Origin of the sequence: Aquabacterium sp., assembly GCF_030652515.1 — a bacterium.
Lineage (GTDB): Bacteria > Pseudomonadota > Gammaproteobacteria > Burkholderiales > Burkholderiaceae_C > Aquabacterium.
This window is the reverse complement of sequence record NZ_JAUSAR010000067.1, coordinates 115,344-159,829: the sequence shown is the minus strand read 5'-3', so window position 1 is coordinate 159,829 and position 44,486 is coordinate 115,344. Positions and strand designations below refer to the sequence as shown.

General features: G+C 62.9%; 44 protein-coding genes (1 of these 44 only partly in view). 22 read left to right on the top strand and 22 right to left on the bottom strand.

Annotated features, from left to right (window positions below; all coding sequences use genetic code 11):
- The first annotated feature begins 142 nt into the window (after nucleotides 1–142).
- The 5 genes from rpsU to Q7V20_RS08630 all read left to right on the top strand — a co-directional run bounded on the left by rpsU (nucleotide 143) and on the right by Q7V20_RS08630 (nucleotide 3,387).
- Nucleotides 143–355, top strand: coding sequence for a 30S ribosomal protein S21 (gene rpsU / locus Q7V20_RS08650; RefSeq protein WP_012346814.1), 213 nt, complete (start codon nucleotides 143–145; stop codon nucleotides 353–355).
- 122 nt (nucleotides 356–477) lie between these two features.
- Nucleotides 478–924, top strand: coding sequence for a GatB/YqeY domain-containing protein (locus Q7V20_RS08645; RefSeq protein ID WP_304789228.1), 447 nt, complete (start codon nucleotides 478–480; stop codon nucleotides 922–924).
- 23 nt (nucleotides 925–947) lie between these two features.
- On the top strand, nucleotides 948–1,298 hold the full coding sequence (locus Q7V20_RS08640; RefSeq protein ID WP_304789225.1) for a TIGR01244 family sulfur transferase: 351 nt from the start codon (nucleotides 948–950) through the stop codon (nucleotides 1,296–1,298).
- A gap of 14 nt (nucleotides 1,299–1,312) precedes the next feature.
- Nucleotides 1,313–1,855 (top strand): TRAP transporter small permease subunit, encoded by a 543-nt coding sequence (locus tag Q7V20_RS08635; RefSeq protein ID WP_304789222.1) that lies wholly within the window; start codon nucleotides 1,313–1,315, stop codon nucleotides 1,853–1,855.
- The gene (locus tag Q7V20_RS08630) at nucleotides 1,855–3,387 is read left to right on the top strand and encodes a TRAP transporter large permease subunit (RefSeq protein ID WP_304789296.1); all 1,533 of its coding nucleotides are present in this window, start codon (nucleotides 1,855–1,857) and stop codon (nucleotides 3,385–3,387) included. Before Q7V20_RS08635 ends, Q7V20_RS08630 begins: the two co-directional genes overlap by 1 nt.
- Nucleotides 3,388–3,423: 36 nt before the next feature.
- Here the strand turns inward: Q7V20_RS08630 and Q7V20_RS08625 are convergent, their stop codons facing one another.
- Together Q7V20_RS08625 and pmbA are read right to left on the bottom strand one after the other, a co-directional pair.
- Nucleotides 3,424–4,506: a TRAP transporter substrate-binding protein gene (locus tag Q7V20_RS08625; RefSeq protein ID WP_304789220.1), complete on the bottom strand. Its 1,083-nt coding sequence runs from the start codon at nucleotides 4,504–4,506 to the stop codon at nucleotides 3,424–3,426.
- A 134-nt stretch (nucleotides 4,507–4,640) separates the two neighbouring features.
- Entirely contained in the window at nucleotides 4,641–6,047 is a 1,407-nt protein-coding gene (gene pmbA, locus Q7V20_RS08620) for a metalloprotease PmbA (RefSeq protein ID WP_304789218.1), read from the bottom strand.
- Nucleotides 6,048–6,097: 50 nt separating this feature from the next.
- On the opposite strand from pmbA, the gene yjgA reads away from it, so the two are divergent.
- Entirely contained in the window at nucleotides 6,098–6,691 is a 594-nt protein-coding gene (gene yjgA / locus Q7V20_RS08615) for a ribosome biogenesis factor YjgA (RefSeq protein WP_304789215.1), read from the top strand.
- Between the two features lie 12 nt (nucleotides 6,692–6,703).
- Nucleotides 6,704–7,309: a molybdopterin adenylyltransferase gene (gene mog, locus Q7V20_RS08610; RefSeq protein ID WP_370652429.1), complete on the top strand. Its 606-nt coding sequence runs from the start codon at nucleotides 6,704–6,706 to the stop codon at nucleotides 7,307–7,309.
- Nucleotides 7,310–7,324: 15 nt separating this feature from the next.
- On the opposite strand, the gene Q7V20_RS08605 is transcribed toward mog, so the two are convergent.
- The 11 genes from Q7V20_RS08605 to Q7V20_RS08555 form a co-directional block, all read right to left on the bottom strand.
- Entirely contained in the window at nucleotides 7,325–7,876 is a 552-nt protein-coding gene (locus Q7V20_RS08605; RefSeq protein WP_304789210.1) for a DUF805 domain-containing protein, read from the bottom strand.
- 47 nt (nucleotides 7,877–7,923) lie between these two features.
- Nucleotides 7,924–9,282 (bottom strand): DUF58 domain-containing protein, encoded by a 1,359-nt coding sequence (locus tag Q7V20_RS08600; protein ID WP_304789207.1) that lies wholly within the window; start codon nucleotides 9,280–9,282, stop codon nucleotides 7,924–7,926.
- 13 nt (nucleotides 9,283–9,295) lie between these two features.
- Entirely contained in the window at nucleotides 9,296–10,294 is a 999-nt protein-coding gene (locus Q7V20_RS08595) for a MoxR family ATPase (protein ID WP_304789204.1), read from the bottom strand.
- Nucleotides 10,295–10,303: 9 nt separating this feature from the next.
- Nucleotides 10,304–11,539 (bottom strand): DUF4350 domain-containing protein, encoded by a 1,236-nt coding sequence (locus Q7V20_RS08590; protein WP_304789202.1) that lies wholly within the window; start codon nucleotides 11,537–11,539, stop codon nucleotides 10,304–10,306.
- Nucleotides 11,536–12,312, bottom strand: a complete 777-nt coding sequence (locus tag Q7V20_RS08585) for a DUF4129 domain-containing protein (protein ID WP_304789199.1) — start codon at nucleotides 12,310–12,312, stop codon at nucleotides 11,536–11,538. Before Q7V20_RS08585 ends, Q7V20_RS08590 begins: the two co-directional genes overlap by 4 nt.
- Nucleotides 12,296–13,030 carry a hypothetical protein gene (locus Q7V20_RS08580; protein ID WP_304789196.1) on the bottom strand — a complete coding sequence of 245 codons (735 nt, stop codon included), beginning with the start codon at nucleotides 13,028–13,030 and terminating at the stop codon, nucleotides 12,296–12,298. Before Q7V20_RS08580 ends, Q7V20_RS08585 begins: the two co-directional genes overlap by 17 nt.
- Nucleotides 13,020–14,033 (bottom strand): stage II sporulation protein M, encoded by a 1,014-nt coding sequence (locus Q7V20_RS08575; RefSeq protein ID WP_304789193.1) that lies wholly within the window; start codon nucleotides 14,031–14,033, stop codon nucleotides 13,020–13,022. The genes Q7V20_RS08580 and Q7V20_RS08575 overlap by 11 nt, the downstream gene beginning before the upstream one ends.
- Nucleotides 14,030–14,752 carry an RDD family protein gene (locus Q7V20_RS08570; RefSeq protein WP_304789189.1) on the bottom strand — a complete coding sequence of 241 codons (723 nt, stop codon included), beginning with the start codon at nucleotides 14,750–14,752 and terminating at the stop codon, nucleotides 14,030–14,032. Before Q7V20_RS08570 ends, Q7V20_RS08575 begins: the two co-directional genes overlap by 4 nt.
- 55 nt (nucleotides 14,753–14,807) lie before the next feature.
- Nucleotides 14,808–17,132, bottom strand: coding sequence for a bifunctional diguanylate cyclase/phosphodiesterase (locus Q7V20_RS08565; protein ID WP_304789186.1), 2,325 nt, complete (start codon nucleotides 17,130–17,132; stop codon nucleotides 14,808–14,810).
- A 145-nt stretch (nucleotides 17,133–17,277) separates the two neighbouring features.
- Nucleotides 17,278–18,078 carry a serine O-acetyltransferase gene (gene cysE, locus Q7V20_RS08560; RefSeq protein ID WP_304789184.1) on the bottom strand — a complete coding sequence of 267 codons (801 nt, stop codon included), beginning with the start codon at nucleotides 18,076–18,078 and terminating at the stop codon, nucleotides 17,278–17,280.
- A gap of 12 nt (nucleotides 18,079–18,090) precedes the next feature.
- Nucleotides 18,091–18,876 (bottom strand): RNA methyltransferase, encoded by a 786-nt coding sequence (locus Q7V20_RS08555; RefSeq protein WP_304789181.1) that lies wholly within the window; start codon nucleotides 18,874–18,876, stop codon nucleotides 18,091–18,093.
- 200 nt (nucleotides 18,877–19,076) lie between these two features.
- On the opposite strand from Q7V20_RS08555, the gene Q7V20_RS08550 reads away from it, so the two are divergent.
- The 9 genes from Q7V20_RS08550 to Q7V20_RS08510 all read left to right on the top strand — a co-directional run bounded on the left by Q7V20_RS08550 (nucleotide 19,077) and on the right by Q7V20_RS08510 (nucleotide 28,858).
- Nucleotides 19,077–20,075, top strand: a complete 999-nt coding sequence (locus Q7V20_RS08550; RefSeq protein WP_304789178.1) for an inositol monophosphatase family protein — start codon at nucleotides 19,077–19,079, stop codon at nucleotides 20,073–20,075.
- Between the two features lie 47 nt (nucleotides 20,076–20,122).
- Nucleotides 20,123–22,825, top strand: a complete 2,703-nt coding sequence (gene mutS, locus Q7V20_RS08545) for a DNA mismatch repair protein MutS (protein WP_304789176.1) — start codon at nucleotides 20,123–20,125, stop codon at nucleotides 22,823–22,825.
- The gene (locus tag Q7V20_RS08540; RefSeq protein WP_304789173.1) at nucleotides 22,822–23,649 is read left to right on the top strand and encodes a proteasome-type protease; all 828 of its coding nucleotides are present in this window, start codon (nucleotides 22,822–22,824) and stop codon (nucleotides 23,647–23,649) included. The genes mutS and Q7V20_RS08540 overlap by 4 nt, the downstream gene beginning before the upstream one ends.
- Nucleotides 23,650–23,856: 207 nt before the next feature.
- The gene (locus tag Q7V20_RS08535) at nucleotides 23,857–24,900 is read left to right on the top strand and encodes a sulfate ABC transporter substrate-binding protein (protein ID WP_304789170.1); all 1,044 of its coding nucleotides are present in this window, start codon (nucleotides 23,857–23,859) and stop codon (nucleotides 24,898–24,900) included.
- Between the two features lie 63 nt (nucleotides 24,901–24,963).
- Complete coding sequence (locus Q7V20_RS08530) at nucleotides 24,964–25,095, top strand: hypothetical protein (protein ID WP_304789167.1); 132 nt, start codon at nucleotides 24,964–24,966, stop codon at nucleotides 25,093–25,095.
- Between the two features lie 26 nt (nucleotides 25,096–25,121).
- The gene (gene cysT / locus Q7V20_RS08525) at nucleotides 25,122–25,964 is read left to right on the top strand and encodes a sulfate ABC transporter permease subunit CysT (protein ID WP_304789164.1); all 843 of its coding nucleotides are present in this window, start codon (nucleotides 25,122–25,124) and stop codon (nucleotides 25,962–25,964) included.
- A gap of 1 nt (nucleotide 25,965) precedes the next feature.
- Nucleotides 25,966–26,838, top strand: coding sequence for a sulfate ABC transporter permease subunit CysW (cysW, locus tag Q7V20_RS08520; protein WP_304789161.1), 873 nt, complete (start codon nucleotides 25,966–25,968; stop codon nucleotides 26,836–26,838).
- Nucleotides 26,835–27,887 (top strand): sulfate/molybdate ABC transporter ATP-binding protein, encoded by a 1,053-nt coding sequence (locus Q7V20_RS08515; RefSeq protein WP_304789159.1) that lies wholly within the window; start codon nucleotides 26,835–26,837, stop codon nucleotides 27,885–27,887. The genes cysW and Q7V20_RS08515 overlap by 4 nt, the downstream gene beginning before the upstream one ends.
- Before the next feature lie 17 nt (nucleotides 27,888–27,904).
- Complete coding sequence (locus tag Q7V20_RS08510) at nucleotides 27,905–28,858, top strand: CysB family HTH-type transcriptional regulator (protein WP_304789156.1); 954 nt, start codon at nucleotides 27,905–27,907, stop codon at nucleotides 28,856–28,858.
- 82 nt (nucleotides 28,859–28,940) lie between these two features.
- On the opposite strand, the gene Q7V20_RS08505 is transcribed toward Q7V20_RS08510, so the two are convergent.
- The 3 genes from Q7V20_RS08505 to Q7V20_RS08495 all read right to left on the bottom strand — a co-directional run bounded on the left by Q7V20_RS08505 (nucleotide 28,941) and on the right by Q7V20_RS08495 (nucleotide 32,499).
- A complete protein-coding gene (locus tag Q7V20_RS08505) occupies nucleotides 28,941–29,984 on the bottom strand; it encodes a putative solute-binding protein (protein WP_304789153.1) in 1,044 nt (347 codons plus the stop codon).
- A 120-nt stretch (nucleotides 29,985–30,104) separates the two neighbouring features.
- Nucleotides 30,105–31,010, bottom strand: coding sequence for a dienelactone hydrolase family protein (locus Q7V20_RS08500; protein ID WP_304789150.1), 906 nt, complete (start codon nucleotides 31,008–31,010; stop codon nucleotides 30,105–30,107).
- A gap of 211 nt (nucleotides 31,011–31,221) precedes the next feature.
- Nucleotides 31,222–32,499, bottom strand: a complete 1,278-nt coding sequence (locus Q7V20_RS08495; protein ID WP_304789148.1) for an HD-GYP domain-containing protein — start codon at nucleotides 32,497–32,499, stop codon at nucleotides 31,222–31,224.
- 150 nt (nucleotides 32,500–32,649) lie between these two features.
- On the opposite strand from Q7V20_RS08495, the gene phaR reads away from it, so the two are divergent.
- Nucleotides 32,650–33,261 carry a polyhydroxyalkanoate synthesis repressor PhaR gene (phaR, locus tag Q7V20_RS08490; protein ID WP_304789146.1) on the top strand — a complete coding sequence of 204 codons (612 nt, stop codon included), beginning with the start codon at nucleotides 32,650–32,652 and terminating at the stop codon, nucleotides 33,259–33,261.
- Here phaR and Q7V20_RS08485 read toward each other — a convergent pair.
- Nucleotides 33,238–33,894 (bottom strand): arylesterase, encoded by a 657-nt coding sequence (locus Q7V20_RS08485; protein ID WP_370652428.1) that lies wholly within the window; start codon nucleotides 33,892–33,894, stop codon nucleotides 33,238–33,240. The genes phaR and Q7V20_RS08485 overlap by 24 nt on opposite strands.
- A 24-nt stretch (nucleotides 33,895–33,918) precedes the next feature.
- Here Q7V20_RS08485 and Q7V20_RS08480 point away from each other — a divergent pair, with 24 nt between their 5' ends.
- Together Q7V20_RS08480 and rlmB are read left to right on the top strand one after the other, a co-directional pair.
- Entirely contained in the window at nucleotides 33,919–34,623 is a 705-nt protein-coding gene (locus Q7V20_RS08480; RefSeq protein ID WP_304789144.1) for an ABC transporter ATP-binding protein, read from the top strand.
- Nucleotides 34,624–34,646: 23 nt separating this feature from the next.
- Complete coding sequence (gene rlmB, locus Q7V20_RS08475; protein WP_370652427.1) at nucleotides 34,647–35,396, top strand: 23S rRNA (guanosine(2251)-2'-O)-methyltransferase RlmB; 750 nt, start codon at nucleotides 34,647–34,649, stop codon at nucleotides 35,394–35,396.
- 15 nt (nucleotides 35,397–35,411) lie between these two features.
- Here rlmB and Q7V20_RS08470 read toward each other — a convergent pair whose 3' ends face one another.
- The 5 genes from Q7V20_RS08470 to bfr all read right to left on the bottom strand — a co-directional run bounded on the left by Q7V20_RS08470 (nucleotide 35,412) and on the right by bfr (nucleotide 39,216).
- Entirely contained in the window at nucleotides 35,412–36,638 is a 1,227-nt protein-coding gene (locus tag Q7V20_RS08470; RefSeq protein WP_304789138.1) for an MFS transporter, read from the bottom strand.
- Nucleotides 36,639–36,651: 13 nt separating this feature from the next.
- Nucleotides 36,652–37,659 (bottom strand): D-2-hydroxyacid dehydrogenase family protein, encoded by a 1,008-nt coding sequence (locus Q7V20_RS08465; RefSeq protein WP_304789135.1) that lies wholly within the window; start codon nucleotides 37,657–37,659, stop codon nucleotides 36,652–36,654.
- A gap of 70 nt (nucleotides 37,660–37,729) precedes the next feature.
- Nucleotides 37,730–38,263, bottom strand: coding sequence for a hypothetical protein (locus Q7V20_RS08460; RefSeq protein ID WP_304789133.1), 534 nt, complete (start codon nucleotides 38,261–38,263; stop codon nucleotides 37,730–37,732).
- Nucleotides 38,264–38,386: 123 nt separating this feature from the next.
- Nucleotides 38,387–38,605: a bacterioferritin-associated ferredoxin gene (locus tag Q7V20_RS08455; RefSeq protein ID WP_304789130.1), complete on the bottom strand. Its 219-nt coding sequence runs from the start codon at nucleotides 38,603–38,605 to the stop codon at nucleotides 38,387–38,389.
- 143 nt (nucleotides 38,606–38,748) lie between these two features.
- The gene (bfr, locus tag Q7V20_RS08450; protein ID WP_304789127.1) at nucleotides 38,749–39,216 is read right to left on the bottom strand and encodes a bacterioferritin; all 468 of its coding nucleotides are present in this window, start codon (nucleotides 39,214–39,216) and stop codon (nucleotides 38,749–38,751) included.
- Between the two features lie 165 nt (nucleotides 39,217–39,381).
- Here bfr and carA point away from each other — a divergent pair, with 165 nt between their 5' ends.
- The 3 genes from carA to greA form a co-directional block, all read left to right on the top strand.
- Nucleotides 39,382–40,533, top strand: a complete 1,152-nt coding sequence (gene carA / locus Q7V20_RS08445; RefSeq protein WP_304789124.1) for a glutamine-hydrolyzing carbamoyl-phosphate synthase small subunit — start codon at nucleotides 39,382–39,384, stop codon at nucleotides 40,531–40,533.
- 87 nt (nucleotides 40,534–40,620) lie between these two features.
- Entirely contained in the window at nucleotides 40,621–43,896 is a 3,276-nt protein-coding gene (gene carB, locus Q7V20_RS08440; protein WP_304789122.1) for a carbamoyl-phosphate synthase large subunit, read from the top strand.
- A 124-nt stretch (nucleotides 43,897–44,020) separates the two neighbouring features.
- Nucleotides 44,021–44,486: the 5' portion of a transcription elongation factor GreA gene (gene greA / locus Q7V20_RS08435; RefSeq protein ID WP_304789119.1), read on the top strand. The gene runs 11 nt beyond the window's last position; 466 of the gene's 477 nt are visible here — the first part of the coding sequence; it begins with the start codon at nucleotides 44,021–44,023; the stop codon falls past the right edge of the window.

Sequence of the window (44,486 nt, the reverse complement as noted above, 5' to 3'; positions counted from 1 at the left end):
CGGCAATGGCAATCCCCGTGGGGCATGCCCGTTTCCTCCGCGGAAACTGGGAACGGGCCCTGGCCCGGGTGGTTTGCCTTTGTGGTCTTTTAAAAGCGCACGTTGGCCCTGTGAATGCATTCATACTGAAAGTGATTGATCAATGACGACCATCCGTGTCAAGGAAAACGAGCCGTTCGACGTGGCTCTGCGCCGCTTCAAGCGCACCATTGAAAAGCTCGGCTTGCTGACCGAACTGCGCGCCCGTGAGTTCTACGAAAAGCCCACCGCTGAACGCAAGCGCAAGAAGGCAGCCGCCGTCAAGCGCCACTACAAGCGCGTGCGCAGCATGCAGCTGCCCAAGAAGCTGTACTAAGCACAGTTTCTCTGTCCGACTGCTTGCGGTGGCTAACGCTTCCCACGGTCGTTGACTGAACAAGCCCGCGCGGGGACGCCCATGCGGGCTTTGTTGTTTCTGAACTAGACGAGGAGCCAGCCATGAGCTTGAAAGACCGGATCACCGAAGACATGAAGAGCGCCATGCGCGCCAAAGAGGCTGAACGCCTGGGCGCCATCCGCATGTTGCTGGCTGCCATGAAGCAAAAGGAAGTCGACGAGCGCATCACGCTGGACGACGCCGCCACGGTCGCCATCGTCGACAAGCTCCTCAAGCAGCGCAAGGATTCTCACCAGCAATTCCAGGCCGCTGGCCGGGTCGACCTGGCCGACAAGGAAGCCTTCGAGATCGGTGTGCTGGAGGCCTACCTGCCCCAGCGCCTGTCTGCCGACGAAGTGACTGCCGAGGTCAAGGCCATCGTCACCGAGCTGGGCGCTTCGGGCCCTGGCGACATGGGTAAAGTCATGGGTGCGGTCAAGCAGCGCCTGGCTGGCAAGGCCGACATGGGCCTGGTGTCCGCCGCCGTCAAAGCCGCGTTGGCCGGCTGAATTTCCAACCAAGGGGAACATTGATGTCTGACAACTTGCCGATCCAGCCCGTGAGCGACGACGTTTGCGTGGCACCTCAGTTGACGCCCGAAGCCATGGCCGCCGTGGCCGCCGCTGGTTTCAAGAGCGTGGTCAACAACCGCCCTGATTTTGAGGGCGGCCCTGACCAGCCCACCACCAGCGCCATCGAAGCCGCCGCCAAGGCCGCTGGCCTGGCTTACGCCTACCTGCCGGTGCAGGGCGGCTACCAGTCGCCCGAAGAAATCGCGCAAGCCGCCCAGCTGCTCAAAACCTTGCCGCGCCCGACCTTGATGTTCTGCCGCAGCGGGGCGCGTTCCTCGCGTTTGTTCAGCCAGGCTGTGGCGCTGGGTTGAGGGCGCACCAGGCCATGGGTCCGGTGAGTCACATCTTTGTTCGCGCGGTGGATGCCTTGTCGGTGCGGCTGGGGCAATTGGCCGCCTGGATGCTGGTGCTGGCCTGCGCCCTCAGCGCGGGCAATGCCTTGATCCGCTACACCTTCAACCTGGGCTCCAATGCCTGGCTGGAGGCCCAGTGGTACCTGTTTGGCGCGGCGGTGTTCCTGGGGGCGCCTGCGCTGCTCAAGCTCAATGAGCACGTGCGGGTCGATGTGATCTACGGGTCTCGCGCGCCACGCACGCGGGCCTGGATTGACCTGCTGGGCCTGCTGCTGGTGCTGTTGCCGGTGTGCGTGATCACTGGCTGGCTCAGCATCCACATGGTCCACGATTCCTACGTGCAGCAAGAGGTTTCACCCAGCGCGGGTGGGCTGTTGCGCTGGCCGATCAAAGCCATGATTCCCTTGGGTTTTGCGCTGCTGGCCCTGCAGGCGGTGTCGGAGATCATCAAGCGCGTGGGCTACTTGCGTGGCACCTACAACATGGACACCCACTACGAAAGACCGTTGCAGTGATCACTCTGGAACACATGGCGCCATTGATGTTTGGCGCGCTGGTGCTGGTCATGCTCTTCGGTTTCCCGGTGGCGTTTTCGCTGGCTGGGTTGGGGTTGGCCTTTGGCTACGGTGCCGTGGCCTTGGGCATTTTGCCCATCGAGTTCATGGGCAACCTGCCGTTGCGGCTGTTTGGCATCGTGTCCAACGAGCTGCTGCTGTCCATCCCGTTTTTCACCTTCATGGGCGCGGTGCTGGAGCGCTGTGGCTTGGCCGAAGATCTGCTGGAGGGCACCGGGCAATTGTTCGGCCGCCGGCCTGGCGGTCTGGGCTTTGCGGTGATCATCGTGGGTGCCATCCTCGGTGCCATCACAGGCACGGTGGCCGCCAGCGTCATCGCCATGGGCGTGATCTCGCTGCCGATCATGGTGCGCTATGGCTACAGCATGCGCTACGCCACCGGCGTGATCGCCGCCTCGGGCACGATCACGCAGTTGATCCCGCCATCCCTGGTGCTGGTGGTGCTGGCCGACCAGTTGGGCCGTTCGGTGGGCGACATGTACAAGGGCGCCATTGGCCCCTCGTTGATGCAGACCGGCATGTTCCTGGCCTACACGGCCCTGATTGCGTTCTTCTATCCAAAGCTGGTGCCACCTTTGCCGGAAGAGGCCCGCCTGCAGCGAGGCTGGGGGCTGTGGAAGAAGGTGCTGTGGGGCATGGTGCCCTCTGTCGTGCTGATCTTCATGGTGCTGGGCACGATCTTCATGGGGCTGGCCACACCGACCGAAGCTGGCGCTCTGGGCGCCCTGGGCGCCATTGTGCTGGCCGCCATCAACAAGCGCCTGACGGTGAGTCTGCTCTGGCAGGCCATGGACAGCACCATGCGCGTCACGGCCATGGTCATCTTCATCCTGGTGGGCTCCAGCGTGTTCTCGCTGGTGTTCCAGGGGCTGGATGGCAACCGCTGGGTCGAGGACATGCTGGCGCACCTGCCGGGTGGTCCGCTGGGCTTCCTGATCGCGGTGAACATTTTCGTGTTCTTCCTGGCCTTCTTCCTCGATTTCTTCGAGATTGCCTTCATCATCATCCCGCTGCTGGCGCCGGTGGCCGAGAAGCTGGGCATCGACCTGGTGTGGTTCGGGGTGCTGCTGTGCGTGAACATGCAAACCAGCTTCATGCACCCGCCGTTCGGCTTTGCGCTGTTCTACCTGCGGGGCATCGCTGATCAGATCTACAAGAGCGGGGCCATCGTCAAACCGATTTTGTCGCGCGACATTTACCTCGGAGCGATCCCCTGGGTGGTGATGCAGCTGATGCTGGTGGCCGTGGTGATTTTCTGGCCGGAGTCCGTCACCTACTGGCTGGACAAGGAAGCGGTGGTCGATGTGGACAACATTCAGATCGACATGCCGCTTGATCTGTCGGCGCCGATGGATGATCTGGCCTCGGCGGTGCCTGAAGAAGGCTTGCCCATGCCCGAGGTGCCGCCTGAAGAAGACCTGAACAAGGCCGTGAACGACGCCTTGCAGAAGTCGGGTGACCAGGCGCCTTGAACAGGACGCCCGGGCTCACCCGGCCCGTCGCTCAAGTCACAGCTTGGCGGCCTGCATGTAGCGGTCGAACGTGGCCTCGGTGAAGCGGAACCACAGGTTCTGGTCGGCGCGGAACTTGGCGTAGTCGGCGTAAACCTTGGCCCAGTTCTTGTTCTTGGCGTTCAACTCGCTGTAGATCTCCATCGAGGCCTTGAAGGCACCGTCCATGACCGACTTGGGCATCTGCACCAGTTGAGCCTTGGCCGCGACCAATTGCTTGAGCGCCAGCGGATTGGCGGCGTCGTACCTGGCTTGCATCTCCACGTGGGCATGCGAGGCGGCCGCTTCGATCATGGCTTTGTACTCGGACGGCAAGGCATTGAAGGCCTTGTTGTTGATGAAGAAGTCCAGTTGTGGGCCACCTTCCCACCAGCCGGGGTAGTGGTAAAAGGGCGCCACCTTCTGGAAGCCCAGCTTCTGGTCATCGTAGGGGCCGACCCACTCGGCGGCGTCGATGGTGCCTTTTTCAAGTGCCTGGTAGATCTCACCGCCCGGCAGGTTTTGGGGGATGGCGCCCATGCGTTCAATGACCTTGCCGGCAAAGCCGCCAATGCGCATCTTCAGGCCCTTCATGTCTTCCAGGGACTTGATCGGCTTGCGGTACCAGCCGCCCATTTGTGCGCCGGTGTTGCCACCGGGGAAGTTGATGATGTTGTACTGAGCGTAGAACTCGCGCATGAGCTTGAGGCCATTGCCTTCGTACATCCAGGCGCTCATCTGGCGCGAGTTCAGTCCGAAGGGGATGGCGCTGCCGATGGCGAAGGTTTCGTCCTTACCGACAAAGTAGTAGGGCGCGGTGTGGGCCATTTCGACCGTGGCGTTCTGCACGCCGTCGACCACGCTGAACGCCGGCATCAGCTCGCCGCCAGCGTGCACCGAGATGACGAACTTGCCGCCCGACATCTCGCTGATCTTTTTGGTGAAGACTTCGGCGGCACCAAAAATGGTGTCCAGCGATTTGGGAAAGCTGGAGGCGAGGCGCCAGCGCACGCTGGGCTCGGCGCGAACGATGGCGGGGGCGGCGCCAGCCGCCAGTACACCGGCCAGGCCAGCGCGGTTGATGAAGGAACGTCTTTGCATGGCGGGTCTCCTGGGAATGGTCCGAAGTTCAAGCGGGGCTTGAATTCGGACATTCTAGGAGTGCTTCACCAGCACGGGGACTGCATGAGGGCAGGGGCTTTCCCGCGTTGCCCACTGGCGTCAATCGACAGGCATCAATGCCCGGCGATTTTCATCTTCTCGATGAGGATGGAGCCCACGGTCTTGCTGCCGTAGGTGTACTCGTCGGCGCCCACGGCCACGATCTGCTTGAACATCTCGCCCAGGTGGCCGGCGATGGTGATCTCTTCGACCGGGTAGGCGATCTTGCCGTTCTCGACCCAGTAGCCGGCCGCGCCGCGCGAGTAGTCGCCTGTCACGTAGTTCACGCCTTGGCCCATCAGCTCGGTCACCAACAAACCGCGGTGCAGCTTCTTGATCATGGCCTTGAGGTTGTCCTTGGGGTCGGTCAGGCGGCTTTGCAGGATCAGATTCTGCGATCCGCCCGCGTGGCCGGTGGTCTTCATGCCCAGCTTGCGCGCCGAGTAGCTCGACAGGAAATAGCTTTGCACCACACCGTTCTTGAGCACGTGGTGCTTGCGGGTCAGCACGCCTTCGTCATCGAAAGGGGCACTGCCTTTGCCCTTGAGGATGTGGGGATCTTCCAGGATGTTGATGTGCTTGGGCAGCACCTGCGTGCCCAGGCTGTCGAGCAAAAAGGTGGACTTGCGGTACAGCGCGCCACCGCTGGTGGCTTGTACGTAGGCGCCCAGCAGGCCGGCGGCCAGGGGCGATTCGAACAGCACTGGCACTTCGCAGGTGGCGATCTTGCGGGATTTGAGTCGGGCCAGGGCGCGTTCGGCGGCATAGCGGCCGATGACTTCGGGGCGCGCCAGGTCACGAGCATCGCGCTCTGATGAGTACCAGAAGTCGCGCTGCATGTCGTTGCCACGGCCAGCGATGGGCGAGACCGACAGCGAGTGGCGTGAGCTGGCGTAACCGCCCCGGAAACCGCGCGTGTTGCCGGCCAGGAAGTGCGATTGCTGGGCCGACACGCCACCGCCTTCGGAGTTGGTGATGCGCGGGTCGACCGTCAAGGCGGCGTCTTCGCAGCGGCGGGCCAGTTCGGCGGCCTGAGCTGCGTCGATGGACCAGGGGTGGAACAGGTCCAGGTCGCGCTTGGCGGCGCGACCGGTGGCCAGGTCTTCGGCATCGGGCAGGCCGGCGGCCGGGTCTTCGGCGGTGAAGCGGGCGATGTCGTAGGCGGCGCGAACGGTTTGCTCAAGCGCGGCGGGTGAGAAGTCAGAGGTGCTGGCGTTGCCCCGGCGTTGGCCCAGGTAGACCGAGATGCCGATGGATTTGTCGCGGTTGCGCTCGACGTTTTCAAGCTTGCCCTTGCGCACCGACACCGACAGGCCCATGCCTTCGGAGACCTCGGCGGCGGCGTCAGAAGCCCCCAGCTTCTGGGCCAGGCTCAAGGCGTCTTCGATCAATTGCTGGAACTGATCGCGCGAATAGGCGAAGCCGGACAGGTCGGGTTGCTTGGCGTTGGAAGAAGACTTGGAGGATTTGTTGGCGGCCATGTATGCGGTTCGCGTCGGTGAGGGGGTTGACCTCGTATCATAGCGACCACATGAATTCAGAACAGTTTCCCCCTTCCGACGACGACGAAGTCGATGAAAACGGCTATCGGCGGCCCAGCAAATCGCAGCTAAAAAGGGACAGCCATGAGCTGCAGACCTTGGGCGAAGCCTTGGTGACGATGCCCAAGGACCGCCTGGCGGACATCGGCCTGCCCGAATTGCTGAGCGACGCGATCGACGATTACAAGCGCACCAAGTCCTTTGAGGGCAAGCGTCGGCAGATGCAATACGTCGGCAAATTGCTGCGTGGCGTCGATGCCGAGCCCATCAAGGAGGCCGTGGCCTCGTTTCAGTTGGGTCACGCACGCAATGCATTGGCGCTGCACGATTCGGAGCGTTGGCGTGCCGAACTGGTGGCCGATGACAACGCGCTGACGCGCTGGGTCGCCGAGTACCCGCAATCCGACGTGCAGAAATTGCGCGCGCTGATCCGCAATGCCCGCAAGGACTTTGCCGCTGCCCCCGAGAACCGCAGTGGGCGGGGCTTCCGCGAGCTGTTCCAGTTCATCAAGCAGGCCCTGGAAGGGCAGACGCGCACCGATGAGGGCGATGAGCTGCTGGACGAGGGCGAAGGCGAGGACTGAAGCGTGAGCGAGCTGACTTCCACCGGCCTGGATGAGGTCCGCATTGGCGTGGTGTCGATCTCCGACCGTGCCAGCACGGGCGTCTACGAGGACAAAGGCTTGCCCGCCTTGCAGGACTGGTTGGGGCGCGCGGTGCGCAACCCGATCACCTGGGTGCCCCGCCTGATCCCCGATGAGCGCCAAGGCATTGCGGCCGCTTTGCGCGAGTTGGTGGATGTGGCGGGTTGCCACCTGGTGTTGACCACGGGCGGCACCGGTCCGGCGCCGCGCGATGTGACGCCCGAAGCCACGCTGGACGTGGCCGACAAGGAAATGCCGGGCTTTGGCGAGCAGATGCGCCAGATCAGCCTGCGTTTTGTGCCGACCGCGATCTTGTCGAGGCAGACGGCGGTGATCCGCCAGCAGGCTTTGATCTTGAATTTGCCAGGGCAGCCCAAGTCAATCGCCGAAACGCTGGAAGGGCTGCGTGATGCCGAGGGCCGCTCGGTGGTCCCCGGCATTTTCGCGGCGGTGCCGTATTGCATTGACCTGATTGGCGGGCCTTACATCGAGACCGACGCCCATGTGTGCGTGGCTTTCAGGCCGAAGTCAGCACAGCGGACTGTGCTGACGACCTGAGCCCTTCAACGCGGGTCAGGGTGCTGGTGGCTGGTAAGAGGGCTGAGCGCCTTTGGATTTCAGCACATAGCCCTGATAAGCCGGCAATGCAATGGCGGCCACGATGCCGATGATGCCAATGATGGGCAGCAGCAGAGCGAGGATCTTGACCTTGGTGGTGTTGGGTGGCGGTGGTGCGCCGAAGCGGTTTTCGCCCGGCGTGCCCGCTTTGAATAGCCATACCAGTGCCACGAATGGAATGAGGGCGAGCAGGCTGGTCCAGCCCGACCAGTCCATGTCGTGCGCACGCTGGATGGCCATCAGGATGGAAAAGACGATGTAGGGGATGGCCGCGATCACGCCCAGCGCGCCCGCGGACTTGTCCATGCCGGCTGCGGCGGCGATGAAGCCCATAAGGGCTGCGCCCAGGATGAGCAGCAGGTAACCGCCCATCAGGTAGCCCAGGTATTGCAGGCGGCTGACGCGTCCTTTGCTGGACCACAGTTTGATCGGCTGATAGCCTGCCGACGAGCTTCGAACATCGGCCACATTGGCGCGGGGTGGTTGGTAGGGATTGGCAACACTCATCATCGTCCTCCTTGGGGTTGAAAAAAATCAGTTCAATGCCTTGGCCATCACAACAGGCCTGAGCGTTTGACCGCGTGGTAACGGTTGACCAGGGCCACGGCCAGTTGGCCCGGCTCCACATCCACGGACAGGGCATCCAGCCCCACGACACGCCGAAACGCATCGCGCCTGGCTTGCTCGAACCAATGGGCGCCCGCCACCTCGATGGCCTGGCCGGGTTTCTCGATGGCTTGTTCGGCCACTTCGCGGAGCACGCGCTCGCGCAGGCTGGCCACCAGCACCAGGTGGCGCGCGCGCAGCAGTTTTAGGGCGGGCTGCAGTTCAGCGGAATCCTCGTCCCGGAAGTTGGTCAACAGCACGACCAGGGCGCGCTTGTGCTGCACGCGCAGCAGGTCTTGCGCAGCCAGCAGGTAGTCGGAATGCGTGGCATCGGGTTCGATGTCGTGCAGGCGGGCCATCAGGGCGTTGAGCGTGGACGAGCCCTTGCGAGGCGCGAAGTGGCGTTGCTGGCCGGGGGCCGTGCCAAAGGTCATGGCCCCGACCTCGTCGCCGTCTTTCAAGGCCACGTAGCTCATCAGCATCAGCGCGTTGAGGGCCTGGTCGAAGTGGCTGCCATCGGTGCTGACGGTGCCTTCATCGGCGCGCATGCGGCGCCCACAGTCCAGCAAGAAGATGACGCACTGGTCGCGCTCGTCCTGGAACTCGCGCACGATGGGGCGGCCATGGCGCATGGTGGCTTTCCAGTCGATGTGGCGGATGGGGTCGCCCACCTTGTAGTCGGTCAGTTGTTTGAAGTCGGTGCCCATGCCGCGTTGGGCGTAGGTCTTGATGCCGATTTGCGCCAGGCGGCGATCACCGGCCAGCCACGCGTAGCCCGCTACTGCGGCGAAGTTGGGGTAGACGTGCAGGCTTTGTGCATGGCCGAGTTGGCGCAGGGTCTCAAAGCTGCCGCCCAGCGTTTGCATGCGCACCTGGGTGGCACCGAAATGCACGATGCCGCGTTGCCGGGGCGTGACGGTGTAATGGATGTCCACCCGGCTGGCGGCAGGCACGCTCACGGATTGCGGCAGGCCTTGAAACTCGAGCTTGGGATCGACTTCGTCGAACACGGCCACTTGCCAGCTTCGGCGGCCTTCGTTGACCAGGGTGAGGCTGAGCACACGGGGAACGCCCAGTGCCAGGGCATGGGGCAGGGTGCGTTCGATGCGCAGGGGCGATTGACGCCAGGCTTGTTCGCTGCGCCACAGGTCCAGGCCTGCCCAGGCTGCGCCCATGGCCAGCAGCACAGCCGAGGCCATCCCTACGGCGGCCAGCGGCAGGCCGGCCACCAATGCGCAGGCACTGGCCACGGCGAACACCGTCAGCGCGACGACCGCGCGGCGACTGGGGATCAAGGTCCGGCGCATCGGCAGGGCCAGGTCAAAGGCGAGGGGCCTCGACGCTGTCGAGCGCATCGCTCAACAACTCGTCCACTTGGCGGCCTTCCAGTTGGGCATCCGGGGCCAGCATGACGCGGTGGCGCAGGGCGGGCAGCACGTGGCCTTTGATGTCGTCGGGCGTGACGAAATCGCGCGCTTGCAGCAAGGCCGAAGCCCGGGCCGCGCGCACCAGGGCAATCGCGCCGCGTGGGCCGGCGCCTGATAAAAGACCTGGCCATTGGCGCGTGGCCCGCATGATGCGCACGGCGTAGTCGGCCACGCGCTCGTCGGTGCGCACCAGGGATGCCATCTCCTGCAAGGTCAGCACCAGGCGTTCGTCCAGGCGAGGCTCGATGCCGTCGAGCGAGAGTTGGTCGCCGATCTGGCGCTCGGTGGCGCGCCGGATGATGGCGGTTTCCTCTTCGTGCGTCGGGTAGCCGATGTCGATCTTGAACAGGAAACGATCGAGCTGGGCCTCGGGCAGGGGGTAAGTGCCTTCGGTGTCAATGGGGTTTTGCGTGGCGAGGACCATGAAGGGGCGTGGCAGCTTGAGCGTCTGGCCTTCCAGCGTGACCTGGTATTCCTGCATGACCTCCAGCAGGGCACTTTGCGTTTTGGCGGGTGCGCGGTTGATCTCATCAGCCAGCAGCAGGTTGGTGAACACGGGGCCGCGGTGAACCCGCAAGGCGCCAATGCCATTGGCGGATTCACCGCGCGCTGCGGCATCGAACACCGAGTGGCCGGTGATGTCGGAGGGCATCAGGTCGGGGGTGAATTGCACCCGCGCGTACTTCAAGGTCATGGCCTTGGCCAGGGTGCGGGCCAGCAGGGTCTTGCCCAGGCCCGGCACGCCTTCGATCAGGACGTGGCCCGAGGCGACCAGGGCCACCAGGGTCTGGTCCACGGCTTCGCGCTGGCCCACCACGGCCTTGGACAATTCGGTGCGCAGGCCATTGAGCAGTTCGGCGGCGCGAGTGAGGTCTTCAGGTTTGATTGGCATGTCGGGTTCTCATCGGCTGGATGGAGGAGGTGGGGGCTTGAGGCGTCGGCGAGCGGTCTCGAGCAATTCGAGCGTGGGCGGCAGTTCGCGGGGAGATCGTTTGAGCTTGCGGTCCAGGGCGCGTGACAGGGCGTCGGCGTCCAGGCCGGTGGCTTTGGCAATGGCTTTGGCGCGTGCGCCGCGCTCCAGCCGGGCGTAGTCGCGAAGGTGGTTTTGCGCGGTCTCGTCCAGGGCGCGGACCTGGGCTGCGTGCAGTGCATCGGCACCGTGGTGCTTGAGGAATTGTGCGGTGCCCTTGATTTGCTCCGCGATGGAGCGGCGGCCGGGCACCGAGCGTGCCGACAGGGGGCCAAAGCGGATGGCGCCGCGCCACAAGGCTGCAGACAGGGCCAACAGGCTCAGCAGCACCGCCACCCAGCCTTGGGTCCACAGCCATGTCAGCAAGGGTGGGCGGGCCTCTTCAGACACGAACCAGACCTCGGTACCCCGGCGCGCCTGCAAGGCGGCCATGGCCAGCAAGGCGTTGTCGCCTTCGAGCACATGGCTGTTGAGGAACAAGCGTTGGCTGGTGATGACGGTGACGCTGCCTTGGCCAAGGGGCATGCGCACCATGTCGTGCCCAAGTGGGCCTTCGATGGCCCATTGAACCTGTGCAGGCGCCTTGATCCTTGGGTAGCCGTGGCCACCGCAGAGTTTGTACCCGCGGCGGTCGCTGTAGGCCGGTTTCACGCCCTCAGGTTCAATGACCTGGTCGCATTCAAGGACCTTGCGCCTTTGAGCCACTGATGGCGTGGAGGCGGGTGCCCTGGCTTGGCTGCCAGTGGCTGGCGGCGTTTCGTCTTCCTGCTCGTCGGCATCTTCATCTTCGTCGTCCACGCGCTGCACGGGCAGCCAGGCTTGAAGGCGATCGTTGTAGAGCATGTCGGCGTGGATGACGAGCTGCCCGCCGCCGTGCACCCAGGCGCGCAGCAAGCGCTCGCGCTCGGGAAACAAATCCCAGTGCCAGGAACTGAGCAGCAGCGTGGCCCCGCGCGGCGGCATGGTGGACAGCTGTTTGGGCTTGACCACCTTGGCGCCCAGCTGGCGCACCAACTGCTGGGTGGCGTACAGCTCGTTGGTCAATGCCTCGCCTTTGGGTGGCGTGGGCACGGCCTCATCGACCCACTCGGTGCGCGTGGCGATCCAGGCACCTGCGGCCAGCAGCAAGGCCACCAGCAGTGCTTTCAGCAAGTGGTCGAACTTCACTTGGCTGCCTCCGGCGTGGGGGGCTTTGCTGATGACCCAAGGTGGGTGTCGAAGTCGGCGCACAGGGCCAGCACGCTGTCGGACTCTGGCATGCGGGCACCATAAACCGTGAGCTGCCAGGCGCTCACCAGTCGTGCAAAGAAGGCGCTGCGATCTTGAGAGAGGCGGCGCGCGGCCAATTGCACGCATTCACCTTCGGTGCTGGCGGCGCGGATCGGCACGGCGTGGTCGTGAACCAACCTGGACAAGGCGCCTCGGTACAACAGCGAAAGCGCCGCATGGTGCTCGCCACGCAGCCAACAGTCGCGGGCGGTGGCGCCAATCTGGTCGGGCAGGCTTTCAGGCCGGATGTCCAACTCGCGAACGTGGCTGGGCAACTTCAAAGTTTTGACGCTGGCCACTTCGGCGCGCACCCGAATCCAGTGGCGCAGCCCGACCAGGAAGAGCGCCACGGCCACCGCGCCCAGCGCCCAGATCACCAAGCGGCCGGCATCCGCGATCCAGCGCGCCATGCCGACTAACCACATGGGCGGCGGCTCGCTCTTCGAAGGCTTGGGCTTCCAGTCGTCCATGTCCTTGAAGCGCAGGGTTTGTGACTGGCGGGTACCGCCCAGGTTGGGATCCTTGCGAACCTGGTCGCGGGCGGATTGCACTTCTTCGCGCGAGGGCGTGGGTGCAGATTGCGCCCAAGCCAAGGCCGGACCGGCGCACAGCGCCAGGACCAGGAAGGTGATGCGGCAGGCCTTTTTCATCACCTCAAGCACTGAACGCACGTCGGAACTCCTGCTCAACGTCCCAGGCTTCCAGTTCGACGCGGCGGTTGAGGTACATGGCGAAACCGGACGCCACGTAGAACGGCTCCAGCGCGAACACCACGGTGGCGTAGGCCAGGGTGCCCAGCAAGGACGTCACCAGGTGGTCGGCGCTGGTCAGCCATTGGAAAAATCCCAGCCCTCCGCCATTGGGGGCCAGCCAGATCACCACGCCGACCAAGCCGATGTTCAGGACCATCTCGATGGTGGCAAAAATGGTGTGCATCAGGCTGGCGTCCCAGCGCTGGCCGGACAGCAACTGCGAGCTTCGTTGGCGCAGGGCCTTGCCGGATTGCCCCTCCAACTGGTAGATGGGCTGGGTGAAGGCCCTCCAGGGCGACAGCCGCCGGAACGTCAGGGTGCGCGGCAACTGCTGCCACCAGACGCTGGAACGCGCACGCCACAAATCGGCGAAGGTGGTGGATTGGCCGAACAAGGCGCGCGACAGCACGAACAGCACACTGCGGTCCAGCCAGGGCTTGAGCCAGAAAATGAGCAGGCCGGGCAGCCAGGGCGCGATCTCGACCGTTGAAAGGGCCAGCAGCATGGTCATGCCAAACACTGGCGCGCAGGTTCGCCACACCGAGCGCGCATGCGTCTGGACCATGAGCACCCCCAGGTCCGAGGCCTCGGACATGCTGCGGGGGCGAAGCTCGACCGTCAGCGCGTCAATCCGCATGCGAGCTCCTGGCGGGGCGGCCTTGCCAGCCCAGGTAGGCGATCACCAGGGCCCAGCACGCGGCACCCACGCCATACTTGACGCCGGGCGCCACCCAGCGGGCAGACGACCAGAAGGCCTCAACGGCAGCGGCGATCAGCAGCATGCCCATCACGCCATAGACCACGGTGATGGCGTCTTTGGCCGCGTGCTTGAGCGATTCAAGGCGCGTGCGGCGCCCGGGCGAGAGCAGGGCATGGCCCAGCCGCAGGCCCGCCGCACCCGACAGCACGATGGCCGTGAGCTCGAACGCCGAGTGGGTGACCACGAAAGAGTAGAAGGTTTCGGTGTAGCCGCGCGCGGTGAGGTAACCGGCCACCGCACCGATGGATTGCCCGTTGAAGACCAGGTAGAACACGCTGCCCAGGCCCCAGAACAGCCCACTGGCAAAGCACTGAAAGCCGATGCCGATGTTGTGCTGGATGTAGTAGCCGAACATCTGCCAGTCGGTGGAGGCGCGCCGCTGTTGGCCGATGGAGCGGTCGCTGTCGCCATACATGCTGTCGAAATTCTGAACCTCGTCGGCGTCCATCAGGTGCAGCACAAAGCCAGGATCGCGGTAGGTGGCCCAGCCAATGGCCAGCATCGGCACCAGGAACAACAAGGTGGCCGCCAACAGATACCAGCGGTGGCCCCGCACGCTTTGCGGAAAGTCGACCAGCACCAGTTGCTTGAGGCGTGCCAAACCGTAGTCATGCTGACGGTAGATGAGGCGATGCCCGCGCTGGGTCAGGGTTTCAAGGCGCTGGGTCAGGTGGATGGGGTAGGCGCGCGCCTGGGCCAAGGCCAGGTGTTCGCAACTGCGCCGGTAAAGCGCGGTCATTCGCGCCCCGTCCACGGGGGGCAAGGCAGGCTCGCCGCGTTTCGGCTTCTTGACTTGCCTGAGGCCGTCCAGGCGGTCCAGCAGGGTTTCCAGTTCGGCCCAGGTGGCTGAGTGGCTCTTTTCAAACTGCAAGGGCGTCATGGCGAGCCGCCTCCCGGGCGGTGGCCCAGCAGCCACTGCGCCACGCCCAGCAGTCGCCGGGTGGCATCGTGCTCACCGCGCGCGTTCACCCCACCGTCTGGCCGGGTCACCGAGGCGGCGATCAGGGCCAGTTCGTTCAGCCGGGCAGGTGTCAGGCGCGCGGAGCGGCCAGCCCACGACACGATGGCGGCCTGCTCTTTGGGCGAGAGTTGTCGGGCGGGCGGCATGGCCGGGGCCGGTGGCGGCACGCCATGCAGTTGCACTGTCTGGTGGTAGGCCACCAAGGTGCCCGCCGCCAGGTCGCCCAGGCGTTTGAAATCGCGCCGGGTGAGCATGGAGAGCATGCCGGCGGCGTAGCCCATGGGCAGGAAATCGGCCGCGCGCAGCAGGTTGCGGGTGATCGATGCGGCCGGAGTGATGGGCAGGCCCGAGTCCATCACCACGTGCAGGCCCATCATGCGTTTGCCGGGCGTGGCCCCCGATCTGGTCAGCTCAAAAACGACCGGGTAGAACCACTCCAGCGCGAAGTACAAGATCATCAGGAAGGCCGAACCCACGCCCCCCATCGGGCGGGCGATCATGGCCGCGATGAAAAAGATCACCAGGCGGATGCCGGCATCGATCAAGTAGGCCAGGGAACGGGACATCACCCCTGCGGGTCGCAAGGACAGGGCGATGCCCTCTGGCGTTTCGGCGGTGTAGAGCGTGTCGAGCGACATCAAGCTTTGTGCACCAACTTGCTCCTCCCGAGCATTGTTTTGTGGCGGGATCTTATCAGGCCGTGAGCGCCAGTTGCCTGACTGAATACCAGCCCTCAAAGTCTTCGGCGGGCATGGGCTTGGCGAAGTGGTAGCCCTGGCCGTAGTCGCAGCCCGCCTCGGTCAGCAGGGCGCGCTGTTCGGCGGTTTCCACGCCTTCGGCCACCACCAGCATGCCCAGCTCGTGCGCCATCACGATGATGGCCTTGCACAGCGCCAGGTTCTTGGAGGCGGGCGCCAGGCCGCGCACGAAGGTCTGGTCGATCTTCAGGAAGTCGATGTCGAATTTTTGCAAGTAAGACAGCGATGAATAGCCCGTGCCAAAGTCATCCAGCGACACGCCGATGCCGGCCTGGCGCAAGTCGTTCAGTTGGCCGCTCACCTCGGCGTTGGCCTCCAGCAGCAGCCCTTCGGTGATCTCCACCACCATGCTCTGGCCCGGCAGGCCCAGTTCGCGCAGGTGTTGCAACCACGCTTGCAAGGTGTTGTCTTCACTGCGGAACTGAACCGGCGATTTGTTGACGCTGATCTGGAAGTCCGGCTGATACTGCCCCCGCCAATGCTTGACTTGCGCGGCGGACTCGCGGAACACCCAGTCGCCGATCTCGTTGATCAGCCCGCTGGATTCGGCAATGGGGATGAAGATGGCCGGGCTGACCAGGCCGCGCGTGGGATGCTGCCAGCGGATCAGGGCTTCGGCCTTGTGGACCCGGCCGGTTTTCAACTCGACGATAGGTTGGTAGAACACCCTGAATTGCTGGTCGGTCAAGGCCTGGCGCAGGTCGTTGGTCAGGCGCACACGCGTTTGCGCGGCTTCCTGCAGAGATGGGGTGAAGTAGCTGAAGCGGCTGCGGCCTGCATCCTTGGCCACGTACATGGCCTGGTCAGCTTGCTTGAACAGGTCTTCGATGTCGGTGGCGTCGTCGGGGTAGAAGGTGATGCCGATGCTGGCCGACACGTAGGCGCGTTCAAGGCCCAGTTGGAAGACTTCGGCCAGGACGGCGATGATGTCCTGCGCGATCTGCTCCACCCGGGGCAGCTTGTCCAGCTCGGGCAGCACGACGGTGAACTCGTCGCCACCCAGCCGTGCCACGGTGTCGGACTCGCGCACGCAATGGCGGATGCGGTGCGCCGCCTCCACCAGGAGCAGGTCCCCATGGTCATGGCCCAGGGTGTCGTTCACCTCTTTGAAGTGGTCCAGATCGATGAACATCACGGCCACGGACTGCCCATCGCGCTTGCACTTCTTGATGTCCTGTTCCAGGCGGTCGCGCAGCATCTCGCGGTTGGGCAGGCCGGTCAGCCCGTCGTAGTTGGCCTGCTGCCAGATCAAGGCCTCCGATTGCTTGCGGCTGGTGATGTCGGTGTGGGTGCCGATCATGCGCAATGGCTTGCCGTGCTCATCCCGGCCGATCACCAGGCCACGGGTCAGGAACCATTTCCAGCTGCCATCCTTGCAGCGAACACGGTGTTCATTGGCGTAGGTGGGGGTGAGGCCTTCCAGGTGCGCCTGCCGGTCTTCCTGCTGGCGTGGCAGGTCTTCGGGGTGAATGTGTTGGTCCAGCGCATCGATGTCTTCCGGCAACTCGTCAGGCTCGTAGCCGCACATCTCCTTGAAGCGCTCCGAGAAGATGATCTTGCGGAGTTTCAGGTCGCAGTCCCACACGCCATCGCCGGTGCTCTCCAGCGCGAGTTTCCAGCGGACATCGCTGGCGCGCAGCGCGGCTTCTGACAATTCGCGCGCGGCGGCGTCTTTCTTCACCCGGTCGAGCGATTTCTCCAGCCCCTGAAGCAGCGTCGCGCAAGAAATGGCGATCAGGGATGAGACGAACATGAAGTTGGCCGTGATGACGGCCCACTTGGTCAAGGATTGACCTTGGAATCCAGGCAACTGGAAATCGGCATTGGCCAGGTGGCCGACGATGAGCAGGGTCAGTCCATCCAGGGCCAAGGCGAACAAGGCGCCGCGCAAACCCAGCAGCAAGGCCGCCATCACCGGGAAGGCCATCAGGTAGATCTGGCTGACCGGCCCGATGGTGACCAGCAACACCAGGCCCACCGCGTAGAGCACCATCAACAGGCTCCAGGCCCGGAAATGGAAGCTCAGCCCTCGCTTGCGCCAAATGAACACGACCCAGGCCAAGGCCAGGAAATCAACCACCGCGATGGCAGTCTGGCCTTCTTTCCAGGCCTGGAAGATGCTGGGCACGGCGGTGAGGGAGCCCATCACGAGCGCCACCATCAAAATGGCCGTCAGCAGCCGATCCCGCCAGTCGTGAATGTCCTGCGGGGCCGTGTCAGCCCCGAGGAATTTCTGGCGGATGGTGCGACATGCGCTCACTGCTGGGCCCCTGACATGTTGGTGATCGGCGGGCGTGCCAGTGCGCGTTGAAGCGAAGCCCATGCCAGCCCATATTTTCAGCAGGGCCGTGCGGTATATCGGCGGGCTGGGCCGGAAATTGAATGAGGCCTGGGTGGCCTGTGGCTCACTTCACCAGGCGATTGAGCTCTTCGGCGTTGAACTGCTCGGTGGTTTGCGCATCGCAGGGCAGGCAGTCGCGGGCGGCGTCGGTCTTGGCCTCAAAGGCCAGTTTTTCAATGGCGCGCCAGATCAGCGTGATCTGGTGCTCGTGCCCGGAGGCATGGTCGATCAGGCCGCGCATGGCCTGGGACAGGGGGTCGTCGCCTTCGGTCACGCCGTAGGCCGAAAAACCCAGACGGGCGGCCAGGGCCTCGCGTTCTGCTTGTTTGGCGTCCAGCACCGCCGCCTTGGCCACGATGATGCGGGCCGGATTGCCCACGGCCGTGGCACCTGGAGGCACCGGTTTGGTCACCACGGCGTTGGAACCCACACGGGCGCCGTCGCCCACGGTGAATCCACCCAGAACCTGGGCGTTGGCGCCGATGATCACGCCTTTGCCCAGCGTGGGGTGGCGTTTGGCACCTTTGCTGAGCGAAGTGCCGCCCAAGGTCACGCCCTGGTAAATGGTGCAGTCATCACCAATCTCGGCGGTTTCGCCCACCACCACGCCCATGCCGTGGTCGATGAACACGCGTCGGCCGATGGTGGCCCCGGGGTGGATCTCAACCCCCGTGAGGAATCGGTTGTAGTTGGACACGAAGCGCCCCAGCCATTTCAGGCCATGCGTCCAGCACCAATGGGCCGAGCGGTGCATGGCCAAGGCGTGCAAACCGGGGTAGCAGGTCAGCACCTCCCACGCCGTGCGAGCGGCGGGATCGCGTTCAAGGATGCAGGCGATGTCTTCTCGCAGGCGGGAAAAGAGCATGGGGTGTGGTTGTTATGACTTATCCGATGAAGCTGGTGAGTTTAGCGAATGCGTGGGCGGTGTGCTGTCCAGCATGGCCTTGGCCACGCCGCGCAGGATGTGGATCTCTTCTTGCCGAACCTGGGCGCGGTTGAACAACTGGTTAAGGCGAGGCATCAGCTTTTTGGGTGCCGCTGGGTCCAGGAAGCCCAGGTGGACGAGGGCTTTTTCCCAATGCGAAAGCAGCCCCTGCACGGCAGCGCCATCGGCCAATTCAGGATCGGGCGTGCGCGCGCTGACGCCAAAACCGCCCAGCGCCTGCCGCCACTCGTAGGACAGCAGTTGCACCGCTTGCGCCAGGTTCAGCGAGCCGTAATGGGGGTTGGTGGGGATGCTCATCACGGCGTGGCATCGGTAGGCGTCTTCGTTGGACAGGCCGTGGCGCTCACTGCCAAAAACCAGGCCAAGTCGGTGGGCTGGCGTGTTGGCGGCCAAAGCTGCAAAGCCCTCACGCGGGGTCAAGGTGGGCGGGCCGAAGTCGCGCGGCGTCATGGCGGTGCCGATGGCAAAGGTGACGCCGTCCAGCGCTTGGGCCAAAGTGTCGACCACCTTGGCCCGTACCAGGATGTCGGCCGCGCCACTGGCCAGAGCCACGGTTTCCTCCTGGATCAGCACATCGGCAAAACGTGGGCGCACCAGCACCAGGTCAGAGAAGCCCATCACCTTCATGGCCCGCGCCGTGGCCCCCACATTGCCGGGGTGGCTGGTGCCGATCAAGATGAATCGGGTGGGATCAGAGCGGTCGGGGATTGAATTCATGGCTTCAAGAACGTGCACCAAGTCCTTCATTCAATGGGGATTTCGCTTGAAGAGGGGGTGCAAAAAGCGGGAGGGATCGTTACAATGGAGGATTGTCCCTCGTTCTTTGATCATCGCTGCGCGTCTCTTGCCGTTGGCCTATCCGGTTTTGCTGGACAGGTGGCGTCCATCTTTTTTTGTACGGTTCCCAAGGTCTGTCCATGTCCCAAGCCCTGCATCCCATGCTCAACATCGCCATCAAAGCTGCCCGTGCAGCCGGGGCGATCATCAACCGGGCATCGCTCGATGTGGAGCGCCTCACGGTCACGTCCAAGTCGCACAACGACTTCGTCACCGAGGTGGACCAGGCCGCAGAGCACGCGATCATCTCCACGCTCCTTGAAGCGTATCCCGGCCACGGCATCTTGGCCGAAGAATCGGGCAGCGAGTTCGGCGCCAAGGACAGCGAGTACGTCTGGATCATCGATCCCCTTGATGGCACCACCAACTTCATCCACGGCCTGCCCATGTACGCCGTGTCGATCGCGCTGAGCTTCCGTGGCCAGATCCAGCAGGCCGTGGTTTATGACCCTAGCCGCAACGACATGTTCTACGCCTCCAAGGGCCGGGGCGCCTTCCTGAATGACCGCCGCCTGCGCGTGTCCAAGCGCACGCGCTTGCTCGACTGCCTGATCGGCACGGGCTTTCCGTTCCGCAAGGGGGACAACTTCCAGCGCTACCTGAAAATGTTCGAAGAGGTGATGGCAGCCTGCGCTGGCGTGCGCCGCCCGGGCGCTGCATCGCTGGATCTTTGCTACGTGGCCGCTGGCTGGTATGACGGCTTCTTTGAAACGGGCTTGAGCCCCTGGGACGCCGCCGCGGGCGCGTTGATCGTCACCGAGGCTGGTGGCCTGATCGGCAACTTCACCGGCGAGTCTGACTTCTTGTACCGCCGCGAAGTGCTGGCCGGCAGCCCGCGCATCTATGGCCAACTGGTCAAGATCCTGTCGCCTTACAGCACGATTCCCGAGCAGTTGGCCAAGGAAGCGGCCGCGCTGGCAGGCGAGGGCGGCGATGAGGCGGGCAGCAATGCCGCGCTTGATGCTTTGAAGCAAGCGGCAACCACGCCCACCGGCGAGGCACCGACCCGCACCCGCATCAAGGCCACTCCCCGCACGTTTGACCGCCTGCGTGAAGAAGGTGGTTCTGGTCGTCGCTGAAAGGCGCCGCCAGCTTGGGGTGGGGCTTGCAGGGTGGGCAACGAGCAATGAGTGAGCACAAGGATTTCAGCGGCCACACGCCGATGATGCAGCAGTACTTCCGCCTCAAAGCGGAGCACCCGGACACGCTGCTGTTCTACCGAATGGGCGATTTCTACGAGCTGTTCTTTGACGATGCTCGCAGGGCCAATCGCTTGATCGACATCACGCTGACCACGCGCGGCCAATCCGGCGGCGAGCCCGTCGTGATGGCGGGTGTGCCAGTCAGTGCGCTCGATACGTATCTGGCCAAGCTGATCAAGCTGGGCGAGTCGGTGGCCATCTGTGAACAGGTGGGCGAGGTCGGTGCCAGCAAGGGCCCGGTCGAGCGCAAGGTGGTGCGCGTGGTCACCCCCGGCACCCTGACCGACACCGAATTGCTGTCAGAACGCGCCGATGCCCTGCTGGTGGCCGTGGTGCTTGAAAAGCGCGGCCGCGCCAACGGCCCGGCCCGTTGTGGCCTGGCCTGGCTGGGCCTGTCCAGCGGCAACCTGGGTTTGAGCGAATGCGCCGAGCGCGAGCTGCCTGGTTGGTTGGCGCGCCTGCAGCCTGCCGAGTTGCTGTATGACCGCGACCGCATTCCCGCTGGCTTGCAAGCGCATCTGAATCAAACCCGCTCGGCCTTGACCTCGCGGCCCACCTGGCAGTTCGACAGTGCCCTGGGCCAGCGCAAGCTCTGCGAGCAATTGCGCGTGGCCAGCCTGCAAGCCTTCAATGCCCAAGATTTGACGCTGGCACACGCGGCCGCCGCCGCTTTGCTCAGCTATGCCGAACACACCCAGGGCAGGGCCTTGGCCCACGTGGCCAGTCTGGACGTGGCCCGAGCCAGCGACCTGCTGGAGTTGCCCCCCGCCACGCTGCGCAACCTGGAGTTGACCCAAACCCTGCGCGGTGAAGACTCGCCCACCTTGCTGTCGCTGCTGGACACCTGCCGCACCGGCATGGGCAGCCGCACCCTGCGCCATTGGCTGACGCACCCGCCGCGCGACCGCGCCATCGCGCGTGAACGCCACGATGCCATGGCCTGCCTGCTGCAGCCCGTGTCGGCGGAGCAAGGTTTCGAGCCCCTGCGCGAATCCCTGCGCAGCCTGAGCGATGTCGAGCGCATCACCGCCCGCGTGGCTTTGCGCCAGGTGCGCCCGCGTGAACTCGCCGGCCTGCGCGACACGCTGCTGGTGCTGCCCGAATTGCGCCTGCGCGTGCCGGGCATTGATCAACAAGGCGAGGGCGCTTGCTCGGCCCTGCTGCAAAAGCTCCATGCGGCCCTGCAGCCTGACCCGGCCATCGCCGCGAACCTGCAACGCACCCTGGCCGAGACCCCTGCCGTGCTGTTGCGCGACGGCGGCGTCATCGCCACCGGCGTCGATCCGGACCTTGACGAGCTTCGCGCCATCTCGCAAAACTGTGACGCCTTCCTGCTCGATCTGGAAGCGCGCGAGCGCACCCGCACCGGCATCGGCAACCTGCGCGTGCAGTACAACAAGGTGCACGGCTTCTACATCGAGGTCACGCAGGGCCAGGTTGACAAAGTGCCGCTGGACTACCAACGCCGCCAGACCTTGAAAAACGCCGAGCGCTTCATCACACCCGAGCTGAAAGCTTTTGAAGACAAGGCCCTGTCCGCGCAAGACCGCTCCTTGGCCCGCGAGAAGTGGCTCTACGACCAGTTGCTGGACACCCTGCAGCCGCACCTCGGCGCCCTCAGTGCCCTGGCCCGCGCTTTGGCTTCGCTGGACGCCCTGGCCGCGCTGGCCGAACGCGCAGGCACCCTGGGCTGGACCCGCCCCGAGTTCGTCAACCATCCCTGCATCGAGATCGAAAAGGGCCGCCACCCGGTGGTTGAGGCGCGCCTGATGGAAACCAGCGGCGTCACCTTCATCCCCAACGACTGCCGCCTCGACGCCAACCACCGCATGCTGGTCATCACCGGCCCCAACATGGGCGGCAAATCGACCTTCATGCGTCAGATTGCCCTGATTGCCTTGCTCGCGGCCATGGGCTCCTACGTGCCCGCGTCCAGTTGCCGACTGGGCCCGGTGGACGCCATCCACACCCGCATCGGCGCAGCCGACGACCTGGCCAATGCTCAGTCCACCTTCATGATGGAGATGACCGAGGCTGCCGCCATCGTGCACGGTGCCACCGAGCATTCGCTGGTGCTGATGGACGAAATCGGCCGGGGGACCTCCACCTTCGACGGCCTGGCCCTGGCCGGTGCCATCGCTAGCCAGTTGCACGACAAGAACAAGGCCTTCACCTTGTTCGCCACCCATTATTTCGAACTGACAGCATTGCCCGAGAAGCACCCACGCGCCATGAACGTGCACGTGGGCGTGGCCGAATCCGGCGATGACATCGTGTTTTTGCACGAACTGCAGCCCGGCCCCGCCAGCCGCAGTTACGGCGTGCAAGTGGCGCGTCTGGCGGGCATGCCGCATGCGCTGATCCGGCAAGCGCGCGCCACGCTGGAGGCACTGGAGGCCCAGCAACGCCACGCTGATGACCAGATCGACCTGTTTGCCGTCTCGGTAGCATCGGATCCGATCCTCGACGCACACGATGGATTGACGCTGGCACCATCGGCTGGCGAGGGTTTGACCCCTGCCGAAGCCGAGACATTGACCATGCTGGCCAGCATCGATCCTGATACCCTGACCCCACGCGAAGCGCTCGACGCCTTGTACCGACTCAAATCCGTGAGCTCATCATGACCTATTGCGTTGCCATGCGGCTGAATGCCGGGCTGGTTTTCCTCTCCGACTCGCGCACCAATGCGGGGCTGGACCAGATCAGCACCTTCCGAAAAATGACCGTCTACGAGCAGCCCGAAGACCGGGTCATCGTGATGCTGTCGGCTGGCAACCTGGCCATCACTCAGGCGGTCAAGCAGTTGTTGGGCTCGGAGCAGATCGAAGGCCCAGATGGCAAGGCCGTGACCTTGTGGAATGCCAAGACGATGTTTGACGTGGCCCGCATCGTGGGCAGCGCCATCCGCAAGGTCTACGCGCGCGATGCCGAAGCCCTGCAGCACCATGGCATCGATTTCAACTGCAACCTCATCGTGGGCGGGCAGATCAAGGGCGAGACCATGCGCCTGTTCAACGTCTACGCGGCTGGCAATTTTGTCGAGGCGGGCATCGATGGCGTTTGCTACTTCCAGATCGGCGAATCGAAATACGGCAAGCCGGTGATCGACCGCGTGGTCACGCCGAACACGCCGCTGCAAGAGGCCGCCAAATGCGCCTTGATTTCGATGGACTCAACCTTGAAGTCCAACCTGTCTGTGGGCCTGCCCCTGGATTTGATGGTCTACGAGGCCGACGCATTGAAGGTCGACAAGGTCATCAACATCGATGACACCAACGCCTACTTCCGCATGATCCGCAGCTCGTGGGGCCAGCGCCTGCGCCAGGTGTTCGACTCGATCCCTGACCCGAGCTGGAGCGGTGACCAGCCCGACCTGTCGACCCACACCAGTTCGTCGTCGCAGTTGCAGGCCATGAACCCGCTGACCAAGATCCAGGCACCGGGTTGAACTAATCCAGGCAACCCAAGATAACAAGCCAGCCACGTTGCAACAACGGGCTGGCTTTTTCAATGGCGCGCATTATTCGAGTTTTTGGTCATTGGGTCGTCTAGTTTGTGAATCGAATATGCAAAGGCAATTTCATTCGTTTCGCTTTGATGGGGTGTCTTCTAGGATTCATCCATTGATTCACCACAACACACGACTCGAACCAACATGCAAGCAGTCTCCAGCCGCACTCGTCGCACCTTCAACGTTCTCGCGCTCGCGGCCTTGACGGCCGTGGTCGGGGTGGCTTCTCTGGCTCCTGCGGTCGCCCAAGCCAAAGACATCACCCTGTTGAACGTGTCCTACGACCCCACCCGTGAGCTCTACAAGGCGTACAACGAGGCCTTCGCCAAGCACTGGAAAGCCAAGACCGGTGACACCGTGTCGGTCAAAGCTTCGCACGGCGGTTCGGGCAAGCAAGGTCGCAGCGTGATCGATGGCCTGGAAGCCGACGTCGTGACCCTGGCCCTGGCCTACGACATCGACGCCATCGCCAACGTCGGTCTGCTGGACAAGGCCTGGCAAAAGAAGCTCAAGGGCAACAGCTCGCCTTACACCTCCACCATCGTGTTCCTGGTTCGCAAAGGCAACCCCAAGAAGATCAAGAACTGGGATGACCTGGTCAAGCCCGGCACGTCGGTGATCACGCCCAACCCCAAGACCTCGGGGGGCGCTCGCTGGAACTACTTGGCTGCCTACGGTTACGAGCTCAAGCGCAGCAACGGCTCTGAAGACAAGGCCAAGGCCTTCGTGGGCAAGTTGCTTGAAAACGTGCCGGTGCTGGACTCGGGCGCCCGTGGATCGACCGTGACCTTCGCAGAGCGCGGCCAAGGTGACGTGCTGCTGACCTGGGAAAACGAAGCCCACCTGGCACTGCAGGAGTTTGGCACCGATAAGTTCGACATCGTCTACCCGCCTTTCAGCATCTACGCTGAACCTCCGGTGGCCGTGGTCGACAAGGTGGTTGACAAGAAGGGCACCCGTGAAGTGGCCACCGCCTACCTCGAGTACCTGTACTCTGCCGAAGGCCAGGACATCGCGGGCAAGAACTTCTACCGCCCCACCGATGCCAAGGCATTCGCCAAGTACGCCAAGCAGTTCCCCAAGATCGAGTTGATCAAGATCGACGACGTGTTCGGTGGCTGGGCCAAGGCACAGAAAACGCACTTCACCGATGGCGGTGTGTTCGACCAGATTTACACCAAGAAGTGAATCCAGACCAGTTGCTGGCTATTCCCCCCCTCCATAGTCATTTACTGCATAAGCAGCTGACAAATGATCACTTCTTCTGAAGAAGGGGGATCTTTAATATTCGATTTCCGCATCAAAAAGTGTCTTGTCATGCGTTTTTCAAACGGTTCGCCCACCGCCTCGGTGACGGTCATCCTGCGCTTGGGCAAGAAGTGACCGTGGCAGTATCAAACGGCTGACTCATGATTTTCTCCAAAACTCTATTGCGCAAGCCCAGCGTGCTACCCGGTTTCGACCTGGCGCTGGGCCTGACGCTGATGTACCTGACACTGATCGTGTTGGTGCCTTTGTCGGCCATCTTCCTGAAGACGTTCACGATGACGTGGCCGGCCTTCTGGGAGGCCGTGGCTTCGCCCCGTGTGGTCGCCTCCTACAAGCTGACCTTTGGCTCATCCTTGGCCGCAGCGGTGGTCAACGCCGTGTTTGGCTTGCTGGTGGCCTGGGTGCTGGTGCGCTACGAATTCTTCGGCAAGCGAATCATTGATGCCTTGGTGGACTTGCCCTTTGCCTTGCCCACCGCGGTGGCGGGCATCACCTTGACGGGCTTGTACGCTGGCAACGGCTGGATTGGCCAATACCTGGAGCCCTTGGGTTTGAAGGTGGCCTTCACGCCCATCGGTGTCTTCGTGGCAATGACCTTCATCGGCTTGCCCTTCGTGGTGCGCACGGTGCAGCCCGTGTTGGAGGATCTGGCCGCCGAGTTGGAAGAAGCTTCCGCCACCTTGGGTGCCTCGCGTTTGCAGACCTTCACCAAGGTGATCCTGCCCATCCTGACGCCCGCCTTGCTGACGGGCTTCGCACTGGCTTTTGCCCGCGCCCTGGGCGAGTACGGCTCCATCATCTTCATCGCGGGCAACATGCCCATGGTGTCCGAGATCACGCCCCTGCTCATCATCACCAAGCTGGAGCAATACGACTACCAGGGGGCCACCGCGATCGCCGTGGTCATGTTGATGATGTCTTTTGTCATGCTGCTGGCGATCAATGCCCTGCAAGCGTGGACCCGCAAACGTCAAGGCAAGTGACATGTCTGAGTCTCCTCCCAATGTTTCCGCCAGCCGCACCGAGCCCGCCTGGGTGCGCCGCTTGCTGATCGGCCTGGCGCTGGTCTTCCTGGCCTTGTTCCTGTTCCTGCCCCTGGTGTCGGTGTTCTTCGAGGCCTTCAAGAAGGGCTGGGAAGTCTACGTGGCATCGATCAACGAGCCAGACGCCTTGTCGGCCATCGTCTTGACTCTCACTGCCGCTGTCATCGCGGTGCCTTTGAACCTGGTGTTTGGCGTGTCGGCCGCCTGGGCGATCGCCAAGTTCGATTTCCGTGGCAAGAGCGTGCTGCTCACCCTGATTGATTTGCCGTTCTCGGTATCGCCGGTGATCGCCGGTCTGGTCTACGTGCTGGTGTTCGGCCTGCAAGGCTGGTGGGGCGAGTGGCTGCGCGACCATGACCTGAAGGTGATCTTCGCGGTGCCTGGCATCGTGCTGGCCACCATCTTCGTGACTTTTCCCTTCATCGCGCGTGAGTTGATCCCGCTGATGCAGGCGCAAGGGCAGGAGCAGGAAGAAGCCGCGCGGGTGCTGGGCGCCTCGGGCTGGCAGACCTTCTTCAAGGTCACGCTGCCCAATGTGAAGTGGGCCTTGCTCTATGGCGTGATCTTGTGCAACGCTCGGGCCATGGGCGAGTTCGGGGCGGTGTCGGTGGTGTCCGGCCACATCCGTGGACAGACCAACACCTTGCCCCTGCACATTGAGATTTTGTACAACGAGTACCAGTTCGCCGCCTCGTTCGCAGTGGCCTCGATCCTGGCCAGTCTGGCCCTGGTGACCCTGGTTTTGAAATTCATCGTTGAGCGTCAGGTCAAGCAAGAGCTGGCCCAAGTCAAGGATGTTGGAGTTCCCGCATGAGCATTGAAGTCAAGAACCTCGTCAAACGATTCGGGTCGGTCACGGTCTGTGACAACCTGAACATCGAAATCCCCTCGGGCGAACTCGTCGCGCTGCTGGGCCCCTCGGGCTCGGGCAAGACCTCGCTGCTGCGCATCATTGCGGGCCTGGAGCAGCCTGACAGCGGCTCGGTGCTCTTCCATGGCGCCGATGCCACCAATGTGTCGGTGCGCGATCGCCAGGTCGGCTTCGTGTTCCAGCACTATGCGCTGTTCGGCCACATGAGCATCTTTGAGAACGTGGCCTTCGGTCTGCGCGTGCGGCCCAAGGAAACACGCCCTGATGAGGGCACGATCCGCAAGAAGGTGACCGAGCTGCTCAAGCTGGTTCAACTCGACTGGATTGCCGACCGCTACCCGCACCAGTTGTCGGGCGGCCAGCGTCAACGGATTGCCCTGGCGCGTGCGCTGGCGGTGGAGCCCAAGGTGCTGTTGCTGGACGAACCCTTTGGCGCGTTGGATGCCAAGGTTCGCAAGGAACTGCGCCGCTGGCTGCGCCGCCTGCACGACGAAGTGCACATCACCAGCGTGTTCGTGACCCACGACCAGGAAGAAGCCATGGAAGTGGCCGACCGCATCGTGGTCATGAACCAGGGCCGCATCGAGCAGGATGGTCCGCCTGACGAGGTCTATGATCATCCGGCCACGCCGTTCGTGCTGAAGTTCCTGGGTGACGTGAACCTGTTCCATGGCCGTGACCATGCACCGGGGGCCGTGGCGGAATCTGCTGGCACCGGTGGCGCTGACGACGTGAGTTATGTGCGTCCGCACGAGATCCAGGTGTTGGCCCATCCTGAAGAGGGCAGCCTGGCCGTCACCTTGGCGCATGTCCTCACCGTGGGCCCGAACACCCGCCTGGAGTTCCGCCGGGCCGATGGCCAGGGCGAGGTCGATGTGGAACTGCCCCGTGGCGAGTTCGCGGCCCTGCGCGACAGCGGGATCCTGGTGACGGGCGCCACCGTCCACCTGAAGCCGCGTCGCGTGCGCCGCTTTGCCGACACCATTTCCTGATTGATGCCCGAGGGCTTATGAATTTCCAACAATTGAGATCAGTGAGAGAGGCGGTGCGCCGTGGCTTCAACCTGACCGAGGTCGCCAACGCACTGCACACATCACAACCGGGCGTCAGCCGCCAGATCCGCGAGCTGGAAGACGAGTTGGGCATCGAGTTGTTCGTGCGCGCGGGCAAACGATTGACAGGCCTGACGGTGCCGGGCGCTGAAGTCTTGCCCATCATTGAGCGCCTGCTGGCCGACTCCGAGAACCTGCGCAATGCTTCGCGCGATTTTTCTCAGCATGATGCCGGCCCGCTCTCGATCGCAGCCACCCACTCGCAGGCGCGCTATGCCTTGCCGTCGGTGGTGCGTGACTTCCGCGAGCTGTACCCGCAAGTGACCTTGAGCCTGCACCAGGGCTCACCCCGGCAAGTGGCCGAGATGCTGCTGAGCGGCGAGGCCGACATCGGCGTGGCCACCGAGGCCTTGGACCAGTACGATCAGTTGGTGACCTTGCCCTGCTACCGCTGGACGCACAGCGTGGTGGTGCCGCACGATCACCCCTTGCTGGATGGCCAGCCCTTGACCCTGCAGCGCCTGGCGCGCTTCCCGATGGTGACCTACGACTCGGGCTACACCGGCCGTTCGCACATTGACGAAGCGTTTGCCAAGGAAGGCATCCAGCCCCGCATCGTATTGAGCGCGATGGACGCCGACGTGATCAAGACTTACGTCGAGTTGGGCATGGGTGTGGGCGTGGTGGCCTCGATCGCTTACGACGAAGAGCGCGATCGCACCCTGCGCGCCATTGACGCAGGGCACTTGTTCGCTGTCAACATGACGCGCATTGCGTTCCGCCGTGGCGCCTTCTTGCGCGCCTACATCTTCGCGTTGATCGAGACCTTTGCGCCCACGCTGACGCGTGCGGTGGTCGAGCAGGCCATGCGCAACACCAATGGCGAAGAGCTCATCGACGATCAGGTTTGATCGAGTGACTGCCAGCACGTGCTGAAGCTGACGCCCGACGACCGTCGCAAACCGGCGGTCTGTCAGGCGATCAACCCAGCAATCAGCCTTCTTCCGACTTGGTGGTGCACTCCGCGTCAGCGGGGTTCACGGAGCAACGCACCTTCTTGATGACCTTCAAGCCTTGCGCGTCATAGATGCCTTTGGATGCGATGTCCAGACGTGATTCGCGCAGCATCAGGTTGTACTTCTGGGCATTCTCGGGTGGCAGATCGATCCAGGCTGCTGCAGGGATGCCAGAGTCAGCGTTCTTGATCATGCTCATGGCACGGTCGAACTCGCCCAACCAGTGGTTGCGTGACTTTTCGCCAAAGCCTGCCGGGAACTTGCTTTGGTTGAGGACCATCTGGTAGGTCAGGATCATGAGGGGGAAGCGGGCAATGCCGCCCTTGGCGCCAATGCCCTTTTGCAACTCCAGCGGCTTGTAAGCCAGGCTTGGTGCCGCAATCATGTCAACGCTGCCGTTGTTGAATTTGGTGGCGAAGTTGCTGATGTCGGCAGAGACGGGTTGACCCCCAACTCGCTGAATCATCAAGGCCTGGGCCTTGTCGTAGTCAAACGCGGCGATCTTCTTGCCGGCCAGAGCTTCAACGGTGGTGATGCTGCGGTCATTGAGGACAGGGTAGGCCGCGCCGAACGGGAAGATGCCACCAATTTCGTAGTTGCCCTGAACCATGAGCTTGGCTGCTTGAGGCGATGCGTAGGTTTGGATGACCTTGCGGACGACGTCATAGCTCGACGCCATGTCGATCTTGCCGTCCTTGATCATGGTGGTTGATCCCAGCGTGTCGATGGCGCCGGAGACGGTGTTGAACTGGCGGGTTCGGAAGGCACTGGCCAGCAAGGCATCGCATTGGCCGGCCCGGAAGTCCTCCGTGGCCACGCCTTCATTCGTGTAGGCCTTGAGCTCCAGCGTCACGCCTTGCTTTTGCATGGCCAGGGCATGGTCCTTGGCCATGTTGAAGGCGTCACCACTGGCGCCCAGGATGTCAAACACGCAAACCTTTTGTGCGGCCTGGGTGCTCGCAGCACCGGCGGTCAACACCAAGGCCATGGCCGCTTTGTTCAAAACTCCGTTGATTCTCATGCGTTCTCCTGTTGAAGTGAGCGGCGATCTTAAGGACATGCGAGATGCCCTTGTAACCACATGCAGCCAGCTGTCGGTGGCAGGCTGTGCCCACACGGATTCGCGGGGGTTTTGTCAGGCTCAGGCCTTCAAGGTCCGTTTGAAGAAATCGATGGTGCGCTGCCAGGCCAGCTCGGCAGACGCCTCGTCGTAGCGTGGCGTGGTGTCGTTGTTGAAGCCATGCTGTGTCCCTTTGTACACATGGGCTTCATATTTCACCTTGGCGGCCTGCAGGGCCGCTTCGTACGCGGGCCAACCAGCGTTGATCCGCTCATCGTCGCCCGCGTAGTGCAGCAGCAACGCCGCCTTGATGTCTGGCACCTTGTCCAGCGTTGGTGCACCCCCATAGAAAGGCACGGCCGCGTCCAGCGTGGGCAGGCGCGTGGCCAGGAAGTTAGAGATGCCGCCGCCATAGCAAAAGCCCACCACGCCCAACTTGCCATTACCGGCGGGCAGGGCCTTCAAGTAGTTAGCGGCCACCACGAAGTCTTCACGGGTCTTGGTCTGGTCCAGCTTGGTGAACAGCTCGCGTGCCTTGTCCTCATCGCCGGGATAGCCGCCCAGCGTGAACAGGGCATCCGGCGCAAAGGCAATGAAGTTCTCAAGCGCCACGCGCCGGGCGATGTCTTCAATGTGCGGATTCAAACCCCGGTTTTCATGCACCACCAACACCGTGGGCAGCTTGCCTTGCGGTGCATTGGCCGGGCGCACCAGGTAGCCTCGCAGCTTGCCATTGCCCTGGGGCGATGGCAACTCGACCCACTCTGCCTTGATGCGAGGATCGGTGGGCGCCACTTTCTGCGCCTGTGCAAAGCGTGGGCTGAGGGCGGCCAGCAAGCCGACTGCGGTCACGCCTGCCTTGGCATGGCGCGCCGCGCCATCCAGGAAACCGCGGCGGTCGATGATGCCGTGCACGTATTGGTCGAACAGCTTGAGCACTTCGGGGGCGAAATCACCGGCCTTGCTGAGGGGCGTGTTGTCGGGCATGGGTACCTCCGGTTGAGTTGGTCGCATGGTAGGCAGGGCGCCTTCTTCAGAGAAGCGACGAATCTACCTAAGCTTGTGCGCCAAATGCATGCGGTCGCCGCTTGACCATGCAGCTCGATGGGTGCGGGTACACTGCGCGGCAAGGCGTGACGGACCCATGAGGATCCATCCTTATCCGGACAGATTCGGGTCCACTCGCGCCCACCAATTCTCAAGCGTGCGCTTTGCCGGGTTCGGCATGAAAGTGATACGACATCCGTTTGCGTGGCGACAGGTAGTCGTGGGCGGCCTGGGGCAGTTGCTGGGGCTTGATGGCCCGGCTGACAACCACGTCCGGTTCTTGTTCCAGATCCACCAGGATGGCCTCTTCCTTGGGCACGGCCGGGTCATAGACCAGGATGGTCGGTTTGAGCGGCCGAGTGCTGTTCACCGAGGCCACCAAGCCCAGTGCGCCGTTGGAGAGCACCACGATCGTCCCCGGCGGGTACACCCCCATGCAGCGCACAAAGGTGGTCATGGCCAGCGGGTCGAACTGGGACCGCTGCTGCGCATACATGGTGGACAGCGCCTCGTGGGGCGTCATCGCCTTGGCTGGATTCACCGGGTTGCAAAGCTCATCGTAGGCATTCACCACCGCCACAATCCGGGAGAGCAAAGACAACTGTGCGGCCTGCATCTTGAGCGGATAGCCGGAGCCATCAACGCGTTCGTGGTGTTGGGCAATCACCAAAAGGGCTTCGGGGGGCAGCCCCAGTTTCTTGCCGATGTCGACCCCATGTCCGCAATGCTGTTGCAGCAGCGCCAGCTCATTCCTGGTCAGTGCCTCCATTTTTCGCGTAATCCGCTCGGGGATCTCGGCATCGCCCGCGTCATGGAAAAGCGCGCCCATGCCCAATAGCTTGATGGCCTCGATCGGGGCTTTCATTTCCTTGGCCAGCATCATCGACAGCAGCGTCACATTCAGGGAATGCAAATACACGTCCTCGCCGCCCACTTTGTCGGCCATCAATTGAATGGCGATGTCGGCGTCCACCATCATGGAATCAGCCATGCCCGATACCAAGGTATTGGCTTGCGCGCGAACCTCGTCAGGCCGGGAGAATAAATTCTGGTTGATTGACTTGATGATGCGCGTCGTCGAGAGAAACTCACGCTCGCACGAGGCCACCTTGGTCCGCTGCAAAGTGAGTTTCTCAAGGCGTTCACGTTTGGCCTGGTAAGCCAGATCGCTTTCAGGCGAATGAGTGGCCACCGCAGCCATGGGGATTGCCGACTCGGGGCCTGGTTTTTCGTCGCTTTTGGCCGGCGAGTAACGAATCCGCGTCAGCCCCAAAGTCTGAATCGTGGCTATTTGCTCGTGACTTTTGATCTTGAAGCTTGAAAATGTGAAGGGGTGATTGACCCAGGTTAAATCAAGGTGGACATACAAGCCCACGCACAACTGGCCGGGCGTGACATAGTGCTCGCCAGCACTCGATTTGCTTTCCAACACAACGACGACTCCCGCAACAACTCAGACCCCGCCAACAAAGGCCTTGATCATTCTAGAAGTCGTTTCGTGTGCCATGGGCACAAGTCTTTGCCATTCACGTATTAGTGTGCCTAAAATGATCCACCGCTTTGGAGAACCAAGACCAGCATGAGTACCTCACGTCGTCAGTCAGCTGCCTCAGGCACCAAAAGCAAAACCATCGATGAAACGGTGGACGCTGATGCCGACACACCCGCTGCGGCCCCGGCAGGCGTTCGGGCGATCAAGAAATACCCCAATCGGCGCCTGTACGACACCCAGACCAGCAGCTACATCACCTTGGTCGATGTCAAGGACATGGTCCTGGCCTGCGAGAACTTCGTGGTCCTGGACGCCAAATCTGGCGAAGACCTGACCCGCAGCATCCTCTTGCAAATCATTCTGGAAGAAGAGACCGGTGGCGTGCCCATGTTCTCCAGCCAGGCTCTGGCCCAGATCATTCGCTTTTATGGCAACACCATGCAGGGTTTGATGGGCAACTACCTGGAAAAAAACATCCAGTCCTTCATCGACCTGCAAGCCCGCCTGACCGACAGCTCGGTGGTGAACCTGCAAGCCCCCTTGATGCAGGCGCCCCTGATGCAGACCTTCATGGGCGGCTACATGGAGCAGTCGCGCCAGATGTTCACTCAGATGCAGGAGCAGATGAGCAAGCAGGCCGAAACCCTGTTGGGCAACTTTGGCACGGGCCTGGCCTCAACGCTGACGCCCAAGAAGTAAGGGCTTCAAAACCGACCACATGTTGTCCAGGATGATGGGGTGCGCCTGGGCCTTCGGGTGCATGCCGTCGGCCTGGAACCAATCCCGGGCATCCGGCCGGTCTGCCACGCCTTTCAGAAAGAAGGGCACCAGAGCGATGGATTCGGACTTGGCCAGTTTTGGAAACAAGCTGGCGAAGTCATCGGTGTAGCGCTTTCCAAAATTGGGCGGCACCTGCATGCCCACCAGCACCACCTTGGCTCCGGCGGTTTTGCTGGCCTTCACCATGGTCGTCAAATTGCTGTGGGTCGCTGACAGCGCAAAGCCCCGCAAGGCGTCGTTGGAGCCCAGCTCAATGACCACCAGGCTGGGCTGATGCAGGGCCAGCAATGTCGGCAAGCGCGAGACACCGCCGGCTGTGGTTTCTCCACTGATACTGGCATTGACCACCTGCGCGCTGATTTTTTCGGCCTGCAGGCGTTTTTCAAGCAAGGCCACCCAGCCGGTGCTGCGCGCCAAGCCATACTCCGCCGACAGGCTGTCGCCCATCACCAGGATGGTCGACGTGCTGGCTGCATTACCCACTGAAGCCAACAGGCTGAAAACCAGGCTGGCCAAGGCCAGTCGCACACCTCGCGTAAAGTCAATGGGCATCAACATTTCCTGTTCGTCATCAACATGAGCCAAAACCCCGTTGTATCACCCCCGTCGTCCGTGGTCGTGCAGGTGCAAGGCCTGGGCAAATCGGTGGAAGACTCATCGGGCACCCTGGACATTCTGCACAAGATCGACTTCACCCTGCAGGCGGGGGAGACCGTGGCCATCGTGGGGGCATCAGGTTCGGGCAAAAGCACCTTGCTGTCCTTGCTGGCCGGGCTGGACGTGCCCACCCATGGCAGCGTGCAGTTGTGTGGGCGTGATCTGTTCGCGCTGAGCGAGGACGACCGGGCGGCCCACCGCGCGGCCAACCTGGGCTTTGTCTTCCAGAGTTTTCAGCTGTTGTCGCACCTCAGTGCCATCGAGAACGTCATGCTGCCGCTGGAACTGCGAGGCGTGCGCGATGCGCGCAGCCAGGCGGCCGCCATGCTGGAGCGTGTGGGCCTGGGCAAACGTTTGTCTCACAAGCCCGTGACCTTGTCCGGCGGTGAGCAACAACGTGTGGCCCTGGCGCGCGCCTTCGTGGTGCAACCCAAGGTGCTGATGGCCGACGAGCCCACCGGTAGCCTGGACCATGCCACCGGCCAGTCGGTGATGGACCTGATGTTCGAGCTGAACCGCGAGGCTGGCACCACGTTGATCCTGGTCACCCACGATCCGCAGATCGCCAGCCGTTGTGCCCGTATTTTGCGCATTGATGCGGGCCGCCTGGTGCCCGAGGCCTGACCCCGCCAGGCGCACAGGGTAGGATGCCGCCCATGAGTCTGAAACTGCTATTTGGCTTCCATGCCGTGTCCGTGCGCCTGAAGGTCGCGCCCAAAACCATCCGCGAGCTGCACGTTGACGCCACCCGGCGCGACCAGCGCATGCGACAGTTCCTTGCCAAGGCCGAAGAAGCCGGGCTGAACCTGGTTGAAAGCGACGATGATCGCCTGCAAAAGATGTCGGGCACCCACCGCCATCAAGGTGTGGTCGCCAAGGTGGAACACATTCCCCAAGCCAACTCGCTGGATGACCTGCTGGATGCCTTGTCCGAGCCGCCCCTGTTGCTGGTGCTCGACGGCATCACCGATCCTCACAACCTGGGTGCCTGCCTGCGCGTGGCCGATGGTGCCGGTGCCCATGCCGTCATTGCCCCCAAGGACCACGCCGTGGGCGTCAATGCCACCGTGGCCAAGGTGGCCAGCGGCGCGGCCGAGACGGTGCCTTACTTCATGGTGACCAACCTGTCGCGCACCCTGGGTGAGTTGAAAGAGCGTGACATCTGGGTGGTAGGCACGTCTGACGATGCCCCGCGCGACCTGTATGCCGCCAACATGGCCCAGGCCACCGCTTTGGTGCTGGGTGCGGAAGGCAGCGGCATGCGCCAGCTCACCCGCAAGAACTGCGATGAATTGGTCAGCATCCCGATGCTCGGGGGGGTTGAAAGCCTCAACGTCTCCGTCGCCAGCGGTGTGTGCCTCTACGAAGCACGTCGCCAGCGCGGCTTCACCAGCTGAAAGCCGACCGCCAGCTCAACCCGCACTGGCGGGTGGGCTGATGGACAGCAGCTCATCCCGCCGCCGCGCTTGAGCCTGCTGGGCGCGCCAAGCCCACCAGCTCACCGCCCACGCCAGCAGCATCCAGAACAAGCCCAGCCAGTGCAGCTGGCCATAGCCGGAATGTGACAGGACCAAGCCCCCACCTGAAGCGCCCAGCGCATGCCCCAGGTAGATGGCCGAAGTGTTGAGCGACATCAAAGCAGGTGTGAGGCGAGGGGACAAACCACCCAGCCGCGCCTGCTGCCCGGAGTTGGCGGCAAACCCACTCAAGGCCCAGGGCAGCAAGACCAGCGCCAGCGTGACCACGTCGTGCGCCAGCGGCCAGATCGCCAAGCTCAGGGCCATCAGGCCCAGGGTGGATGTGACCGCCCTTGCAGCACCCACCCGATCCACATACCGGTTCAGCAGCAGGTTGCCTGCCAAAGCCAAGGCACCGAACCAGGCGAACAAAAAACTGATCTGCTCCGGGCTGGCGCCAAAACCGATTTTGTAATAGGGCGCGGCATAGGCCAGCACCGTGAACTGGCCCGTGCTCTGCAATGCCGTGACGGCCACCAGCCCCATCATCAACGGGGATGAGAACACCTTGCGCCAGGACCGCATCGACAAAGCGGGTGGGCGAATGCCCGCAGGCACGGCGCGATGCACGGCCCAGGCCGAGATGAGCGAGCCCACAGCGATCGCCCCCATGGCCACCCGCCAGCCCATCCTGTCTCCCACCCACGCGGCCAGCGGCAGGCCAGCCACCGAGGCGATGGACCAACCCATGAACACGAAAGTGATGGCGCGCCCACGATGGGCGGGCGTGCTCATGTAGCCCACCACGGCGGCCGCCTGCGGCGTGAAAACCGCCGCCGACAAGACGGTGAGGGCGCGCAGGGGCCACAGCCACGCATAGTTGGGCGCCAGCGCACACAGCGCATGCCCCAGGCCATACCAAAGCATGGCCGCCGTGAGCAGGCGGCGCCGATCCCAACTGCCCACCACGCCCGCCAGAATGGGCGCGCCCAGCCCCATCATCAAGGCGGCAATGGCAATCATGTGCCCGCCCTGCTGCACGCTGATGTCCAGCGCATGCGTGATGTCGTTGAGCGTGCCGCCCACCACCATCACGCCGCAGCCGATGACAAAGTTGCCCAACAACAAGGCCCAGCGGGCCGCGGCCATGTCTTGGCGGGGCAGTGCGCGCTCAGCTTCCACGCAAGGTGCTCAATCAGTACCTCGGGTGGAGGACTTCCGGGTTGACGATGTGGGTCGGCTCGCCCTTGATGAAGTTCAGCAGGTTCTCGAAGGCAGCGTTGAAGTACTGCTCGTAGTTGTCCTGCTCCACGTAGCCGATGTGCGGCGTGCACACGGCGTTTTCCAGGCGCAGCAGGGGGTGGCCTTGCATGATGGGCTCGCTCTCGAACACATCGACAGCGGCCATGCCGGGCCGTCCCCGGTTGAGCGAGGTGACCAAGGCGTTCTCGTGGATCAGCTCGGCGCGCGAGGTGTTGACCAGCAAAGCCGTGGGCTTCATGCGGCTCAGGTCTTCCAGCTTGATGATGCCCCGAGTGTCATCGTTCAACCGCAAGTGCAGGCTGAGCACATCGCACGCTTCGAAGAATGCATCGCGGCTGGGCGCGGGAATGTAGCCATCGGCCTTGGCGCGGGCGCGGGACTCTTCGCTGCCCCACACGGTGACGTGCATGCCAAAGGCCTTGCCAAAGCCTGCCAACAGTTGGCCAATGCGCCCATAGCCCCAAATGCCCAGGGTTTTGCCCTTGAGCACCATGCCCACGCCAAAGTTGGTGGGCATGGATGAGGCTTTCAAGCCGGACTGTTGCCAGGCGCCATGCTTGAGGTTGCCGATGTACTGGGGCAGGCGCCGCATGGCAGCCATCACCAGGGCCCAGGTCAACTCGGCCGGGGCCACGGGCGAGCCCACACCTTCGGCCACCGCGATGCCCAGCCGGGTGCAGGCCTCGACATCAATGTGAGGGCCCACCGGCCCGGTCTGGCAGATCAGGCGCAGCTTGGGCAGCTTCTCAAGCAGGCCTTTGGGGAAGTGGGTGCGTTCGCGGATCAGCACCAGCGCTTCGGCATCGCGCAAGCGCACGGCCAGTTGCCCGTTGCCTTTGACGGTGTTGGTGAAGACCTTGGCGGACAGCCCATCCAGTTTGGACGAGCATTTGAGCTTGCGGACGGCGTCTTGGTAGTCGTCCAGGATGATGATGTTCATGGGGCTGTTGGGTTTCAGCCCTCCATTGTGCTATGGGGACAGCATCTTCAATGGCCTTTGTGACAACTGATCACCAAGTTGTCGTGCGCCCCGTCCGGATCTCGGTGGTTGGCCGCGACATGCGCACCGGGAAATGGTTGTTGAGCGCCTCGATGCGCACCGTGGCTTCAGTCTGACCGCGGTGGGTCGAGATGGCCCGGAACACATCGGCACGCAGGTGCCACAGCTCACGCAGGGAGCGGGCGTGTTCAATGGTGTCGCGGACCTGGTTGGCGCGCACCGATTGAAGATCCCACATCGCGGCAATGAACTCCGATTTGACCTTGGTCAATCCGGTGAGCACGGGCGCGGCATCGGGGTATTCGTCCAGATCCCAAAGCCAGGACCAGAAGCCCTTGATCCAGCGCTGCCACTGTGGCCCTGAACGGCTGAACAAGGAGGGCGGGCACACCTGGGCCCTGCGCAATGAGGATGGTGTCGGAAAATTGGAGTCGTCAACTGGCAGCGCAGCCGAGATGGGCTGCAATTGCACCAGCGTGGGCCGGACCTTCACGCCGTAAGCGCGTGGACTTGCTTTGTCGTCAACGAAGAAAGATGAAGCCATGATTCCCTCTGCTGCAAGCCAAACCGACTGGTCCTACAGAGGTATCGGTCAGGCTGCGGCAAAGTTAAGGGAAAAAGGCGCGGAGTGATTGTGCGAAATGCCGCGCGTTTGGGGCGCGCTGTTTCAGGCGAATGCTGGCGAACCCAAAGAAACCACGGCATGGGTCGAGTCGGTGGCGGCCCGTTTGGCGCCCTGGAAGACGGCGCGTGCGCATTGTTCGCAGTTGCCACAGCAGGTGGACACCCCCAGTTCGAACTGGAGGTCGTCGAACGACGAACACCCTTGCTGCGCATGGCGCACGATGTCGCGATCAGAGATGCGGTTGCAAACACAGACAATCATGGCGTCAAGAACCTGAGTTGATGACGATATTCTAAATAAGAACGATTCGCGGTCAATCCCCTGAGTGTGGAGTCCCCATGGTTTCCGGGGATTTGTCACGGGCCGCTGCTTTGGTGTTGCGCGTTGCGGCGGCCCGTCTGGGCTTAACTGATCTGCGACTGCAGGTAGTTTTGCAGCCCAACCTTGGCGATCAGGTCGATCTGGGTTTCCAGGAAGTCGATGTGCTCTTCCGTGTCGTCCAGGATGTCCTGCAGCAGATCGCGTGACACGTAGTCGCGCACGGTTTCGCAGTAGGCGATGCCGTCCTTGATGGTTTGCTGGGCGCCGCTTTCCAGTTGCAGGTCGCAACTCAGCAGCTCGGGCACGTCTTCACCGATCAGCAGCTTGCCCAGATCCTGCAGATTGGGCAGACCATCCAGCGTGAAGATGCGCTCCATCAGCTTGTCGGCGTGCTTCATTTCGCCGATCGATTCTTCGTATTCTTTCTTGGCCAGCTTGTCAAAACCCCAGTGCTTGAGCATGCGGTAGTGCAGGAAGTACTGGTTGGTGGCTGTCAGCTCATTTTTGAGTTGAGCGTTCAGGTGTTCGATGACTTTCATGTCGCCTTTCATGGGGCCTCCGTGGGATGTGAAATGCTTTGCGACAGCACGATGGGTTATACTCTACAGGTTTACCCGAAACCACCTCCGCCTAGCGAAACTTGCATCGTTTCACCCTCACCGGAATCGGCTCTTCAAGAGCAGAGCTGGGCGCGCACAACAACGGAGAATAACCCCGTGCTGCCCGTACTGCCCCAAGCTCTTCTGGCCCTCGCAGACGGCACGGTCTTTTCTGGCACTTCGATCGGCTCTGCCGGTCACACAGTCGGCGAAGTGGTGTTCAACACCTCGCTCACCGGCTACCAAGAAATCCTCACCGACCCCAGCTATTGCCAACAGATCGTCACCCTGACGTATCCGCACATTGGCAACTATGGCGTCAATCCTGAGGATGTCGAAGCGTCGAAAGTCCATGCCTCTGGTCTGATCATCAAAGACCTGCCCATCCGGGTTTCCAATTTCCGCCAGACGCAGTCTCTGTCCGAGTACTTGCAAGCCCAAGGCATCGTGGCCATCGCCGGGATCGACACCCGCCAACTGACACGCATTTTGCGTACCAAGGGTGCGCAAAATGGTTGCATCGTTGGCCTGCCCGCTGGCCAGGAAATCACCGAAGCAGTGAAGCTTGACGCCATCGCCAAGGCCAAGGCCGCGCCCAACATGGCTGGTCAGGATCTGGCCAAGGTGGTGTCCGCCACCGAAACCTCGGTCTGGACCGAAACCGAATGGGCGTTGGGCGAAGGCTTCGGCCAGCAAACCGCGCCCAAGTTCCACGTGGTGGCCTATGACTTCGGCGTCAAACGCAACATCCTGCGCATGCTGGCGCAACGGGGCTGCAAGGTCACCGTGGTGCCCGCCAAGACACCCGCCGCCGAGGTGCTCAAGTACAAGCCCGATGGCATCTTCTTGTCCAACGGCCCTGGTGATCCGGAGCCTTGCGATTACGCCATCGCGGCGGCCCGCGAACTGATCGAAACCGGCATCCCCACCTTCGGGATCTGCCTGGGTCACCAGATCATGGCGCTCGCCTCAGGTGCCAAGACCTTCAAGATGAAGTTCGGCCACCACGGCGCCAACCACCCGGTCAAGGATCTGGACACCGGCCGCGTCAGCATCACCAGCCAGAACCACGGTTTCGCGGTCGATGAGAAAACGCTGCCCGCCAACCTGCGCCCTACGCACATCTCGCTGTTCGACGGCACGCTGCAAGGCCTGGCCCGCACCGACAAACCCGCTTTCTGCTTCCAGGGTCACCCGGAAGCCTCGCCCGGACCGCATGACATCAGCTACCTGTTCGAACGCTTTGTGGCATTGATGGAGAACAAATGATTAGCCCCCAAGCTTGCGGCTTTGCCGCTTCGCTGCCCCCCAAGGGGGTGCGTGTCTCCTTTGAGACGGCTCGGCAGGAGACACGATATGCCTAAGCGCACAGACATCAAAACCATCCTCATCATCGGCGCTGGCCCGATCATCATCGGTCAGGCCTGCGAGTTCGATTACTCCGGCGCCCAGGCTTGCAAGGCCTTGCGCGAAGAGGGCTACAAAGTCGTCTTGGTCAACAGCAATCCTGCGACCATCATGACCGACCCGAACACGGCCGACGTCACCTACATCGAGCCCATCACCTGGCAGGTGGTCGAGCGCATCATCGCCAAGGAACGCCCCGACGCGATCCTGCCAACGATGGGCGGCCAGACCGCGCTGAACTGCGCGCTGGATCTGCACAAGCACGGCGTGTTAGAGAAGTACAAGGTCGAGATGATCGGCGCCAACGAAAAGGCGATCGAGAAAGCCGAAGACCGCCTGAAGTTCAAGGACGCGATGACCAGCATCGGCCTGGACTCGGCCAAGTCGGGCATCGCGCACACGCTGGAAGAGGCCTGGGCAGTGCAAAAGCACATTGCCACGCTGACCGGCGGCCCGGGCTTCCCCACCGTCATCCGCCCCAGCTTCACGCTGGGTGGCACGGGTGGTGGCATCGCCTACAACCCCGAAGAGTTCGAAGAGATCTGCAAGCGCGGCCTGGACCTGTCGCCGACCAACGAATTGCTGATTGAAGAATCACTGATCGGCTGGAAAGAGTTCGAGATGGAAGTGGTTCGCGACAAGGCGGACAACTGCATCATCGTTTGCTCGATCGAGAACCTGGACCCGATGGGCGTGCACACCGGTGACTCGATCACCGTGGCCCCCGCCCAGACCCTGACCGACCGCGAATACCAACTGCTGCGCAACGCCTCCATCGCCATCCTGCGCGAAATCGGCGTCGAGACCGGCGGCTCCAACGTGCAGTTCTCGATCAATCCGAAGAACGGCCGCATGGTCGTGATCGAGATGAACCCCCGTGTGTCGCGTTCGTCGGCCTTGGCCTCCAAAGCCACCGGCTTCCCGATCGCCAAGATCGCGGCCAAGCTGGCCGTGGGCTACACGCTGGATGAACTGAAGAACGACATCACTGGCGGTGCCACGCCTGCTTCGTTCGAGCCTTCGATCGATTACGTGGTCACCAAGATCCCGCGTTTCGCCTTCGAGAAATTCCCCGCAGCCGACTCGCGTTTGACCACACAGATGAAGTCGGTGGGCGAAGTGATGGCCATGGGCCGCACTTTCCAGGAATCCTTCCAGAAAGCCCTGCGCGGTCTGGAAACCGGCATCGATGGCCTGACCGAGATCAGCACCGACCGCGAAGAAATCATTCAAGAGATCGGCGAGCCCGGCCCCGAGCGCATCCGCTTCCTGGGCGACGCCTTCCGTTTGGGCATGAGCCTGGACGAGGTCTTTGAAGAGACCAACATCGACCCTTGGTTCCTCGCCCAGATCGAAGACATCATCAAGACCGAAGCGCAGGTCAAGGCCCGCAAGCTGGAAAGCCTGAGCAAGGCCGAGGTGCGTTACCTGAAGCAAAAGGGCTTCTCGGACCGCCGACTGGCCAAGCTGATGGGCACCAACCAGCACGACGTGCGCCGCGCCCGCGTGGCCCATGGTGTGCGCCCGGTCTACAAGCGTGTAGACACCTGTGCGGCCGAGTTCTCAACGCAAACGGCTTACATGTACTCGACCTACGAGGTTGAAGGCGCCGAGTGCGAAGCCGAGCCCACCGCCAAGAAGAAGATCATGGTACTGGGCGGTGGCCCGAACCGCATCGGGCAGGGCATCGAGTTCGACTACTGCTGCGTCCACGCCGCCCTCGCCATGCGCGAAGACGGCTACGAGACCATCATGGTCAACTGCAACCCCGAAACGGTGTCCACCGACTACGACACCTCCGACCGCCTGTACTTCGAACCAGTGACCCTGGAAGACGTGCTTGAAATCGTCGACAAGGAAAAGCCCGTCGGCGTGATCGTGCAGTACGGCGGCCAGACGCCTTTGAAGCTCGCGCTTGATTTGGAAGCCAACGGCGTGCCCATCATCGGCACCACGCCTGACAGCATCGACATCGCCGAAGACCGCGAACGCTTCCAGGCCCTGCTGCACACGCTGGACCTGAAGCAACCGCCCAACCGCACGGCCCGCACCGAAGAAGCCGCCCTGTCGCTGGCTCAAGAGATCGGCTACCCCCTGGTCGTGCGCCCCAGCTACGTGCTCGGCGGCCGCGCCATGGAAATCGTACATGGCGACAAGGATTTGGAACGCTACATGCGCGAAGCGGTCCGCGTCTCCGACAAATCGCCCGTGCTGCTGGACCGCTTCCTGGACGACGCCGTCGAGGTCGATGTGGACTGCATCAGCGATGGCACCGATGTGATGATCGGCGGCATCATGGAGCACATCGAGCAAGCGGGCGTCCACTCGGGCGATTCGGCCTGCTCGCTGCCCCCGTACACGCTGAGCCAGCCTTTGCAAGAAGAGTTGCGCCGCCAGACGGCCTTGATGGCCAAAGCCCTCAAGGTGGTCGGCCTGATGAACGTGCAGTTCGCCATCCAGGGCGACGTGACCGGCAGCCTGGACAAGGCCACCGTCTACGTGCTGGAAGTGAACCCACGCGCTTCGCGCACCGTGCCTTATGTGTCCAAGGCCACCGGCCAGGCCCTGGCCAAGATCGCCGCGCGCTGCATGGCCGGCCAGAAGCTCAAGGACCAGACCAGCGCCGACGGCAAGCCGCCGCGCGAAGTCATCCCACCTTATTTCAGCGTCAAGGAAGCCGTGTTCCCGTTCAACAAGTTCCCGGGCGTCGACCCGGTGCTTGGCCCGGAAATGCGCTCCACCGGCGAGGTCATGGGCGTGGGTGTCACCTTCGGTGAAGCCATGCTCAAGAGCCAGCTGGGTGCTGGTTCGCGCCTGCCCACCAAGGGCACTGTGTGCATCTCGGTCAAGAACAATGACAAGGCCCGTGCCGTGAGCATAGCCCGCGACCTGGTCACCCTGGGCTTCACACTGGTGGCCACCAAGGGCACCGCCGCGGCCATCGCCGAGGCGGGCATCCCCGTCAAGGCGGTGAACAAGGTCAAGGATGGTCGCCCCAACATCAGTGACATGATCAAGGGCGGCGAGATCCAGCTGGTGTTCACCACGGTGGACGAAACGCGCACGGCGATCGCCGATTCCCGCAGCATCCGCACGGCCGCCTTGGCCAACCGGATCACGTATTACACGACCATGGCTGGTTGCGAGGCTGCCGTCGAGGCGCTCAAGCATCAGGACGATCTGGTGGTGTATTCACTGCAGGAACTTCACGCCAAACTGCACTAAACTGGCACTGCTCGGGGCGCAGTGCACAGCGCCCCGGCTCCAGATCACCATGAGGGCCGCGCCCGGAACCCATCGTCAGATGGCTCACGGGCGCGGCTCCATTCATTTCGAGAGACACATCATCATGTCCACCATCCCCATCACCAAAGTTGGCGCAGAAAAGCTCAAACAAGAGTTGCAGAAGCTCAAGCACGTCGAGCGTCCCGCCGTGGTCCTGGCCATCGCCGAGGCGCGTGCTCAGGGCGACCTGTCGGAAAATGCCGAGTACGACGCGGCCAAGGACAAGCAGGGCTTCATCGAAGGCCGCATCCAGGAAATCGAAGGCAAATTGTCGGCCGCTCAGATCATTGATCCAGCTTCGCTGGACGCCGGTGGCCGCGTGGTGTTTGGCTCCACCGTTGATCTGGAAGAAGAAGAGTCTGGTGCCGCCGTGACCTACCAGATCGTGGGCGACGACGAAGCCGACCTGAAGCTGGGCCTGGTGTCGATCAGCTCGCCCATCGCGCGCGCCATGATTGGCAAGGAAGCCGGTGATGTGGCGGCCGTGCAGGCGCCAGGTGGCGTGCGCCACTACGAAATCATCGAAGTTC

Bases quoted from the DNA above. Each gene is read 5' to 3' on its own strand.
- Q7V20_RS08480 (WP_304789144.1), top strand. From the start codon at position 33,919: ATGAGCCAAAACCCCGTTGTATCACCCCCGTCGTCCGTGGTCGTGCAG.
- yjgA (WP_304789215.1), top strand. From the start codon at position 6,098: ATGAATTCAGAACAGTTTCCCCCTTCCGACGACGACGAAGTCGATGAA.
- Q7V20_RS08485 (WP_370652428.1), bottom strand. From the start codon at position 33,894: ATGCCCATTGACTTTACGCGAGGTGTGCGACTGGCCTTGGCCAGCCTG.
- bfr (WP_304789127.1), bottom strand. From the start codon at position 39,216: ATGAAAGGCGACATGAAAGTCATCGAACACCTGAACGCTCAACTCAAA.
- Q7V20_RS08500 (WP_304789150.1), bottom strand. From the start codon at position 31,010: ATGCCCGACAACACGCCCCTCAGCAAGGCCGGTGATTTCGCCCCCGAA.
- Q7V20_RS08605 (WP_304789210.1), bottom strand. From the start codon at position 7,876: ATGAGTGTTGCCAATCCCTACCAACCACCCCGCGCCAATGTGGCCGAT.
- Q7V20_RS08505 (WP_304789153.1), bottom strand. From the start codon at position 29,984: ATGAGAATCAACGGAGTTTTGAACAAAGCGGCCATGGCCTTGGTGTTG.
- Q7V20_RS08510 (WP_304789156.1), top strand. From the start codon at position 27,905: ATGAATTTCCAACAATTGAGATCAGTGAGAGAGGCGGTGCGCCGTGGC.
- Q7V20_RS08595 (WP_304789204.1), bottom strand. From the start codon at position 10,294: ATGCCAATCAAACCTGAAGACCTCACTCGCGCCGCCGAACTGCTCAAT.
- rpsU (WP_012346814.1), top strand. From the start codon at position 143: ATGACGACCATCCGTGTCAAGGAAAACGAGCCGTTCGACGTGGCTCTG.
- Q7V20_RS08645 (WP_304789228.1), top strand. From the start codon at position 478: ATGAGCTTGAAAGACCGGATCACCGAAGACATGAAGAGCGCCATGCGC.
- rlmB (WP_370652427.1), top strand. From the start codon at position 34,647: ATGCCGCCCATGAGTCTGAAACTGCTATTTGGCTTCCATGCCGTGTCC.
- pmbA (WP_304789218.1), bottom strand. From the start codon at position 6,047: ATGGCCGCCAACAAATCCTCCAAGTCTTCTTCCAACGCCAAGCAACCC.
- Q7V20_RS08625 (WP_304789220.1), bottom strand. From the start codon at position 4,506: ATGCAAAGACGTTCCTTCATCAACCGCGCTGGCCTGGCCGGTGTACTG.
- phaR (WP_304789146.1), top strand. From the start codon at position 32,650: ATGAGTACCTCACGTCGTCAGTCAGCTGCCTCAGGCACCAAAAGCAAA.
- Q7V20_RS08600 (WP_304789207.1), bottom strand. From the start codon at position 9,282: ATGCGCCGGACCTTGATCCCCAGTCGCCGCGCGGTCGTCGCGCTGACG.
- Q7V20_RS08455 (WP_304789130.1), bottom strand. From the start codon at position 38,605: ATGATTGTCTGTGTTTGCAACCGCATCTCTGATCGCGACATCGTGCGC.
- cysW (WP_304789161.1), top strand. From the start codon at position 25,966: ATGTCTGAGTCTCCTCCCAATGTTTCCGCCAGCCGCACCGAGCCCGCC.
- Q7V20_RS08530 (WP_304789167.1), top strand. From the start codon at position 24,964: ATGATCACTTCTTCTGAAGAAGGGGGATCTTTAATATTCGATTTCCGC.
- mutS (WP_304789176.1), top strand. From the start codon at position 20,123: ATGAGTGAGCACAAGGATTTCAGCGGCCACACGCCGATGATGCAGCAG.
- cysT (WP_304789164.1), top strand. From the start codon at position 25,122: ATGATTTTCTCCAAAACTCTATTGCGCAAGCCCAGCGTGCTACCCGGT.
- Q7V20_RS08570 (WP_304789189.1), bottom strand. From the start codon at position 14,752: ATGTCGCTCGACACGCTCTACACCGCCGAAACGCCAGAGGGCATCGCC.
- Q7V20_RS08550 (WP_304789178.1), top strand. From the start codon at position 19,077: ATGTCCCAAGCCCTGCATCCCATGCTCAACATCGCCATCAAAGCTGCC.
- Q7V20_RS08580 (WP_304789196.1), bottom strand. From the start codon at position 13,030: ATGCGGATTGACGCGCTGACGGTCGAGCTTCGCCCCCGCAGCATGTCC.
- cysE (WP_304789184.1), bottom strand. From the start codon at position 18,078: ATGCTCTTTTCCCGCCTGCGAGAAGACATCGCCTGCATCCTTGAACGC.
- Q7V20_RS08555 (WP_304789181.1), bottom strand. From the start codon at position 18,876: ATGAATTCAATCCCCGACCGCTCTGATCCCACCCGATTCATCTTGATC.
- Q7V20_RS08635 (WP_304789222.1), top strand. From the start codon at position 1,313: ATGGGTCCGGTGAGTCACATCTTTGTTCGCGCGGTGGATGCCTTGTCG.
- Q7V20_RS08460 (WP_304789133.1), bottom strand. From the start codon at position 38,263: ATGGCTTCATCTTTCTTCGTTGACGACAAAGCAAGTCCACGCGCTTAC.
- Q7V20_RS08640 (WP_304789225.1), top strand. From the start codon at position 948: ATGTCTGACAACTTGCCGATCCAGCCCGTGAGCGACGACGTTTGCGTG.
- Q7V20_RS08535 (WP_304789170.1), top strand. From the start codon at position 23,857: ATGCAAGCAGTCTCCAGCCGCACTCGTCGCACCTTCAACGTTCTCGCG.
- Q7V20_RS08575 (WP_304789193.1), bottom strand. From the start codon at position 14,033: ATGACGCCCTTGCAGTTTGAAAAGAGCCACTCAGCCACCTGGGCCGAA.
- Q7V20_RS08465 (WP_304789135.1), bottom strand. From the start codon at position 37,659: ATGAACATCATCATCCTGGACGACTACCAAGACGCCGTCCGCAAGCTC.
- carB (WP_304789122.1), top strand. From the start codon at position 40,621: ATGCCTAAGCGCACAGACATCAAAACCATCCTCATCATCGGCGCTGGC.
- Q7V20_RS08515 (WP_304789159.1), top strand. From the start codon at position 26,835: ATGAGCATTGAAGTCAAGAACCTCGTCAAACGATTCGGGTCGGTCACG.
- Q7V20_RS08540 (WP_304789173.1), top strand. From the start codon at position 22,822: ATGACCTATTGCGTTGCCATGCGGCTGAATGCCGGGCTGGTTTTCCTC.